Below are 57,435 nucleotides of genomic sequence, written 5' to 3'. Positions count from 1 at the left end.
CGCTCGGGCGGCGTGACGCCGACGAGCACCGTGAAGCCGAGTGGCGTGACGACGCCGATCCCCGCCCCGAGGAGCAGGGCTGCCGCGAGCAGGAGCGCCGCGGACGTCGCGCCGGTGAGACCTGAGGCGACGGCGAGCGCGACGACGCCGAGCGCGACGAGCGCGAGGCCCCCGGCGATGCCCGCGCGCGCCGCCAGTCGACCGTGGTCGTGACGGCGGCCGACGAGCGGCTGCACGACGCTCGACACCACGGCGAGAACGGTGACGGCGAGCATGCCGGGAAGCACGCCCAGCTGTGAGCGAACCGCGGTGAGCGGGAGGAATCCCACGGCGACGCCGAGCGAGCCCGTCGTGACGGCCAGCGCGGCCACGGGGAGGAGGAAGCGACGCGAGCCGAGCTGCCGCGCGAGGTCGAGCAGGGTCGCGCGGGGGCGCGGCAGCACCTCGATGACGGGGACGGCGATCGCGACCCACGCGGCGATCGCGGCCGCGGCGACGGCGAGCGCGAGGAGCAGCGCGGGGAAACCGCCCCACGCCAGCAGACCGGCCCCGGCGAGCGGCCCGAGCGCGTAGCCGAGCGACTTCCACGACCCATAGCGGCCGAAGAAGCGGCCGACCGTGCCGCTGGGCGAGAGGCGGGCGACCGCGGCGGAGGACGCGGGCGAGAACGCGGCGGCGGACGCTCCCTGGCCGAGGCGAACGAGGGCGAGCGCGAGCGGGCCGGAGAGGAGGGTTCCCAGCAGCGAGACGAGCGCGAAGCCGACCAGCCCGGCGACGATGACCCGGCGGATGCCCACCCGATCGCTCAGCGCACCGAACAGCGGCTTCAGCACCACCTCCGCCACGTCGTAGAGGGCGAGCAGAATGCCCACGGTGAGGATCCGCAGCCCGAGCGAACCCGACTCCGCGCCGACACCGGCCGCGACGCTGTGCGCTCCCGCGGCCGAGAGGAATCCCGCCGCGTAGAGCGGCCAGCGCTGGGTGTCGCGCATGGCGTCCCCCTGTCGTCGTGCGGTGCTGGTGTGCAGGCGCCCGGGTCCAGTCAACTACAGGGGCGTGCCGCGGGGGTGGCGGAACAGCTTGGGCGGGCCGCAGGGTTGAAGCGATTCAATCTGCGCTACCCTGTCCGGGTGAGCACCGACGCCGACGCCGTCTGGATCTATCCCGCGGGGATCCTCGAGCTCGCCATGCTCCAGCGGATCGTGCACGACGGCTTCGCGGCCGGCCGGCACGTCGACTACCCCGCGACCGCGCGCGAGGTGCCCGCGCGCGCGGAGTTCCGGATGACCGACCCCGGCCCCGACCCCCGTGCGACGCCCGCGACCCTCCTCCGCGAGCTCCAGCCCGCACCGGGCTGCGCCGCCGAGTTCGTCGACGGGGTGATGGTGGTGACCTCCGCCGACCGACTCGTTCCGCCGGCCCTCCTCGTGCCGGCCCTCCTCGTGCCGACCGGTCGCGCCGCCCCGCCCGCGCCCATCGAGGCGCGGGTCGGTGCCGGGCCCTGGGAGCCGGCGACCCTGCGGCGGGGCCCGCTCGGCCGGCCGCCCCACAGAGCGGAGCAGCCGACGACCGTCGTGCCCATGCGCGAGGTGGCGGGGATGTTCGAGCTCGAGCAGCCCGTGCTCGGACGGCCGGTCATCCACTGCAATGGCGTGCCGACACTCGTCACGGGCGAGTCCCGCGACGAGGCGCGGGCGGCCGCCGCCGATCAGGAGTCGCGGTTCGACCTGGTGCAGCGCGCGGACGGCAGTTGGACCTCGGTGCACCGCCTGGGCTTCCGCTTCGCGCGGGTCACCATCGAGCCGGGCACGACGACGGCGGCCGCGCCCGCCGCGATCACGGTCGAGGTTGAGGCGGCACAAACCGCGCATCCCCGCCGGGGCGCCTTCGCTTGCTCCGAGGCGCGGCTGACCGAGATCTGGTCGGTCGCGGCCGACACCCTCGAGCTGTGCATGCAGGGGCTCATGGTGGACGGCATCAAGCGCGACCGCATGCCCTGGATGGGCGACCAGGCTCTCACCGCGCTCAGCAACGCCTACGCCGTGGGCGACGCGCAGATCGCGCGCGACAGCCTCGTCGCCCTCGCCCAGCTCGACCACGGCTACGTCAACGGCATCTCCGACTACTCGCTCTGGCTGCTCGTCACCGCGGGCACGCTCGTGCGGTTCTTGGGCGAGCTCGACCTCGCCGCCGCCCATCTGGATGAGCACCTCGAACGCCTGCGCGCGCACGCCGACGAGCACGGCGTGCTGCGGCCGCCCGCGCTCCCCGACACCTTCGTGCGGGTGTTCATCGACTGGGGCGTGACCGTCGACCCCGGGCGCGACTCGACGGCGCTGCAGCTGCTCTGGTTCTGGGCGGTCTCCACCGTCGCCCGCCTCCAGGGCGAGGGGTCGCGCTGGGCGGGCTACGCCGAGACCATCCGCCGCACCGTGATCGACCGCGCCTGGGATGACCGTGCCGGCGTCTGGCGGGAGTACCTGGACGACATCGCGGGCACCTCCCCCTACCCCACGGTGCTCGCCATCCTGTCGGGAGCGGGTGGTCGCCTCACCCCCGGCGTGCTCGACGCACTGCGGGAGGCCGAACGAGTCGGCACCCCGTTCATGACCTCCTTCGCACTGCGCGCGCTCGCGATGGCCGGCGACCCCGGCCTCGCCGTCGACCGCATCGCCCGGCTCTGGGGCGCGATGCTCGATGAGGGCGCCCGCACCTTCTGGGAGGACTTCCCGGAGCCGGACGGCGGCAGCCCGCTCGCGATGTACGGCCGCCCGTTCGGGCGGAGCCTCTGCCACGCCTGGGCATCCGGTCCCGCGGCCCTTCTGCCCGAAATCGTGTGCGGAGTCGTGCCGCTCGCCGACGGCTGGCGCCGGGTGCGGGTGGAGCCCCTTCTCGGCGCGCTCGACTGGGCGACCGCCACGGTGCCGACGCCGTTCGGAGCGCTCCGAGTCGAGGCCCGCCGGGAGCAGGCGACGGAGACCGTCGCCTCGCGAGCGACCGCGGTCACCGTGTGGCTGCCGGCGGGAGTGACGCTGGAACGCGCGGACGGCAGCACCCAGGCGGGGCCCGGCGAGGTGCGCTGGGTGTCGCCCTAACCCGGTCGACGGGCCGCGCCTACAGCCGCCCGCGGATCCGCCGCGAGAGCTCGGCCGCGTGCAGGTGCACCTCGGCCGCGAGGTCGGGCCAGCGCTCCGGCGGGATCGTCTCCCGCGCGAAGGTCACCGCGATTCCGGCGGCGGGCCAGCCGGCGTGGTCGCGCACCGCGACCGCGACCGAGGCCTTGCCCGCGGTGACGTCGCCGTCCTCGGCCGCATAGCCGTCGGCGCGCACCCGGTCGAGCAGTCGGGTGAGCTCGCTGTACCGCGTGACGCCCGCGTCGGTGCGCTGCGCGAAGGCGGTGCGGTCGGGGAACAGCGCCCGCAGCTGGGAGCGCGGCAGGGTGGCGAGGAGTGCGCGCCCGCTCGCGGTGAGGTGGCTCGGCAGCCGCACCCCGACATCCGTGACCAGGGCCGGGCGCCGCGGTGCCCGTTCCTCCACGAGGTAGAGCACGTCGCGACCGTGCAGTACGGCGAGGTGGGCGGTCTCGCCGATGCGGTCGACGAGCGCGGCGAGGATCGGCCGGCCCAGTCGCGCGAGCGGCTCCTGCCTGCTGAAGCCCGAGCTCAGCTCGAAGGCCGAGACGCCGATGCCGTAGCGGCCGAGCTCCGGGTAGTGCAGCACGAATCCCTCCTCCTGCAGCACCGCGAGGAGGCGGTAGGCGGTGGAGCGCGGGAGGCCGACGGCGGTCGCTATCGACTGCGCGGGCACCGGGCCGCGCTGCGCGGCGAGGTGCATCAGGATGCGCAGGGTCGCGCGGGCCGACGGCACGTCGCGTCGGGCCTGTGGCTCGGTCATCCTCGCCTCCCGGGCGGTCGCGGGCGTCGCCGGTCGCGCGGTGCTGCGCCGCCGCGCGTCGCCGGTGTCTCCCATTGGAGACAGTAGTCGCCCCGGGCCTCTCGCGCGCGCGGCCGGACGGGAGTCTCATGGACACATGGAGAGCACCCTCGTCGTCACCGTCGGACTCGGCCCGGTCAGCGTCGCCGATGTCGCCGCCGTCGCCCGTCACGACGCGCGCATCGAACTCGACCCCCGCGCGCTCGAGGAGGTCGCCCGCACCCGCGCGACCATCGACGCGCTCGCCGCCGACACGGTTCCGCACTACGGCATCTCGACCGGCTTCGGCGCGCTGGCGACCACTTACATCGCCGCCGACCGCCGCACGCAGTTGCAGCAGAGTCTCGTGCGGTCGCACGCGGCGGGCTCGGGGGGCGAGGTGGAGCGGGAGGTCATCCGCGCGCTCATGCTGCTGCGGCTCTCGACGCTGCTCACCGGACGCACCGGGATCGCCCCGGCGACCGCGAAGGCTTACGCCGGCCTGCTCAACGCGGGCCTCACCCCGGTCGTGCGGGAATACGGCTCGCTCGGCTGCTCGGGCGACCTCGCGCCGCTCGCGCACTGCGCGCTCGCGCTCATGGGCGAGGGAGAGGTGCGCGACCGCAGCGGCGCCCTGCTGCCGGCGGCGCAGGCTCTCGCGGAGGCGGGGCTCGCGCCGGTCATCCTCGCCGAGAAGGAGGGGCTCGCCCTCATCAACGGCACCGACGGGATGCTCGGCCACCTCGCCCTCGCCATCGACGACCTTGCGCTGCTCCTGTCGACCGCCGACGTGTCGGCCGCCCTCTCGATCGAGGCGCTCATGGGCACGGACGCCGTGTTCGCGGCCGACCTCGCGGCGTTGCGTCCCCACCCCGGCCAGGGCGACTCGGCGGCCAACCTCCGCGCCCTGCTCGCCGACTCCCCCATCGTCGCCAGCCACCGCGGCCCCGAGGACACCCGCGTGCAGGACGCCTACTCGCTGCGCTGCGCCCCCCAGGTGCACGGCGCAGCGCGCGACACCCTCGCTCACGCGCGGCTGGTCGCCGGGCGCGAGCTCGCCTCCGCCGTCGACAACCCCGTCGTCACGCCGGACGGCCGCGTCGAGTCGAACGGCAACTTCCACGGCGCGCCCGTCGCCTACGTGCTCGACTTCCTCGCGATCGTGGTCGCCGATGTCGCGAGCATGGCGGAGCGCCGCGTCGACCGGATGCTCGACCCCCACCGCAACCACGGGCTCCCCGCCTTCCTCGCGCACGACGCCGGGGTCGACAGCGGGTTGATGATCGCCCAGTACACGGCCGCGGGGATCGTGTCGGAGTTGAAGCGCCTCGCCTCCCCCGCCTCGGTCGACTCCATCCCCTCCTCCGCGATGCAGGAGGACCACGTCTCGATGGGCTGGCACGCCGCCCGCAAGCTGCGGACCGCGCTCGACGGCCTCGGCCGGGTGCTCGCGATCGAGGCGATGACCGCGGCGCGCGCGATCGACCTGCGGGCGCCGCTGGTTCCGAGTCCCGCGCTCCGCGCCGTGATCGCCGAGCTCCGCCGCACGGTCGGCGGCCCCGGCCCCGACCGCTACCTCTCCCCCGAGATCGAGGCCGCGACGCTCGCGGTGCGCAGCGGCGCGCTCGCCCGCTCGACCGGCCTCCCCCTCCGCTGACCCCGCAACGCCGACACCACCGACAGGAGCACCCATGGAAGGCCACCGTCCCGTCCGCGCCGCCCGCGGCACCCGTCTCAGCGCACGCAGTTGGCAGACCGAGGCACCGCTGCGCATGCTCATGAACAACCTCGACCCCGAGGTGGCGGAGCGCCCCGACGACCTCGTGGTCTACGGCGGAACCGGCCGGGCCGCGCGCAGCTGGGACGCGTTCGACGCGATCGTGCGCACGCTGGAGACCCTGGACTCCGATGAGACCCTGCTCGTGCAGTCCGGCAAGCCGGTGGGCGTCTTCCGCACGCACGAGTGGGCGCCGCGGGTGCTCATCGCCAACTCGAACCTCGTCGGCGACTGGGCCACCTGGCCGGAGTTCCGCCGACTCGAGGCGCTCGGTCTCACGATGTACGGGCAGATGACCGCCGGCTCGTGGATCTACATCGGCACCCAGGGAATCCTGCAGGGCACCTACGAGACCTTCGCGGCGGTCGCCGAGCAGCACTTCGGCGGCACCCTCGCCGGCACCCTCACGCTCACCGGCGGGGCGGGCGGCATGGGCGGCGCACAGCCGCTCGCGGTGACGCTCAACGAGGGCGTGGTTCTCATCGTCGACGTCGACCCCGCGCGGCTGCGCCGGCGCATCGAGCACGGCTACCTCGACGAGCTCGCCGGCGACCTCGACGAGGCGGTTCGGCGGGTGACCGCGGCGAAGGCCGAGCGCATTCCGCTGTCGGTGGGGGTGGTCGGGAATGCGGCGACCGTGTTCAGCGAGTTGCTGGCGCGGGGCATCCCGATCGACATCGTGACCGACCAGACCTCGGCGCACGACCCGCTGAGCTACCTGCCGGAGGGCGTCGAGCTCGAGGACTGGGCGCGGTACGCGGCCGAGGCCCCCGAGGAGTTCACCGAGCGCGCCCGGGCCGCCATGGCCAAGCAGGTCACCGCGATGGTCGGGTTCCGGGATGCGGGCGCCCAGGTGTTCGACTACGGCAACTCGATCCGCGCCGAGGCGCTGCTGGGCGGCTGCGAGCGGGCGTTCGAGTTCCCGGGCTTCGTGCCCGCCTACATCCGGCCCCAGTTCGCCGAGGGCCGGGGGCCGTTCCGATGGGTGGCGCTCAGTGGCGATCCCGCCGACATCGCCGCGACCGACCGCGCCATCCTCGAGCTCTTCCCGCACGACGAGAAGCTGCGACGCTGGATCACGGCCGCGGGCGAGAAGGTGCACTTCGAGGGCCTGCCCGCACGCATCTGCTGGCTGGGCTACCAGGAGCGCCACCTCGCGGGCCTGCGCTTCAACGAGATGGTCGCCAGTGGCGAGCTCAGCGCGCCCATCGTGATCGGGCGCGACCACCTCGACTCGGGCTCCGTCGCCTCGCCCTACCGGGAGACCGAGGCGATGGCCGACGGCTCCGACGCGATCGCCGACTGGCCCCTGCTCAACGCCCTGCTCAACACCGCGTCGGGCGCCACCTGGGTGTCGATCCACCACGGCGGCGGCGTGGGGATCGGCCGCAGCATCCACGCGGGACAGGTCGTCGTCGCGGACGGCACTCCGCTCGCGGCGGAGAAGATCGCACGGGTGCTGGTGAACGATCCCGGCACCGGGGTCATGCGGCACGTGGACGCCGGGTACGGACGCGCGGCGGAGGTGGCGCGTGAGCGCGGCCTGCGCGTGCCGATGTGTGAGGGCGAGTGAGCGAGACCGCGCACGGCGTGCTCGCGGGTCTCGACGAGATCCGCGACCTCGGCGCGGATCCGGTGCGCGGCGGCTACTCGCGTCACCTGTGGTCGACCGCCGAGCTGGGGCTGCGCGAGTGGTTCGTGGAGCGCGCCACGCGGCTGGGGCTCGGCATCGACCGCGACCGCAACGGCAATCTCTGGGCGTGGTGGGGCGAGCCCGGTGCGGATGCGGTGGTCACCGGCAGCCACCTGGACTCGGTCCCCGGCGGGGGCGCCTACGACGGCCCGCTCGGCGTGGTGAGCGCACTCGACGCGGTCGCGCGGCTGAAGGCGCGGGGGTTCACGCCGCACCGACCCTTCGCGGTCATCGTCTTCGCCGAGGAGGAGGGCTCGCGCTTCGGGGTGGCCTGCCTGGGCTCACGCCTCATGGTGGGCAGCCTCGACCCCGCAGTGGCGGGAGCGCTCCGCGATCGCGACGGCGTCACACTCGCCGATGCCGCGCGTTACGCCGGCGAGGACCCCGAGCTGTTCGGTCCCGACCCGGCCGCGCTGGGCCGGATCGGGCTGTTCATCGAGCTGCACGTCGAGCAGGGGCGCGGGCTGGTGGACCTGGGGTCGGCGGTGGGCGTGGCGTCGGGCATCCTGGCGCACGGTCGCTGGCGGCTGAGCTTCGAGGGCGAGGGCAATCACGCCGGTGCGACGCCCATGATCGGTCGGCGCGACCCGATGGTGGCCGCGGCGGCCGCGATCCTCGCCGTTCGCGAGGCGGCGCTCGCGCGCCCCGGAACCCGCGCGACCGTGGGCCGGCTCGAGGCCGTTCCCGGCGGAACCAACGTGATCCCCTCCCGGGTGCAGCTGTGGCTGGATGCCCGTGCCGAGACCGACGCGGAGGCGCACGAGCTGGTTGCCACCATCGCCGCGCGGGCCTCCGCGAGCGCCTTCGTCGAGGAGTCCTGGTCATCGTCGGTCGAGTTCGACGCGAGCCTGCGCGACCGCTTCGCCGCGGGGTTGGGCGGGGTGCCGGTGCTGTCGACCGGTGCCGGTCACGACGCGGGCGTCCTCGCCGCGCACGTTCCCAGCGCGATGCTCTTCGTGCGCAACCCGAGCGGGGTCTCGCACGCGCCCGGCGAGTTCGCGGAGCTGGCCGACTGCGTGGCGGGCACCGATGCCCTCGAGTCTCTGCTGGTGAGCGTGCTGTGACCCTCTGGTGCGAGCGGGCCGCGCTGGCCGACGACCCGGGCGGGCCCGACCGGGCGGGCGGCGGCGCACGGCTCGCGCGCGGCGTCCGTCTCGACGTGGATGCCGCGGGCATCATCCGCTCGGTCAGCGAGAACACCCTGCCCGCCTCGGGCGACACCCTGCTCGGCCACGTCGTGCCCGGATTCGCGAACGGGCACTCGCACCTCTTCCACCGCGCGCTCCGCGGGCGCACGCACGACGCCGGCGGCGACTTCTGGAGCTGGCGCGACCGCATGTACGGGGTCGCCGCCGCCCTCGATCCCGAGCGGTATCACGCCCTCGCGGTGGCCGTCTTCGCCGAGATGCTCGCCGCCGGCTACACGGCGGTCGGGGAGTTCCACTACCTGCACCACCGGCCCGACGGCAGCGCGTACCCGCACGAGATGGAGCTCGCGGTCGACGCCGCCGCACGGGAGGTGGGCATCCGCCTCACCCTGCTTGACACGGCCTACCTCGCCGGCGGGATCGGGCTGCCGCTCGCCCCCGCGCAGCGTCGCTTCGGCGACGGCGGTGCCAAGGCCTACCTCGAGCGCTGGTACGCGCTGCGCGAGTTCCTGCCGCGGCTCGGCGCCGCCGTGCACTCGGTGCGGGCGGTGCCGCCCGAGGCGCTGGGGATGATCGCCGCCGGCCTGCCGCCCGAGGTGCCGCTGCACGTGCACCTCTCCGAGCAGCCGCGCGAGAACGACGACACCCGTCGCGCCTACGGGGTCTCCCCCACCCGGTTGCTGCACGAGCGCGGGCTGCTCACTCCGCGACTCAGCGTCGTGCACGCCACGCACCTGGACGACGACGATCTCGCCCTCCTCGGTGACGCGGGGGTCACCGTCGTGATGTGCCCCACGACCGAGGCCGATCTCGGCGACGGAATCGGGCCGGCACGAGCGCTCGCCGACGCCGGCTGCCCCCTCGCGATCGGCTCGGATCAGAACGCGACCGTCGATCCGCTGCTCGAACTGCGCGCGCTCGAGCTGCAGGAGCGGCTGCGCGCCCTCGCCCGCGGCCGGTTCACCCCGGCCGAACTGCTCACCGCGGGCACCTCGGCCGGCTACCGCGCCCTCGGGATACCCGGCGGCACGATCGCCGTCGGCTCGCCGTGCGACCTCGTCGAGCTCGATGCCGCGAGCGTCCGCACCGTGGGGGCCGACCCGGCGCAGCTCGTACTCGCGGCGACGAGCGCCGACGTGCGCCGGGTGATCGTGGGCGGCCGCGTCGTGGCGGGGGCGGGCATCCTCGCCGACGGTCGCGACCCCGCCCGACTGCTCGCCACCGCCCTGGAGGATCTCGGATGACCGCCACCGTGTACACCGGAATCGCCGAGCTCAGCACGCTCGACGACGAGCTCGGCCGCCTGCACGACGCCGCTCTCGTCGTCGAGGATGGCCGCGTCGCCTGGCTGGGTGCGCGCGGATCCGCCCCGGACGCGGACGCCCGCGTCGACCTCGGCGATCGCGCGGTGCTGCCGGGCTGGGTGGACACGCACAGCCACCTCGTGTTCGCGGGCGATCGCGCCGCCGAGTTCGAGGCGCGCATGGCCGGGCGCGCCTACGAGGCCGGCGGAATCGGCGTGACGGTCGCCGCGACGCGCGCCGCGAGCGAGCTGGAGCTGGAGCGCGGTGCCGCACGACTGCGAGCGGAGGCGGCGCGCCAGGGCACCACCTTCCTCGAGACGAAGACCGGCTACGGTCTCGACCTGGCGACCGAGGAGCGATCCGCCCGCATCGCAGCGGGGATCGCCGACACGGTGACCTTCCTCGGCGCGCACGTGGTGCCCGCCGGGATCGATCGGCGCGACTACCTCGATCTCGTCACCGGCCCCATGCTCGCGGCCGTGCGGCCGCACGTGCAGTGGATCGACGTCTTCTGCGAGCGCGGAGCCTTCGACGTGGAGGAGTCGCGCGAGGTGCTGCTCGCGGGCCGCGCCGCCGGGCTGGGACTCCGCGTGCACGCGGCGCAACTCGGGCCGGGCGGCGGCGTCGCGCTCGCGGTGGAATTGGGGGCGGCGAGCGCCGACCACTGCAACTTCCTGAGCGACACCGATATCGACGCCCTCGCCGGCGGTTCGACGGTCGCCACGCTCCTGCCCGCCTGCGACCTCTCCACGCGCATGCCGCTCGCCCCCGCCCGCGCGCTGCTCGACGCCGGCGCGACGATCGCGCTCGCGACCAACTGCAACCCCGGCAGCTCGTACACGACATCGATGGCGTTCTGCGTGGCGACCGCCGTGCTGCAGCAGGGGCTCAGCGTCGACGAGGCGGTGCTCGCGGCCACGCGCGGTGCGGCCCGCGCCGTGGGGCGCGAGACGGGGCCGGATGCCGTGGGCAGCATCCGGGTCGGTGGTCGTGCCGACTTCCAGCTGCTGGATGCGCCGTCGCTGGTTCACCTCGCCTATCGGCCGGGCGTTCCCCTCACGGTCGCGACCTGGCGGGCGGGAGCGCGGGAGCCGGGCGCCCCCGGCGTCGCGGCGGAGGGCCGTGCTTAGGCGGCGAGCAGCGCGGAGCGCTTGTAAAAACGGACGACTAACGGACGTAATAATGGACGACTAACGGACGTAATAGTGGACGACTAAGTCCGCCACCGGGCCCTCTTGAGCGAGTCCCCGTCACGACGGGCGAGACCGCCTACCGTCGCGCGGACGGGATCGCGGTCATCCCGCTCGCTCTGCTGGGGCCCTGAGCTCGGCGCCGATCGGACCCTCTAACTGGGGTACAAAACGGTGTCCCCAATAATGCGGACACGGCGTATCGTGTGAGTCAGGTTCCGCAGGGAACCCGCAGAGTTCTCTCCGAGGCGATCGCCGAGAACCGCGTCTGCCTAGAGGCGCGGCTCACACCCGGCGGCGGTCGCCTGCGCACGGCCGGGCAATCTCAGGTGCCCGGTCGTGCGCCTCTTCACCGGATGCCCGTGCGCCGTTATTGTCGGGATATGGCCGACGACGCGCAGCACGATCCCGCCGCAGACCCGATGCTCGCGATCTCGACGGACGGCCGCCACGAGACGCCGGCCCAGCGCTCGGATCGCAACTGGGCCGACATCGTGCAGGAGCTGCGGGTGACGCAGACCGGCACGCAGATCATCAGCGGCTTCCTGCTGACGCTCCCGTTCCAACAGCGGTTCTCGAGCTTGGGCGGCGCCGAGCTCGCCTTCTACGGAATCCTCGTCGCGCTCGCCGCCGTGAGCACCCTGCTCGGTCTGACCGTGGTGAGCTTCCACCGCGCCGAGTTCCACCACCAGCGGAAGCCGGCCCTCGTGCGCGACGGCCACCGACTGCTCGTCGTCACCGTGTGGATCGTGGCCCTGCTCACGGTGGGCGTGATCGCCTTCGTGTTCCTGGTGGTCTTCGGCCCGGTGACGGCGATCCTCGCGGCGGCGCTCGCCGCGATCCTCGTGATCGCGCTCATCGTGCTCCTGCCCGAGCGGCTCGTGCGGGCCCGGTCCGACCGCGAGGCTTGACGGCCCGCGGTCGTGCTGGCGCGCGGTGACGCACCGCGACGGCTGACGCGGCCCGACGCGAGGCGTCAGGGCACCTCGAAGTAGAGGTGGCTGTGGAGGCGGCACCCGGGGTTGAAGGGGGCAGCGCACGCCGGGCATCCATCGACCTCGAGGTAGCGCTCGATCGACAGTTCGCTGCGACACACCCCGCACAGGATGGCCGGCTCGGCCCGCCGCGCGAGCGGCCACACCCGGGCGGCATGCGTCTCGCTCTCGGCGTGGCAGAGGTGGCACGGGTAGTACCGGTCGCAGCAGAAGAACCGGATCGCCACCACATCGAGCGCCGTGGCGTAGTGCACGCAGCGGGTCTGCTCGTCGACGGTCGGGCCGTGGACGACGATCGGCCGGGCGGCGCTCACTCGACCCCCCGGGCCGCGAGGGCGTCGCCGAGGTCGTCGGCGTGCCGCAGCGACATCACGAGCAGCGGCACCACGAAGGTGGTGAGCCGCATGCGTGCCCCGCGCGCGGCCTGGGCCTCGCGGATGACCGTCGCGAAGCCCGCGATCACCGGGATCGTCGTGATCGTGAGCGCGAGCACGAGCCCGACGAGCGCCGGGTTGCCGCCGAAGCGACGGGTCCAGCCGAGCCCTCGCTCGGTCGCCTCGATCACCGCCGGCACCCGAGTCGTGAGCGTGACGGCCGCTGCGAGCAGGATGATCGCCACCACCCTCCCCGTGTTCGCCACCGCGACCACCGGCGGCAGCACGATGAGCTGGGGCACCAGCATGATCACGATCAGCCAGCGTGACGTCCACAGCTGCCGGCCCAGCTCGCGCGCTCCCAGGCCCGCGACCGCGTACACGGCGACGACGAGCGCGAGGGCTGCGCCGAGCATCCACAGGGTCGGGGCCAGCAGGGAGAGGGTGAGCGCGATGACCGCGAAGAGCAGCAGCTTGGGTCCGGCCGCGAGCCGGTGCAGCGGCCCGGTGCCCGTGCGGTAGAGGGCGATCACGCGTGCTCCCGCTCGTAGCGGGCGAGCAGTTCGGCGGGCGACCCCTGCGCGATGAGGCGGCCGTCGTCGAACCAGAGGGCGACATCGCAGCGCGCGGCGAGCCGCAGGTCGTGGGTGACGAGCACGAGCTGCTGGGGGAGCTCGTCGAGGAGGGCTGCGGCGATGCGGCGCGTGTTGCGGGCGTCGAGGAGCGCCGTCGGCTCGTCGGCGACGAGGAGCGCGGGCTCGGTGATGAGCACAGCGCTGAGGGCGAGGAGCTGCTTCTGCCCGCTGGAGAGGGCGTGGGCGGGGGCATCGGCGTGCGCGGCGAGCCCGAAGCGCTCCAGGATCGCGGTGACGCGGTCGCGTACCTCGTCACGGGCCAGACCTCGACCGCGCAGCGAGTAGGCGACGTCCTCGGCGACCGTCGGCATGATGATCTGCGCATCGGGATTGCTGAAGATGAACCCGACCCGTCGCCGCAGCTCGCGCGCCTGGTGGGCGGGGTCGAGTCCGTGCACGGTGAGCGAACCCGTTGTGGGCGCGACGAGTCCGTTGAGCAACCGCGCGAAGGTCGACTTGCCCGAGCCGTTCGATCCGATGACGGCGATGCGCCGCTCGGTCAGTTCGACGCTCACCCCGCGCAGGGCGACCCGGCCGTCGAACTCCACGCCCACCTCGCGCGCGCTGATGCCCGTCATCGCACGACCTCGAACAGGGCGGCGACGCCCATCCCGCCACCGACGGCCGCCGTCGCGAGGCCCAGCGAACCGGCCGGGGCACCCGCGCGCACCAGTCGCGAGAACAGGCGCACCACGACGACCGCGCCGCTGGCGCCCCAGGGATGACCGAGCGCGAGCGCCCCGCCCCCGGCGCAGACGCGCGGGTCGACGTCAGCTGGGTCCGGTCCGGTCGCCGCCTGGGCGTCGGGTCCGCCGGCAGGGGCGTTGCCGGCCCCACCCGCGAGCCCGAGGCGCCGCAGCACGGCGAGGGTCTGCGCGGAGAACGCCTCCACGATCTCGATGGCGGCGAGGTCGTCGAGCGTCACCCCGGCGCGCTCGAGCACCGCCCGCACCGCGCCCACGGGGCCGAGACCGGGCAGCGCGGGATCGCAGCCCACCGTCGCGCTCGCGATCAACGCGAGGCCGGGAGCCCCGGCCCGATCCTCGGCCGCGACCAGGGCGACGGCGGCCGCGCCGTCGCTGATGCGGGTCGAGTTGCCCGCGGTGACCGTGCCGCCGCCCGGGTAGAGCGCGGGAAAGCGGCCGAGCAGCTGGGCGATCCCCGCCCGCGGGCCGTCGTCGGCCGTCACGCCGCCCACGGCGACGATCTCCGCGTCGTACCCGCTCGCCGCCCGGGCGGCGAGCGCCGCTCGGTGGCTGCGGTCGGCGTAGGCGTCTTGCGCCTCGCGGGAGATGCCGTCCAGCGCGGCGAGGGCCTGCGCCGCCGGACCCATCTCCGGGTCGGGGAACCCCTCGGGCGCGAACGCGGCCCGCGCGTACCCGCTCGTCGCACCGCGTGCGATACGGGTGGGGGCGGTGCTCGCGCTCTCGACGCCGCCGGCCACGATCATCCGCGAGTCGCCCCCGGCGCGCAGGGACTCGGCCGCCGTGACGATCGCCGCCAGCCCGCTGCCGCACTGGCGATCGACGGTCATGCCGGGCACCTCGACGGGCAGGCCCGCGGCGAGCGCCGACAGTCGCGCGATATTGCCGCCGGGCCCCATGCAGTTGCCGAGGATCACGTCGCCGACGTCGAGCGCGCGGCCGGTGACCCGGTGCGCCTCGTCCGCGCACGCGGCAATGACGGGCGCGGCCAATGCCTCGGCCGGGATGGTCGCGAGGCGGCCCCCGCGGGTCGTGATCGGGGTGCGGTAGGCGGCGACGACGACCGGCGCCGCGCTAGCCAAGGCGGGCCATCCGTCCCGCGATCGCGTCGTCGCGAATGCGCGCCCGCGCCGGCTTGCCCGAGGCCGTCGTGGGGAGCTCCGCCACCGTGAACCACAGTCGGGGCAGGTGCGACGAGCTGAGCAGGGCGGCGGCCCGGGCGCGGAGCTCGGGGGGAGGAGCACCGTCGAATCGCACGACGGCGGCCACGATCGAGTCGTCACCGGGCGCGGGAAACGCGAACACGACGGCCTCCGCGATGCCGGGAATCGTGAGGAGGGCCGCCTCGACGTCGTCGGGGATCACCGTCGCCGCGGCCGTCAGGATGGCGCCGTCCGATCGACCGAGCAGCCGCACCCGACCGCTCGCGTCGACCTCGGCGCGGTCCCCGACGGTCGCCCAGCCCCCGGCGTCGCGGCGGAGCGCGCCGCGCGACTCCCCGAGGTAGCCGTCCGCGAGGAACGGCGACCGCACCCACAACTCGTCGTCGATCACCCGCAGCTCCACACCCGGGAAGGGCCGCAACCCCGAGCCGTCACGGTCGATCGCGACGAAGGACAGCTCGGCGGCGCCGTAGTAGCTCACCGCCCGCACCCCCAGCGCCTCCGCCCTCGATCGCAGCGCGGGATCCAGCCGGGCCCCGCCGACGAGCGCCGTGCGGAGGCCGTGCGGGGCTCCGCCCTCGATCGCCGTCACGATGGTCGCCAGCGCGGGAGGGGTGCAGTGCACGATGGTCGCTCCCTCCAGATCTCGCCCTGCCACCGTACGCCCCCGCGGCAGCAGGATGCCCGCCCCCGAGGCGCGCGCATGAGCCAGCGAGAACAGCGAGAGCGACGACGCGAGCGGAGCGGGAAGCAGGACCGCGTCGCCCGGGTGCAGTTCCATCGCCTCGGTCACGGCGGGGAACGAGCTCTCCCACGACTCCGCGGACCGCGCGATGATGCGCGGCGCCCCCGTGCTGCCCGAGCTGAACGTGGCCCACGCGATGTGCGGGGCCGGCCTGAGGGCGGCCGCGGTCGCCGCGGTCCGCTGCCAGAAGGCCCGGTCCCAGTGCGCGTCGCCGACGAGCGGGACACCGCCCGCCTCGCGCACGGCCAGGATGGTGCGGACCATCGCGACCGGGTCGGGATCGAGGATCGGGACGAGGCGGCCCGGGGTCACGGGGCCGGGGTGGGGGTCATCCATGCGACGGCCGTCAGGCCCTCCCCCGTCGGAACGCGGCCGGGTACGCGCGCCACAGCGCCTGCGTGATGAGGGTGGCGATGACCACCTTGAGCAGATCGCCGGGAACGAAGGCGAGGCTGGAGATCGCCGCCGTCGCGAGCGGCAGATGGGTGACCGCCGAGACGACCGGGATGCCGATCGCGTAGATGACGAGGATGCCGCCCACCACGCAGGCGATCGCGGTGCGCCACCACACGGGGCGCCGCGAGCCCGCGCGGGCGATCGCGCCGATGACGAAGGCGCCGACGATCCAGCCGATGAGGTAGCCCGCTGAGGGCCCGACGAACACGCCGGCGCCGCCGCGCGGGCCGGCCAGCAGCGGAAGCCCCAGCGCGACGAGCACCTCGACCACCAGAACCGCGGCCGCACCCCGCCAGGCGCCGAGCACGGTGCCCGCGAGCATGACCCCGAGCGTCTGCGAGGTGATCGGCACACTGCCGAAGACCGGGATACCCGGCGCGAGGCCGAGCACGGCGATGATCGCGGCGAAGACCACGATGCGGGCGAGGTCGCGGAGGTCGAGGGCGGCAGGGCGGCGTGTCGTCATTGGGCAATCCGTCTCATGAACAGCGTTCACCTGAACGGTGTTCAGGGCAGCTGATACACTAGCGAAACGATGAGCGAAACGGAAACCGGCGACCACCGACTCACCCGCCACAGTCGCGACGACGTGGTCACGGCCGCGCTGCGAATCCTCGACGACATCGGCCTCGCCGACCTCTCCATGCGCCGGCTCGCCGCCTCGCTCGGGGTGCAGGCGAGCGCCCTCTACTGGCACTTCCCCAACAAGCAGAGCCTGCTCGCGAGCGTCTCGGACCGCATCCTCGACCGGGCGCGGCCCATCGGCCCGGGCGACCTCGCCGGCGACGGGCAGGCGGGGGCGCGGCCGGCGGATCGGCCACCCGCAACTGGCCCCGGCGACAGCGACAGCGACGGCGACGGCGACGGCGACGGAGAGTGGCAGGCTGTCACCCGCGCCGAGGCGCGGGCGCTGCGGGATGCCCTGCTCGCCTATCGCGACAGCGCCGAGCTCGTCTCCAGCACCCTCGCCCTCGGCCTCGGGGCGGACCAGGCGGTGACCCGCCTTCAGGCCGCGATCGCCCGGGGCGGCTTCGCCCCCGCCACCGCGCACGCGGCGGCCGCGGCGCTGCTGCACTTCCTGCTCGGTTACGTCTCGCACGAGCAGCAACGGCTCCAGGCCGACAGTCTCGGGGTGGTCGCCCCCGCAGCGCGGGCGTCGGCGCACGAGAATGCGCCGGCTGCCCAGGATGCCCCCGCTGCACAGGGGTCGCCGGTGCCGCACGAGACACCGCCCGCGGAGGCCGGCTCGGCAGAAGCACGCGCGGCGCTCACCGGCACCGCCGGCTTCGACTTCGGTGTCGGGCTGCTGCTCGGGGGGCTCGAGCGGGAGCCGCGGCTCTCCGCACGCTGAGGTGCCGGCCCTCACGCTCACTCCCGCGGCGCGCCGACTCGCGCGGTCTGACGGGCTGAGTCTTCCGTTCACAATGCAGGGCCGCGCGCCCCTCGAGGCGCCCGCACGCAGCATGACACCCGAAATCTCCAGCAATTTGGCCGCCTCCTCCACAACCGAGCGACGACGGCCCTGCAAACGGAACCGGCGCGGGGAGCGAGGGGAGCGCGGGGAGCGACGGGGAGCGCGGGGAGCGACGGGGAGCGCGAGGAGCGACGAGGAGCGCAGCTGACGCGGGGCGGTGCCCTCAGCGATCCCCGCGCGGGGCCGCGGTGCTCTCGCGCACGACGAGGCTCGGCCGCTCCGAGGAGTATTTGCGCACCGTCTCCCGCGCGACCACCTTGGTGAGCAGGCCATACGCCCGGGTGCCGAGGCCGGCGAAATCCTGCCGGACGGTCGTGAGTGGAGGCGACCACATGGCGGCGAGCGGATGATCGTCGAAGCCTGCGACGCTCACGTCGGCGGGCACCGCGCGCCCGCCCTCGGTGAGTCCTCGGATGACGCCCATCGCGATCTCGTCATTGCCGCAGAACACCGCCGTGACCTCGGGCCGTGTGGCCAGTTCGCGCCCGATCGCGCGCCCCGACTCGGGGTCCCAGCCGGCATCCGAGATCTCGGGCACGGGCGCGTCCCGCGCGAGCAGCGCCGCGCGCCACCCGGTCGTTCGTCCGTCCTCGCGCCGCGACGGCGGCACGCGCACGTGGTGGACCGTGCGGTGCCCGAGGTCGAGCAGGTAGTCGGTCATCTCGCGCGCCGCGTCGGCCTCGGCGAGCACCGCCTGCGGCACCAGGTTCTCGCGCACGCCGGAGATCGAGACCGTCGGGATATCCGTCGGGATCTTGTGAAGCGCCGCGACCCCGGGCGGGTCGAACTTGAGAACGATGATGCCGGCGATCGGCTGGTCGAGCACGAGGGAGACCGCGGTATCGACATCGTCGTGCTCCGCCGACTCGACGACGGTGATGGTGACGAGGTAGCCGTCCGCCCGCGCGCTCTCCTCGATTCCGCGGATCGTTTCGGCGTATCCATAGCGCGAGGTGTTGCCCGCCAGCACGGCGATGATGCGCGGCTGCCGGGAGACGAGCGCGCGCGCGGCGGCACTCGGCCTGAAGTGCAGTTCGGCGATCGCGTCCTGCACCCGCTTCTGCTTCTCGGGGCTGACCTTTGCGGCGCCGGTGAGCACCCGCGAGACCGTCGGGACCGAGACACCGGCGAGTCTCGCGACATCGGCGATGACCGGCGGCTTGTTCTCTCGCGCAACGCTCATGACGCTCCCAGAGTACGCGGAACCCGCCTCACTTCACCGCGCCGCTGGTGATGCCGGAGATGATCCTGCGCTGCATCACCATGAAGGTGATGAGGAGGGGGAGGCTCATGAGAATGATGTACGCGAAGATCAGGTTCCAGTTCTGCAGATACAGGCCCGAGCTGGCCACCTGATAGAGGTTGAGGGGCAGCGTGTCGAGGCGTCCGCCCACGACGAAGAGCGCGTAGAACACGTCGTTCCAGATGTACAGGCAGATGAGGATCGTCGCGGTCGCGAGGGTCGGCCCGAGCAGCGGCAGGATGATCCTGAAGAACACCTTCACCGGCCCCGCACCGTCCACGCGCGCGGCCTCCTCCAGCTCCACCGGGATGGTGCGCACGAATCCGGTCACGAAGAAGATGACGGTCGACATGTACATGCCCATGTAGACGCCGATCATCCCGAGCGGTGTGCCCGCGAGTCCGATCTGGCGCAGCAGCAGCACGATCGTGACGACGGCGGGTGGCAGGACGATGCCGCTGATCGCGAGCGCGTACACCGCCGCCATCGCCCGAGAGCGGCGTCGAGCGAGGATCCACGACGCCATCGAACCGAGGAGCAGCACCCCGACCACCGAGGGCACCATCACCAGCAGGCTGCCCAGAAGCGCGGGCAGCATCCGCCCCTGGTCGAGCACGGTGACGATGTTCTGCCACAGCTGCCAGTGAGTGGGCAGGGTGAGGTCGGGGGTGAGGGACTGCCGCAGCGACTTGCCCGCCGTGACGACGACCATCCAGAACGGAACGCCAAGGAGCCCGACGACCAGCAGGATGGCGACGATCGGCTGCACGGTCCGCAGGGGTCGGCGGAGTCTCGCGGTGGGGCTCGAGCTGCTCACAGCACGTCCTCTCGTTTGCGCAGGAAGCGGATGACCGGGAACGCGAGTATCGCGACCATCAGGAACAGCGACAGGCTCATCGTGGTGGCCTGGGCGAAGAGGCCCTGCCCGAAGGTGCGGAAGATGAAGATGTTGAGGAGCTCGGTGGTGCCGCCCGGCCCGCCCTGGGTGGTGGCCTGCACGATGTCGAAGCCGTTCATCGAGCCCAGAAGGGCTGTCGCCACATTGAAGGTGATCGCCGGAGCGAGGAGCGGGAACCGGATGAGCCGGAATGACGACCACCACCCGGCGCCGTCGAGACGCGCCGCCTCGACGACGTCCTCGCTGATGGTCTTGAGCCCGGCGAGGTAGATGAGCATCGAGAGCCCCATCCACTTCCAGGCGTGGATGAGCGCCACGACGACGATCGTCCAGCTCGTGCTGCCCAGCCACGCGATCGACACCGGATGCCCGACCACCGCGCCGATGATGCCGTTGAGGGCCCCGGTCGGCTTGAGCAGCGCCTGGAAGATGTAGCCGACGGCGAGCGCCGACATGACGACAGGCACGAAGAACGCGACGCGGGCGATCCGGTTGATGCGGGTGTCGCGTTCGAGGACGAGGGCGAGGATGAGCCCGAACAGGTTCTGGAAGATCGCGACCAGCACCGCGTAGACGAGGGTGATCCGCAGATCGCCGAGCAGGCTCCCGTTGCCCAGGAGCGCCACGATGTTGTCGAATCCGACGAAGCCGATCGAGCTCTTGAAGCTCGACCAGTCGGTGAACGCGTAGATGAAGTTGAACGCGGTGGGCACGAAGAAGAAGACGACGAGCACCGCGAGCGCGGGGATGAGGAACCAGGCGGGGTGTTCGCGGCTGGAGCGGAGCATCCGGCGCCGATCGCCGAGCCCGGCCGGGCCGCGGCCGATCGTCGGGGTGCTGGACATCTGGGGAACCTTTCCTGGGGTGGTGCCGGGCGGCGGGGATGGTCCGCCGCCCGACACCGGATGCGAGTCGAGCCTAGAAGCCCGCGACGCCCTGGGCCTTGGCGAGCTGAGCGAACTGATCCTGCGTGACCTGCGCGACCTGCTCCGGCGTCTTCGTGCCCTGAATCATGTCGGCGAGGTTGATGTACAGATCGGGGTTCGCGACGGCGAGCGCCTGCATGGAGCCGACCGAGTCGCCGAGCGAGGCGGCCGCGTCCTTGAGCGCGGACGGCACGGTGGACGGGGTCGCGACCCCGGTCTCCAGCGAGACCGTGTTCTGCGCCTTCACGAAGTCGGCGTAGCCGTCGCCGAGCCAGTAGGCGAGGAACTGGCGCGCTGCCGCCTCCCGCTGCGCGTCGCCGGTCTTGAAGGCGACGAGCGCGTTGCTCTGATCCGGGATGAACGTCGAGACGTTGCCCGAGGGGGAGATCGGGAAGAACCCGATCGTCTTGTCGAGCGTTGCGGTGTCGGAGGAGGCCTGCAGTTCGCCGAAGAACGAGTTGACCTGGAGCGCCATCGCCGCCTTGCCGCCCAGCAGCGCGTTGCCCTGGTCGATGAAGGTCGCCGTCTTGATGTCGGAGTTGAAGTAGCCGTCCTTGATCAGACCCTGGTAGTTCTTGATCGCTCCCAGCATGGTCGGGTCGGTGAACTTCTCCTTGTTGGAGTTGACGCGGTCCCACAGGCCCGTCTTCGCCGCGTCGGCGAGCTGCACCTGCACCCACCACTGCGTCGCCCAGCGGTCGCCGCCCATCTCGAAGAACGGCACGTCGCCGGCCGCCTTGATCTTCTTGGCATCGGCGATGAACTCGTCCCAGTTCTTCGGGGTCGAGGTGATCCCGTCCTTCGCGAAGATCGTCTTGTTGTAGTAGACGCCCTCGACCGCGGGCGTGGTGACGAGCGCGGCGTAGCGCTTGCCGCCGAGCAGCCCCGTGATGTCCTTCAGGTTCCCGGCGTAGGAGCTCAGCCACGGGGCGCCGTCCAGGGTCTGGAGGTTGGTGCTGGCGTTCAGTGCCGTGAGCTCCGAACCGGTCGGCTGCCAGAAGGCGAGGTCGGGCTTGTCGCCCGTGGCGACCTTCGTCTGCACGCCCTGTTCGTACGGGTCGGGGATGGTGACGACCTTCACGGTCGCCCCGGTCAGCTTCTCGAAACCGGCGATGACCGACGCGGGCGTCTTGTTGGAGTTGGCGGCAGCCCAGATCGTGAGGGTGGTGCCCTTGAGTTTGGTGTTCTGGGCGGGCCAGGCGGCGGGCGCCGAGCTCGTGCCGGAGGTACCGGGGTCGCTGCATCCGGTGAGGACGAGCGCCGTCGCGACGGCGAGTACCGTGGCGGCTTTCCAAGCGTTCTTCATTGAATTGCTCCTTGAATGATGGTGTCAGGGTGGTGCAGGATCTCTGGACGCCTCACCGATCGCGCGTAATGAGCTCGATCGTGCGCGCAGACACCACACCCGTGGGGTTGCGCACCGTGAGGGCTCCCGTCGCCGCGTCCCAGGTGGTGCCCCACTCGGTCAGCTGCTCAGGGAAGACGGTGCGGATGACGACATCCGCGCCGGCCAGGTCGGGAAGGTGCAGGGTCACGTCCCGCATCTCGGGTGACCTGTTCCAGATCGTGACGAATCTGGAAGTCGAGGTGGCGAGCCCGAGCGCGACCCAGGGGGTGGTCCAGCTGGGCAGGCCGAGGGGCCAGAAGGGCGTGGCGGTTCGGATGATCGGCCGCAGCGCCTTGTGCCGGGCGACGGCCTCTGTCACGAGGGCGAGCTGGGGCTCGGTCATCCTGTCGACGTGGCCGGAGAGGTAGAACCGACCCAGCATCGCCGTGGCGAGGGTGAACGCCGACTCCTCGGGCGTCATCGCGGGCTGCGGGTAGGCCCAGTTGGCGGCCTGCTCGGGCAGCATGGAGAGCGGCGCGGTCGCGGCGATGGGCGGGTAGCGGAGGGGATCCTGCTGGTCGGTGGTCGATTGCAGCTGGAGTCGGCCGAGCATCGCGAAGTCGGTGCGCATCGCGCCCGAGCTGCAGTTCTCCAGCACGAGGTCGGGGTGGCGGTCGAGCACACCGTCGAGCCAGTCGAGGTGGGCGCGGTTGTGGCCGAGCAGCCCGGCCCCCACGCTCATCGGCCCCGCGTCGGTGCCCGCGCCCGGATTGATGTTGTAGTCGAGTTTGAAGTAGCCGATGCCGAACTCCGCGACCAGCCGGTCGACGACCGCGTCGAGGTGGGCCCGGGCGGCGGGGTGGCGCAGGTCGAGGTGCAGTCGGTCGTGTTCGACGATCCGCCTCCCGCCGCGCTGTAGGAAGGCGGCGGTCGGCAAGAGGTCGGCCATGGGGCTCCGCGTGCCGACCACCTCGGGTTCCAGCCACAGCCCCGGGGTCATGCCGCGGTCGCGAATGTGCTGGACGACGGAGGCGAGACCCTCGGGGAATCGGCTGGCCGAGGGCATCCACTCGCCCACGCTGTCCCACCAGTCCCCGCCGTCGTCGTACCACCCGGCGTCGATGCAGAAGATCTCCGCGCCCGTGCGGGCCGCCGCATCGATGAGGGGCAGCAGTTTCGCGCTCGTGGGGTCGCCGCCCAGCGTGTTCATGTAGTCGTTGAAGACGACCGGCATCGCCTCGTTGTCGGGATGACCGCGACGGGCTGCCCGACGATACGCGGTCAGCACCTCCACCGCCGCGTCGACGTCGCCGCCGAGCGCGATGGCGACCGGCACCGAGGTGAAGGACTCCCCCGGTGCGAGCATCTCGAACCACTGGTGGTCGAGGTCGGTCGGCCCGGAGAGCGAGACGAAGCCCTCGACGGTGTTCTCGCCGATCTCCCAGCGCCACGCGCCGTTGTGCTCGACCTGCCACAGCCAGCAGATCGACTCGCTGTCGGAGACGACGCCCGCCACGGGGTGGAAGGTGCCCGACGACCAGGTGCCGGTGGAGACGACGGAGTGCGATCCCCGCGGATTGTGCCCCGTGATCTCCTGGGCGAGGGTCGGGAAGAGGTGACCACGGAGCGGAGTGAGCGACCAGCGCCCCTCGCCGAGCCAGTCGCTGCGCCCGGAGAGAAGGGACCAGCCCTCGACGCCCGTGGTCGGCGCGGGGCCGGTATGCCCGAACGATGCCGACCAGGAGGCGACCGACAGCAGGCCGACCGACGTCGCGGCGGGGAGCGCGGTGACCGTCACGGTGGAGCGCAGCGCCGCGACGCCCTCGGGCATGCTCAGTCGCAGAACCGCGCGGATGCCGTGCTCCGGCGCCTCCATCGTGAGCTCGAGGTGAGCCCACCCGGCCGTCGTCCACGCGTCGTGGTGCACGTATCGCAGCGCGGCGCCGACGGCGGTGTGGATGAGCCGGTGATTGGCCGACACGTGCCCGCCGTCGACGGTGAGGATCTCGACGATCGGAACCTCACGCTCGAAGACGACGGCGTGGGATGCGGTGCGAGCCGCCCCGAGGGAGACGGGACGGTCATCCGCCCAGACCAGGTCGAGTTCGAGAGCGGTTGTGCCCCACGAGACTGTTGCGCTCACGACGTCCTCACCATTGCGGAATGCACGACCCGGCGGGACGCAGTTTTTATGATAGCGCTATCAAACCTCGCGTCAAGGATTTTCTGAAATCGGTATCACGCAGGGGCGTGAAGGAATGGGAGCCAGGGCGACGAGGCATCGGCGGGGCCGGCGACCCGCCCCCTCACCCCACGGTGTTGACGAGGGTCCCGAGTCCGTCGATCGTGATGGCCACCTCATCGCCGGGCTGCACCGCGACGGAGGTGGCGGGCGCTCCGGTCAGCACGAGGTCGCCGGGGCCGAGCTCCATCCACCTCGTCACGTAGACGAGCACGTCGGTGAGGTCTGACGGGAGGCGCGCGGTGGAGGACTCGAGCGTGTCGACACCGTTCACGTGCATGACGATGGCGCGGGCATCCGGAGTGGCGAGGCTCGTCTCGATCCAGGGGCCGACGGGGGTGTAGTTGATGCCGTTCTTCACCTGGGTGAACTTCTCGTCGACCTCGACCTGGCCCGCACTGGTGACGTCGTTGGCGATCGTGTACCCGAAGACGACGTCGAGCGCCGTCTCGCGAGCGAGGTCGCGACACCGCGTCCCGATGACGAGGGCGAGCTCGCCCTCCATGTTGACGGTGCCGATGCCCCGCCGGTAGGGCACCTCATCGCCCGGCCCCGCGAGCGTGCGGGTCGATTTGAGGAAGGCCTGGATCGGCAGAGGATGATCGTTCGCACCCAGATTGTGCGAGATCCCCACGATCACCGTGGGGAGGCAGGGGGCTAGCAGGCGGGCTCCCTCGACCGGGTAGCGTTCGCCGGTGAACACGGGCGCCGGCGCGAACGGGTCGTCGACCGCGCGCCACCAGACGCCATCGTGGATGACCGCGCGCGGCCCGTCCTCGGTCTGGATCCGGCCGACCCGCACTAGTCCTCGCCCTCGGCGCCCCACAGGCGCAGGACCACCTTGCTCGAGACGGCCGAGTCCGCGGCGACCGCGAAGGCCGCGACCGCGTCATCCGCCGCGAAGCTGTGCGTGACCACGAGGTCGAACAGGGGGTCGCGGGCGAGCATCTCGATGGCGGTGTCGATCTCGGTGTCGAAGCGGAACGCGCCGCGCAGGTCGATCTCGCGGCTGACCAACTCGGCGAGCGCGTAGGGCTCGGGGGTGCCGGGCACCATTCCCACCTGCACGACGACCCCACCGCTCCGCACGGCACGGATGGCGGTCGAGGTGGCGGCCGGAACCCCGGCGGCCTCGATGACCACGTCGAAGGCCCGGGTCGGGACCTGCTCGCTGCGGAGCGCGACGGTTCCCGCGGCGCCGAGCTGACGGGCAAGAGCGAGCGGACGTTCGAGAACGTCGGACGCCCACACCTCCGTCGCACCGGCGAGGACGGCGGCCCGCAGAGCGAGAAGACCGATCGGCCCCGAGCCGCTGATGAGGACGCGCCTGCCGTCGACCCCGCCCGCGCGGGCGATGGCGTGCAGCCCCACCCCGAGCGGCTCGGCGAGCACTCCCCGGCTGAGCGGCAGGCCCTCCGGGAGGACGCGCACCTGGTCGGTCCGGGCCGTGACGAACTCCGAGAAGCCGCCTTGCGTGTGCGGAGTGGTGGCGGCGCTGCCCAGGTACCGCGCACCGGGACTGATGGTGGGGCGGGCGGGGTCGAACTCGGGGTTCTGCCGGTCGTAGCTCGCGGGGTGCAGGGTGACGGGGGTTCCGACCGGCAGGGCGTTCGGATCATCACTCGCGCGGCCGTCCCGCTCGACGCGACCGGCGACCTCGTGCCCGAGCACGAGGGGTTCGGTGATCGCGAAGGCGCCGACGCGGCCCTCCTTGTAGTAGTGCAGGTCGGATCCGCAGATGCCGCCGTGGGTCATCCTGATCAGAACCTCGCCGGAGCCGGGTTCCCGCGCCTCGCGGTCCTCGATGCGGAGGTCGCCGGCGCCGTGCGCGACGAGTGCCTTCATGGGGTGCCTTTCACTGGATTCACACGACCGCGGTCATGCCGCCGTCGACGTAGATGATCTGCCCGTTGACGAAGTCGGAGGCGGGCGCGACGAGATACCGGAGGGTGCCGACGAGGTCTTCGACGGCGCCCCAGCGCCCGGCCGGGGTGCGGCCGCGCACCCAGGCGCTGAACTGTTCGTCATCGACGAGCGCCTTCGTCAGCTCGGTCGCGAAGTAGCCCGGGGCGAGCGCGTTGACCTGGATGCCCGACCCCGCGAGATCGGCGCACATGCCCCGCGTCAGCATGACGATTCCGCCCTTGCTCGCCGCGTAGGGCGCGATGCCGGGGCGGCCGAGGCTGCTCTGCACGGAGCCGATGTTCACGATCTTGCCACGACCGCGCCGGGCCATTCCGCGGGCCACGGCCTGCCCGACCAGGAACGCGCTCGTGAGGTTGGTGGCGATGATGTCGTTCCAATCGGCCACCGTGAAGTCGAGGAACGGCGCGCGCCGCTGGATGCCCGCGTTGTTGACGAGGATGTCGATCGCGCCGAAATCGCGCTCGATCCCGGCGACGCCCGCCCCTACCTCTTCGGCGTCCGTGACGTCGAAGTTCGCGACGTGCACCTCGGAGTCGTGACGGCCGGCGAGGTCGGCCGCGGTCTCCCGCGCGACGGCCGCGTCGCGCCCATGGATGACCACCCGTGCTCCCGCGGCGGCCAGCCCCTCCGCCAGCGCGCGCCCGATCCCGCGGCTCGATCCGGTGACGAGCGCGGTCTTCCCCGCGATGTCGAACAGTCGTGCACTGTCGGCGCTGGCGGACATGCGCGCTCCTTTACGCTCCGACGGCGAGGGCTGGGTGGCGCCTCGTCCTCCGTCGTCGCCAGAGTAGCATTCTGCTGAACACAGTTCAACAGAATGAACAGCCGGCTGAACTCGTCAGTCGGCGTCGGTCACGATCATCGGGTTCCCCAGGCGGGCGACGGCGGCGCGCAGCGCGACGATCACGCGCTCGCGGTGCTTCGGCGAGTCCGCCGAGCGGAACATCGAGGCCCCCATCGCCATCGGCACGTCGCCGCTCGAACGCGGCGGGATGAGCATCGCGACGCCGATGACGCTCGGGAACACCTCACCCTCGTCGAGGCTGTAGCCGCGCTCCCGCGTGGCCGCGAGCTTGGCCTCCAGCCCCTCGAAGGTCTGAACCGACTTCTCGGTCAGTCGGGGCCACTCGCTGACCCCGTGGTACCGCTCGGCGACCTCCGCGGGGTCGAGGTTGGCGAGCAGGGCGTTCCCGATCGCGGTGAGCGCGGCCGGGAAGCGGTCACCGATCGTCGCCGAGAGGCGAAGCGGCGCTCGGCCCTCGTGCCGGGCGAGATAGAGCACGTCGACGCCGTCGAGCACGGCGATCTGGAGCAGCTCGTGGCTGAGCACCGGCGACTCGGAGCAGATCTTGTAGAACTCGCGCACCTGATCGAAGGAGCGCAGAAATGCTCCTCCCAGTTCCACGGTGCGCCGCCCGAGGGTGTAGCCCTGATCACTCCGCTGCACCATTCCGCCCTCCTCGAGCGCGACGCAGAGGTTGGACGTGGAGGACTTGGCGATCCCGAGCGCACGGGCGATCTCGCTGAGGCTCATGGGGGCGCCGTGGGCGTCGGCGAGCAGGCCGAGGATGGCGACAGCACGCGTCACGGCGGGGGCGGTGCCCCGATCGGCGGTGTCTTCTGCGGCCACGTCGGCGTCTCCTCAGCTATTTGTCAGGAGCCTAGCGGAGTACTCCTCGCTCAGTAGAACTCCCGCTTGTTGATGATGTTGATCATCTCCCGCCCGTCCAGCAGCCGGGTCGCGTTCTCCGCGAAGAGCTCGGCGATGAGGCGATCCTCGGCGTCGGTGAGGGCCGCGGTGTGGGGGCTCAGCACGACATTGGGAAGCGTCCAGAGCTCGCTGTCCGGCGAGAGCGGCTCGACGGCGAAGACGTCGAGGGCCGCGAAGCCGAGGTGCCCGTCACGGAGCACCTCGATGAGGGCGTCCTCGTCGATCACGGTGCCCCGGCCCACGCTCACGAGGGTCGCGCCGCGCTTCGTCCGGCCCAGCACCCGGGCGCTGACCAGTCGCTCCGTCGCATCCGTGCCCGGCAGGGTCACGACGACCGCGTCCGCAGCCCCGATGACGTCGGCGAGGTCGTCGGGGTGGATGATCCGCTCCACCCCCTCCACGGCGCTCTCGCTCCGGCTCGTGCCCCACACTCGTGCGCCGAGTGCGTACAGCAGCCGGGCGGTCTCGCGGCCGATGCTGCCGAGCCCCACCACGAGCACGGTCTGCTCGCTCACCTGGCCCATGGTCCAGCGGCCGGTCCACTGGTTCGATTCCTTGAAGGCGCTGAGGCGCGGAAGACTCTTCGCTCCGGCGAGCACACCGAACACCGCGAACTCGGCGAGTGACCGCGCGTGGACCCCCGCGGAGGTCGTCACGACGAGCCGCTCGAGATCCGACCCGGCCAGTCCGGCGAGCTTCACCTGTGTGCCGCCACCGGCCGCCATCGTCTGCACCCAGCGGAGTCCAGGGTTGGCGGCGACGGTGCGCGCGAGCGCGAGGGGCGACTCGTCCGGAATCCCGTACAGCACCTCCGCCGAGTCGACGAGAGCGTCGAAGGCGGTCTGCTGTTCGGGGGTGCGGGTGAACGCGGGATCCCCGCCGTGGTCACCGGGCCAGCGCATGGGGGGAAGAAGCGTCTGGTCGCGAACGAGTCGCACCCGCGGTTCACGTTCCTCGATGAGCCGGCAGAGGTCTTCGCTCAGGGGGGTCGCGACGACCGCCCTCAGTGTGGAGGTGGGTGTTTCGGTCACAGTCTCGGCTTTCGGCGTTCGTCGTCTCGACGGGGTGGATGGGCGGTGTGTTCGAGGGGTCGAACAGCGCTCCGGGATCATCCATTGCGCTGAACGCCGTTCGTTATGCTGTGCTCATGGTGAGCGTAACGGGGCGCCAGAGCGCCTTCCCACGGGTCGGATTCATCGGTCTCGGCGTCATGGGCGCGCCCATGGCCCGCAACATCCTCCGCGCCGAGGGGGTGCAGGATGCGGGGCTCACGATCACGGCCCGACGCCGCGAGAGCGTGGCCGAGTTGCTCGATTCCGGGGCGCGGTGGGCGGCGAGCTCCCGCGAGGTGGCCGCCGCATCCGACGTCATCCTGCTCATGCTCCCCGATCTGCCGCAGCTGGAGTCGGTGCTCGCGGGGCCGGACGGTCTTCTCGCGGGGGTCGAGGGGCCGGTCATCCTGTGCATCGGGTCGACATCGTCGCCCGACGGCGTGCGCGAAGTCGGCGCTCGTCTCAGCGAGAAGACCGCGGGACTGGTCACCGTGCTCGACACCCCGGTCAGCGGCGGCGAGGACGGCGCGATCGCCGGAACGCTCTCGGTCATGGTCGGCGGCTCCCCGGCAGACTTCGAGGTCGCGCGGCCCGTGCTCGCGGCAGTCGGCAACCCCGTGCTGCTGGGCCCGCTGGGCGCGGGCGAGGTCGCCAAGGCGTGCAACCAGATGATCGTCGCCGCGACCGTGCTCGCCTGGGGCGAGGCCTGCGTCATCGCGGAGCGAAGCGGGCTCGATGTCGGGGCACTGCTCGAGCTGCTCTCGGGCGGGTACGCGGGAAGCCGGGTGCTGGAGACGCGGCGATCGCGTTTCGTGAACAAGGATTACCGCCCTTCCGGGGCTGCACGGTACATGGTCAAGGATCTGGGCTTCGCCATGGACGAGGCCCGCAAGTCGGGAACGGTGGCGCACCAGCTCGAGACCCTGAAGGCCTCGTTCGAGTCGCTCACCGCGGCGGGCTTCGGCGACCAGGACATCGCGGTCACGCGTGCCTGGGTCGAGTCGCTGTCGGGTGAAGGTGAGGGCTAGGACGTCAGGCGGGGAAGGCCACGGTGGCCTTCCCCGCCCCTCGGCCTACTTGCCCCAGACCTTCTTGTAGACGTCGCGGTACCCGCTGGCGGGATCGAAGACGTCACCACTGGGCACGTTCTGCTTGGTGATCAGACCGGGAGCGGGAACGAAGCCCGACCACTGCTGACCCGCGAGAGCGCGGTTCACCTCATCGACGATCTCCCAGCCCTCCATGGTCAGCGGCTCGGCGACGGTGGCCGCCTGATAGTCGACCGATCGGATCCGCTGGAATTCGGCGGAGTCGCCATCACCCGCGGCGACCGACTTCGGCGGACCGGCGGGGTCCTTGCCAGCCGCACGGAGCGCCTGCTGTGCACCACCGAAGTAGTTGCCGTTGATCGCGAGCAGGTAGGTGAGGCTGCTGCCGTTCTTCTGGAGCAGGTTCGAGATGATGCCGGGCATGCGCTGGTCGGCTTCGGCGATCGGCGAGTCCTGATAGCTCAGCACCTTGCAGCCGGAGCAGGCCTGGATGTAGGCCTCCATCGCCTTGGCCTTCTCGACGGCGATCTGGTACTGCCCGTCGGTGAAGATGGCGACTCCCGCCTTCCCGTTCGAGTCCGCGACCGCGTAGGCGGCGGCGAGCTGCGACACGGCGAGCGGGTCGGTCGAGACGTTGGCGAACAGCCCGTTCCCAGGGCCCGCGGCGACGCCCGCGTGCCATCCCACGACGGGGATCTTGGCGTCGTTGGCCGTCTTGATGGTCGCGGCCTGCTCGGTCGGGTCGAAGCCGCCGAGCACGATCGCGGCCGGCTTGGATGCGATGGCCTGGTTCAGGGCATCCGTTCGTCCCTGCGCGGTGGCCTTGCCGTCGTAGACGTTGACCTTCCACCCGATGACGGCGGCGGCCTCCTTGACCCCCTCGGCGACGGTGTTCACGCCGCCGTTGGTGAGGTCGCTGCCGACATAGGCGATCGTCGCACCCGGCTTCTGGGCGGTGGGCCCGGTCGACTTGGGCGTGAATCCGGCGCTCGCGGAGAGGCTGTCGGAGACGAGCTTCTTCGAGGCGGCCACGATGTCGCCGCTGGGGATGATGGACGCGTACGCGTTCGACGACGCGGACGGGCTCGCGGTCGTACCGCCACCGACCGAACCGCTCGCGCAGCCGGTGAGGATGACGGCGACCGCGGCCGGGAGGGCTGCGATGGCCAGCGCTCTCGTGCGGGTCTTCCTGCTGATCATGTGAATTCCTTCTCTTGGTGGGGGCGACGGCGTCGGTGCCGGCGCCGTGGGGCACATGCGGGTGGTACTCGTGGTGTTACTGAGTCGGGGTCTCCCCCGATGCCGACGCGGCCGGTCGCGCGTCGGCAGTGGTAGACACCGGGGCTGCAGTCCCCGTGCCCTCTGGGGCGTGAGCCGCCCCAGAATCCTGTGGTGGTGCCGTCGTGGGGGCATCCGCACGCCCCAGCCGACGGCGGCTTGCGAGCGAGGCGATCGTGATCGCCGCGACGAGGGTCAAGCCGTTGAACAGCGGCTCGAGGAAGAACTGCCCGGGGAGCAACTGCTCGAGGCCCGAGATACCGATCGTCGCGATGAGCACGCCCAGCACGGTTCCGAGCGCGTTGACGCGACCGGGCTTGATCGTGGTCGAGCCGAGGAACGCCGCAGCGAGCGCGGGGAGAAGGTACTCGGGCCCGATGTTGGCCTGCGCCACGCCGGCCTGCCGCGAGGAGAGGAGGATGCCCGCCACGGCGGTCAGCACCCCGGACGCCACCATCGCGCCGACGATGTAGCGTCGGCGATGCACTCCGGTGAGCTCCGCCGCCTTGGGGTTGGCCCCCACCGCGTAGAGGTACCGTCCCATCGGCAGGAACTCCAGGATCACCCAGATCACGGCGGCGACGACGAGAGCGATGATGAAGACGCCGGGAATGGGCCCGAGGGTCCAGGTCGCGAGCGCGTCGAACGCCGAGGCGCGCATCCCGGTGTTGTCGGTGACCTGACGACCGCCCGTCGTCCAATACGTGATCGCGTAGATCACCTGCGCGGTCGCGAGGGTCGCGATGAAGGCGTCGACCTGCGCGAGTTCGATCAGCAGCGCGTTCACGAGGCCGACCACCGCGCCTCCGGCGAGGCACATGAGGATGACCAGCCGATAGTCGAGCCCCTGCAGCTGCCACAGCAGCGCCATGACCTGCCAGAGCCCCACCCCGTATCCGATCGAGAGGTCGATCTTGCCGGCGACCATCGGCAGCGTGACGGCGAGCGCGAGGATCAGCAGGACCGACTTGCTCGAGGCGAGCAGCTGGAAGTTGAGCAGGGTGGCGAAGGTGCCGGGGGCCGCGATCGCGAAGATGACGAACAGCAGTGCAGTCAGCACGACCATGCCGTACACCGTGAACAGCTTGCGGTACCAGGGCGCGCCCTTCGGCGGCTCCAGCGCCGTCGATTTGAGGGACGTGTTCATGCTCATGCGACGCTCTTTTCTGTGTCGGTGGTGCGCTGGAGATCGGAGGCGGCGGCGACGAGATTCGCGATGGTGAGGTCTGCGCCGCTCAGCTCGGCGACGACGACGCCGCGGCCGAACACAATGGCCCGGTGGGCGATCTTCGACACCTCCTCCATGTCGGTGGAGACGACGAGCGCCGCGGTGCCCAGTCGGGCGGCATCGCGCAGGAGTCCGTAGATGTCGGCCTTCGCTCCCACGTCGACGCCCATGGTCGGCTCCTCGAGAACGACGACCTTCCGACCGACCCCGAACCAACGGGCCAGGATGACCTTCTGCTGGTTCCCTCCCGAGAAGGTGTCGAGCGGCAGTTCGGGATCCGCGGGTCGAACCCCGAAGGCACGGACGTACTCGGCGGCCGCGGCGCGTTCGGCCTTGCCCGTGCGGAACTGAAACGCCCGCCTGCCCCAGACGGCGGGATTGAGGAACAGGTTCTCGCGCACCGACATTCCGGGCGCGACCGCCTCGGCCTCCCGGTTCGACGTCGCGAAGCCGATCCCGCGCCCCACCGCGACGGAGGGATTGCGCGGAACGAAGTCGTCTCCGTCGAGTCGCAGCGATCCCGAACGGATCGGAACAGCGCCAGCGACCGCCCGGCCGATAGGCTCCTGCCCCGCACCGCGCAGGCCGCAGAGCGCGACCACCTCGCCGCGATGGAGCGTCAGGGTCACCGGGCCCGCGCCGTCGACGGCCACATCCCGCAGTTCGAGGCGCACGCCCTCCTCGGGCGAGTCGAAGACGGTGGCCTGAGTGTGCCGCCCCACGATGAGCTCGACGAGTTCCGCGTGGCTGAGGCCCGCGACGGGGCGCTCCGCGACCACGTGCCCGTTGCGCATCACGACGGTGCGACTGGAGATCTCGTAGATCTCGTCGAGTCGATGCGAGACGTAGATCATGCCGACGCCCGAATCGCGCAGCCTCCGCAGCACGGCGAACAGCCGCTCGACGTCTGCGGCGGGCAGCGACGCGGTCGGCTCATCCAGCACGAGCAGCTTGGGGTTGGTGACGAGTCCGCGGGCGATCGCGAGCAGGCTGCGCTCGGTGCGCGGAAGGTCGAAGACGCGGGCCTGCGGGTCGATTCCGCCGCCGACGAGCTCGAGCACCTCGGCCGCGCGACGGTTCATGGCGCGCTGGTCGATGAAGCCGAGTCGGCGTGGGTAGCCGAGCACCTGGGCGATGTTCTCGGCCACGGTCATCCACTCGATGAGGCCCAGATTCTGGTGGATGATCGAGATCTGCTTGCGCACCCCCGAGGCATCGAGGTCGGCGCCCGACAGCTTCATCTCGCCGCTATCGGGCCGATAGACGCCCGCGAGCATTTTGATGACCGTCGACTTGCCGGCGCCGTTCTCGCCGAGCAGCGAGACGATCTCGCCCTGGTTCACCGAGAAGGTGACGTCCTCCGCCGCGCGCGTCGCGAAGAAGGACTTCGAGAGGGCGCTGACCTGGAGGAGCGGAATGGGCTGGGGGGTGGTGTCCATGGGGCTATCCGTTCGCAAAGGTCGCGAGTTGACGGGCGAGGGAGGTGAGGTCGGCGATGAGGCGCCCTCGCAGTTCGGGGCGCACCCGCTGTGTGAGGAGTGTGGTGGAGACCGCGATGGGCTGCCCGGTCGCGACGACGGGCACGGCGAAGCAGGTGACGCCGATCGTGTTCTGCTCGTCGTCGATCGCGTAGCCGCGTTCCCTGACCTGCGCGAGGTCTCGACGCAGTTCGACGGTGGTGCGGTGCGCGCGCTTGGTCGGGCGGGGAAGAACCGTGACGTCGGCCAGGCGACGGTCGAGATCCTCGGGCGTCAGGCTCGCCAGCATCGCCTTGCCCAGCGCCGTCACCGACGCGGGCATCCGGCGGCCGATGTCGCTCGCGAGACGGATCGGCTGTCGGCCATCGTGGCGGGCGAGATAGATGACCTCCATGCCGTCGAGAGCCGCGAGCAGGGCCGTGTCGTTCTGCAGGGTCGGCAGCGCGTTCGTGATGCGCCGGAACTCGGCGACGAGTGTCGTGGACGCGAGCATCGACTGGCCGAGCTCGAGCACCTTGTAGCCCAGCACCCAGCCGTGGCCCGCTCGCCGGACCATGCGGGCGACCTCGAGCGTGCTCACCAGATTCGATGCGGAGGATTTCGCGATGCCGAGTGCGAGCGCGACTTCCGTGAGCGTTGCCGGTTCGGTGCGCGAGCCGAGGTATTCCAGCACCTGCACCGCGCGGAACGCGGCCGGGGCGGGCGTGTCGCGGGCGCCGGGGATGGACGGCAGCACGGCGGTCACGACAGCGACCCGACGCCGCGCGCGTCGCGCACGAGCGTTTCGATCCGGTAGATGCTCGTCGTCGCCGCGATGAAGAGGGTATGGCCGCCCACGCCACCGAAACACAGATTGGCGACGCGCTCCGGCACCGGGATGCGCCCGAGAAGCACCCCGTCGGCGCGGTACACCTGCACGGAGTCCTCACTGGAGGTCCACACATTGCCGCGCTCGTCCACCCGGAAGCCGTCGGAGACACCGGGCTCGATCACCGCGAAGACCCGGCCGCCCACGCAGGATCCCTCGACGACGTCGTAGGCCACGATGTGGTGGTTGCCACTCCCGTCGGTGCGAAGCGCGACGGAGGTGTCCGACACGTAGAGGATCGACTCGTCAGGAGAGAAGGCGAGACCGTTGGGCTCTTCGACGTCGACCACCACCGGGGTGACGACGGCGGTGGCCGGATCGAAGCGGAACACGTAGTTCGCCCCGTACTCCCGCTCGCCCGGGTGTCCCTCGTGCGGCTGAATGATCCCGTAGGGCGGATCGGTGAACCAGATCGACCCGTCGCGCGCGACGACCACGTCGTTGGGGGAATTGAATCGGGCGCCGTTCCAGTGGTCGACCAGGACGGTGACCTCGCCGTCGACGTCGCGCTCGATGGCGCGGCGGCCGTGCGAGCACTGGATGACCGAGCCGTCGTCCGCCAGGGTGCGGCCGTTCGTGAACTCGACGTTGCTCCGGTAGACGGAGAGACGCCCGGTCACGCCGTCCGCCTCGAGAATCCGATTGCCGGGGATATCGCTCCACTGCACGACGCCGCGGCGGGGAATCCAGACGGGACCCTCAGACCAGGTGGCTCCGGAGGCGAGGAGATCGAGACGGGCGTCAGAGGGAACGAGCCCCTCGAGGCCGCTCAGCGGCGCCGTCTGCGCATCCATCGTCAACCTCCCTTGGCTGTTCACCTGACTTAACCACGTTCCGCATGATGAACGCAACGATCCGTTCGAAATTTGGAACCGCGTTCGCAGACCCGGTCTGCCCCATGGTTTCGGGGCGCGTTTCCAGGGCGACGACGAGGCCCGCCTCGTCGTCCTGCAGTGGCTCCAGCGTCTCGAATTGGGAGGAGAGCAGGGAGGCCGGCATGAAGGCGTGGTCGCGGGCCTCGAGGCGCGACGCGATGAGCTCGTGCCCGCCATCGAGGTGCACGAAATAGGCATCAGGCGCGAGCGCGCGAATGCGATCGCGATACGCGCGACGGAGCGCGGAGCACGCGATCACGCCTGCGCGGCCGGCCGCGAGCTGCGCGCCGACCGCCTCCAGCCAGGGCCACCGGTCGTCATCGCTCAGCGGGTGACCCGCCGCCATCCGGGCCACATTACGCGGAGGATGCAGGTCGTCCCCGTCGAGGAACACGAGGCCCGCACGGCGCGCGAGCTCCGCGCCGACCGTCGACTTCCCCGCACCGGAGACCCCCATCACGACCAGGGGCGGAAGCTGCTGCGTCATCGGTGCCTCTCTCTCGAGAGGGACAGTATCAACGCGTCGACCCGGCGTGGGGCGGGTCGGAGCGCTGCGGTTCAGCGGGCTGGATGAATCGCTCGCACCGGCGGACGGGCATCCCTATTCTTGGGCCGCCGGGGGCGAACACGAAGTAGCCGTCGACACGGGCGTGCTTTCGTCGGCACTGACGCCCATCGGGGTGCGGATGCCACTGCGCACCCGCACCCCGAGAATATTCCCGCCGAGGGGCGTACTGTCCCGCCCTCCTTACGCTCAGGCGGCATCTCCTACGGTGGAGTCATGACTACCGTGACTGCCTACGCCGCACCCTCCGCCACCGATCCCCTCGTCAAGACCACCATCGAGCGTCGCGAGGTCGGCCCGAAAGACGTGCTCATCGAGATCGCCTACGCGGGCATCTGCCACTCCGACATCCACACCGTCCGCGGCGAGTGGGGGCCGATCAGCTACCCGCAGGTCGTCGGCCACGAGATCGCCGGCACCGTCACCGCCGTCGGCTCCGAGGTCACCCTCCACAGGGTGGGCGACCGGGTCGGCGTCGGCTGCATGGTGAACTCCTGTCGCGAGTGCGAGAACTGCCTCGCGGGCGAAGAGCAATACTGCCTGAACGGCAACACCGGCACCTACGCGAGCGTCGACCGTGACGGCACGATCACTCAGGGCGGCTACTCCACCCACATCGTCGTCGTCGAGGACTTCGTGCTGCGGATCCCCGAGGCGATCCCGTTCGAGGCCGCCGCGCCGCTGCTCTGCGCCGGCATCACCACCTATTCGCCGCTCGCGCACTGGAACGCCGGGCCCGGCAAGCGGGTCGCGGTCGTCGGCATGGGCGGCCTCGGCCACATGGCCGTCAAGATCGCCCACGCGATGGGCGCCGAGGTCACCGTGCTCTCGCAGACGCTCTCCAAGAAGGATGACGGACTCCGGCTCGGCGCCGACCACTACTACGCGACCAGCGATGCGGCGACCTTCACCGAGCTGGCGAACACCTTCGACCTGATCATCAACACGGTCAGCGCGGTCATCGACATCAACGCGTACCTCTCCCTGCTCCGCCTCAACGGCACGCTGGTGAGCGTCGGCGCCCCCGCCGAGCCGCTGCCGGTGCAGGTGTTCAGCCTGTTCGGTGCACGCCGCTCCTTCGCGGGGTCGGGCATCGGCAGCATCCGAGAGACGCAGGAGATGCTCGATTTCTGCGCCGAGCACGGCATCGCCTCCGAGGTCGAGGTCATCGCGGGCGAGCAGATCAACGAGGCCTACGAGCGCGTGCTGCGCTCTGACGTGCGCTACCGCTTCGTGATCGACATCGCGACGCTCGCCTGATCGACCCCGCGCGCCTGTCTTCGCCTCAGAGCGAGGGCAGGCGCGCGGTGCTCTCGCGCACGATCAGCCGGAACTCGATGGGCGTGTCGAAGGCGCTCGGCTCGTCGCCGGTGCGGAGCAGCTCCTCGATGAGGATCTCGACCGCCTGCGCGCCCTGCTCGGCGGGGTGCTGCGCCACCGTGCTTAAGCCGAAGAACGCGGCGAGCGGATGATCGTCGACCCCGATCACGGCCAGTTCGTCGGGCAGCCGCAGGCCGAGATCCCGCGCGGCCAGAATGGCGCCGATCGCCATCTCGTCGGAGGCCGCGAAGATGGCGGACGGACGCACCGGCGTGGAGAGCAGGCGCCGCGCGGCGGCGTAACCGCCCTGGATGGTGAAGTCGGCATTCAGATCGAGGGCGGGGTCGATGGGCACGCCCGCCGCCTCGAGTGCCAGCTGGTACCCGGTGCGCCGGTAGCTCGGCACGTGGAAGTCGGTCTCCGATTCGGGGTCGCCGCCGATGTGTCCGATCGCGCGGTGCCCCAGGGACAACAGGTGCTCGGTGGCCAGCCGCCCGACCTCGATGTCGTCGATGCTGAGGGTGCGGACACCGGGCAGGGGACCGCCCACGCCCACGATCGGCTTGTTCATGTCGAGGAGCCGCTGGATCTCGCCGGTGCTGAGTTCGAGGGCGATGGCGACCACCGCATCCACCCGCTTGCGATGCAGGAAGTGGTCGAACACGCCCGCGCGCCCGCCCCCGCGCAGGTTGTACAGGGTGAGGTCGAAACCGTGCCGCTGCAGCGCGGCCTGCGCGCCCTCGACCACGGAAGTGAAGTACCAGCGATCGAGGAACGGCACCACCACCCCGACGTTGCGGGTGCGGCCGGTGGCGAGGCTCGACGCGTTGGAGGAGACGACGTAGCCCAGCTCGGCGACCGCGAGCTGCACCCGCTCACGCGTGGCCGGCGCCACCGTGCCGCGACCGCTGAGCACGCGCGAGACGGTCGCCGTAGACACACCGGCCCGCGTCGCCACCTCGTGAATCCCTGTCACTCCTGCTCCTCACAGTCACGCTGATGGTAGCGGTCAGCCTCTCCCCCGCGCGCCACGGTCCTCGCCCACCTCAGTGGTCACCGAGCAGCACCCACGCGGTCGCGTCCGGCGGCAGGGTGCGTCCGGTCAGCTCGGCCGTCGACAGGATCACCGTCCCCCGCGGCAACGGCAGCGGAGAGCGCCCCAGATTCGCCATGACCGCGACCGGCCCGTTGGTGAACTCGAGCGCATCGTCCACGTACTGCGCGAACCACAGCAGGTCGCCGGAGCCCAGCCCGTATTCGCGGCGCAGCGCGAGCGCCGAGCGATAGAGCTCGAGGGTCGAGCCCGCGACCCCGCGCTGGGCGGATCGGGCGAACCGCGCCCACTCCTCCGGTTGCGGCAACCAGCTCGCGCCGGTCTCGTTGAAGCCGTAGGCGGGCGCGTCCGCCTCCCAGGGGATGGGCACCCGGCAGCCGTCGCGGCCATAGCGCTCCCCGCCGGTCGTGAGGAACACCGGGTCCTGCCGAGCCTCGTCCGGCAGGTGGATCACCTCGGGCAGGCCGAGCTCCTCACCCTGAAAGAGGTAGCTGCTGCCGGGAAGGGCGAGCATCAGCGCGGTCGCCGCGCGCGCACGCCGAAGCCCCAGTGCGGCGTCGGGCTGGCTCGGGGTGAGGGGTCCCACGCTCTGCCCCTCGGGGTGCTCCCGCCCGAGGCCGAATCGGGTCGCGTGCCGCACGACGTCGTGATTCGACAGCACCCAGGTGCTCGGAGCTCCCACGCTGTCGAAGCCGGCGAGCGATTCGTCGATGACCTCGCGCAGCTCGGGCGCCGACCACGGGGCGCTGAGGTACTGGAAGTTGAACGCCTGCTGCATCTCATCCGGCCGCACCCACAGCGCGAGTTTCGCGGCGGGGAGGATCCACGCCTCTGCGCACAGTGCGCGATCACCGTCGTACTCCGCGAGCAGTGCATGCCACTCCCGGTATATGTCGTGCACCTCGGGCTGACCCCAGAACGGCCCCACGTCACCCTGCGCGTCGGCGGGCTTCGGCGGGGCGTCGGGCAGGCCCTCGGCCTTAATGAGCCCGTGCGCGACATCCACCCGGAACCCGTCGACTCCGCGGTCGAGCCAGAACCGCAGCACCCCCTCGAAGAACGCGCGCACCTCGGGATTGCGCCAGTCGAAGTCGGGCTGGGTGCTGTCGAAGATGTGCAGATACCACTGACCGGGATTCCCGTCCGCCTCGATCACGCGCGTCCAGGCCGGGCCTCCGAAGCCGGACCTCCAGTTGTTCGGGGGCAGGTCACCCCCGGGCCCCGTCCCGTCGCGGAAGAGGTAGCGGGCGCGCGCCGCAGAGCCGGGCGGCGAGGCGAGGGCCTCCTGAAACCAGGGATGCTGGGCCGAAGAGTGGTTCGGAACCAGGTCGATGATCACGCGCAGGCCGAGCCCGTGCGCCACGGCCAGCACCCGGTCGAAATCGGCGAGCGTGCCGAACAGCGGGTCGACGTCGCAGTAGTCGGTGACGTCGTAGCCGCCGTCGGTCTGCGGCGAGACGTAGAAGGGCGAGAGCCAGATGGCGTCGACCCCCAGCTCCGCCACCGCGGGCAGGCGGGCGGCGATTCCGCCGAGGTCGCCGATGCCGTCGCCGTCGCCGTCCGCGAACGAGCGAGGGTAGATCTGGTAGATCACCGCGGTGCGCCACCACTCGGCGGTGGTGGCGACGGGACCGGAGGCGGTGGAGTCAGGGAGCACAGGCACACCATACGGCGTCGCGGGCCCACCGCGAAAGCGCTTGCATGCCTCTTCGGCCATGACGAAATCTCGGCTGGGTCGTCGCCGATCGTCTCAATATCAAGAGAATCCGTTATCGCAAAGTGACGCCCGTCCCCCTTGCGTTTCGAAGCTCGATCGACGCACAATGCAAACGCTTGCACACTCAGCAGGCACAACCGAGAGAACGGCCTCTCGGTACGCGGGGCGGGAACGCAGGCGTGCCGGAATGCCGGTACACACGAAAGGTTCTCCTCCACATGAGTCCTCGCCGAAGAATCGGTGTCACAGCAGCGGTCGCCACAGTGGCCGCCCTCGCCCTCGCGGGATGCTCGGGCACCAGCTCCTCCCCCAGCTCGCCGGCCGCGGCCGGGTCGACGATCACCGTCTGGGCCGATGACACGCACATCGCCGCCCTCAAGACCGTCGTCGCCACCTTTGAGAAGGCGAACAACGTCACGGTCAAGCTGATCCAGAAGGACGGCGCCAAGATCGTCAGCGACTTCATCCAGCAGGCGCCCACGGGCAACGGACCGGATGTCTTCGTCACCGCCAACGACGGCACCGGCAACCTGGTGCAGAACGGCGTCATCGCGCCGATCACCATCCCCAACGAGTCCGACTACGCCAAAGTCGGCATCGACGCCGTCACCTACAACGGCAAGACCTACGGCATGCCGGTCTCGCTTGAGAGCGTCGCGCTCATCCAGAACACCGCGCTCGACCCCACGACGCACGACACCTTCGACCAGCTCCTCGCCGCGGGCAACAAGCTCAAGGCGGCGGGCAAGGTGAAGTACCCGTTCGTCGTGCAGTCCGGCACCAACGGCGCCTCCGACCCGTATCACCTGTACCCGCTGGAGACCTCCTTCGGCGTGCCCGTGTTCGGTACGAGCTCGGCCGGTGGCTACGACTCGACCGACCTGCAGCTCGGCAACGCGCAGGGCACCAAGTGGGCGGCGCAGCTCGCTGCGTGGGGCAAGTCGGGCGTGCTGAACCCCAACTACACCTACGACATCGCGCTCAACGCCTTCACCAGCGGACAGACGCCGTACATCATCACCGGCCCCTGGAGCCTTCCCAAGATCCAGGCCGCGAAGATCGCGTACAGCGTCGTCAAGATTCCGTCGGCCGGTGGCCAGCCCTCGCAGCCCTTCGTGGGCGTGCAGGCGTTCTTCGTCAACAAGTACTCGAAGAACAGCCTCCTCGCGAACAAGTTCGCAGTCGAGTACATGGGGTCCGAAGCCGCGCAGGTGGCGTTCTACAAGACCGGTCAGCGGGCGCCCGCGCTCCTGTCGGCGTTCCAGTCGGTCTCCTCCGACAAGGACGTGACGGCGTTCGGCGCGGTGAGCGCCAACGGTGCACCGCTGCCGAACATCCCGGCCATGAACTCCGTGTGGGCTGACTGGGGCAACACCGAGGGCGCGATCATCGCGGGAAAGGCGGCCAACCCGGCTACCGCGTGGACCACGATGGTCGGCTCGATCAAGGCTGCCATCGCCAAGGGCTGACAGCCGGTGCGGGGGCGGGAGGCCGAACGAGCCTCCCGCCCCCGCTCATCCCTCATCCCCGCCCACGCACAGAGGAGTGTCGTGACCATCGCACCAGAAGCCCCGCCCGAGCCGCCCACCGAACGACCGCGACGCACCGTGCTGCGCCCGACCCCCTCGCTCTCGGTCATCCTGATCAAGATCGCCTCGCTCGGTGTCCTCGACGCCGTCGTCCTCTACGCCCTCTTCGTGCTGCTCATGGGCGGCAGCTATCTGGTCTTCGCGCTCGCGCTCATCGGGCTCATCGCGATCAACGTCATCTACTTCTCCAAGAGGATGCTCCCCGGCAAGTACCTCGCCCCGGGACTCGTCTTCCTCCTCATCTTCCAGGTCTTCGTCGTCGGGTACTCCGCGTACATCGCCTTCACCAACTTCGGCGACGGCCACAACGGCACGAAGGCCGACGCGATCACCGGCATCGTCGCCAACTCGCTCAGCCGGGTGCCCGACTCGCCCACCTACGCGGTCACCGTCGTGCAGGGCCCGAACGGGCTGGGCCTGCTCACCACGACGCCGAGCGGCACGGTGCAGGTCGGCGACCCGAAGAACCCGCTCCACACCATCACCGACGCGCAGCTGTCCGGCGGGAAGGCGGTCAGCGCTCCCGGCTACACCACCCTCAGCTTCCAGGACCTGCTCACCAAGCAGACCCAGGTCGCCGCGCTCGTCGTGCCGATCAGTGCCAACCCGAACGACGGCGCGATCCGCACCGCCGACGGCTCCACCGGGTTCCTCTACAAGTCGAACCTCTCCTACGACGCGAAGGCCGACACCTTCACCGACTCCTCCTCCGGCGCGGTCTACCGCGATGACGGCAACGGCGAGTACGCCTCGAGCGACGGCAAGAAGCTGAGCCCGGGCTGGACGGTCGTCGTGGGGTTCAAGAACTTCGCGCAGGCCTTCGGCGACCAGTCGATCCGCGGACCGCTGCTGAGCACCATCGTCTGGACCTTCGCCTTCGCGTTCCTCTCGGTGTTCCTCACCTTCGCGGTGGGGCTCTTCCTCGCCGTCGTCTTCAACGACCCGAGGATGCGCGGCAAGAAGATCTACCGGGTCATCATGATCCTCCCCTACGCGTTCCCCGGCTTCCTGTCGGCACTCGTCTGGGCCGGTCTCATGAACCCGCAGTTCGGCTTCATCAATCAGGTGCTGCTCGGCGGCGCCACCGTGCCGTGGCTCACCGACCCCACCCTCGCCAAGGTGTCGATCCTCATCGTCAACACCTGGCTCGGGTTCCCGTACATGTTCCTGGTGTGCACGGGGGCGCTGCAGTCCATCCCCGAGGAGGTGGTGGAGGCCGCCAAGATGGACGGCGCACGCGCCTGGGCGACCTTCCGGCAGATCAAGCTGCCGCTGCTCATGGTGTCGCTCGCGCCGCTGCTCATCTCCACCTTCGCGTTCAACTTCAACAACTTCAACGTGATCTACCTGCTGACGGGAGGCGGACCGACCGACGTGAACGCATCGATCAACGTGGGCTCGACGGACATCCTGATCACCCTCGTCTACAAGGTGGCCTTCGCGACGGCCAGCGGACGCAACTACGGGCTCGCGAGCGCCTTCGCGATCCTCATCTTCATCGTGGTCGCGACCGTCTCAGTCATCGGCTTCCGGCGCACGCGAGCACTCGAGGAGATCAACTGATGTCACAGCTTCCCGCCCGCCGCCCGCGCTTCCGGCTCCGCAAGTGGTTCGCGGCGACCGGATGGCGTCACGTCATCGGAATCGTCTTCGCGGTGTTCTGCGCGTTCCCTCTCGTCTACGTGCTGTCGTCGTCGCTCAACCCCAACGGCACGCTGCTCGGCTCGAACACCCTCTTCTCGAAGGTGGACTTCAGCAACTACGTGAACCTGCTGTTCAACCTGCCGCAGCAGCCGTTCGTCGCCTGGTTCCTCAACACCCTCGTGATCGGGCTCGTGACGGGCGCGAGCACCGTGTTCCTCGGAGCGCTCGCGGCCTACGCCTTCTCGCGGATGCGCTTCGCCGGACGGCGGGTCGGGCTGCTCACGCTGCTGCTCGTGCAGATGTTCCCGCAGCTGCTCGCCGTCGTCGCCATCTTCCTGCTGCTGAACGCGATCTCCAACATCTTCCCGGCGATCGGACTCAACACGCAGATCGGGCTCATCCTCGTCTACCTCGGCGGGGCGCTCGGGGTGAACACCTACCTCATGTACGGCTTCTTCAACACGGTTCCGGCCTCGCTCGATGAGGCCGCGAAGATCGACGGGGCCGGGCACGCGCGCACCTTCTTCACGATCATCCTGCCGCTCGTCGGCCCGATCCTCGCGGTCGTCGGTCTGCTCTCGTTCATCTCCTCGACGAGCGAGTACGTGGTGGCGAGCGTGGTGCTCACCGACCCGACGCGGCAGACGCTCGCCGTGGGCCTGTACTCGTTCATCAGCCAGGCGACGAGCGCGAACTGGACGCTGTTCTCGGCGGGAGCCGTCATGGCCGCGATCCCGCCGATGGCGCTGTTCCTGTACCTGCAGAAGTACGTCATCAGCGGTCTGACGGCCGGCGCCGTCAAGTAACCCGGGTCGGGCTCGGCGGCTACTGCACCGCCGAGCTCAGCCGGGCCACGTTGTCGACGAAGCGGTGCCCGCGGCCGCGGCGGTTCCAGTCGTCGAGGGTGAGTTCGGTCGACTCGGCGCGGTACTCGTCCTCCACCCGCCGCAGCGAGTCGGTGAACTCGCGGTCGCTGACGAGCACCATGAGCTCCAGGTCCAGCTGGAAGGAGCGGATATCCATGTTCGACGACCCGACCGCCGAGACGTGGTCGTCGACCGAGATGTGCTTCGCGTGCAGGATGATCGGCTCCCGGTACTCGTAGATGCGCACGCCCGCCTCCAGCAGGTCCTGGTAGTAGGAGTGCTGGGCGTGGAAGACGAAGAACTGGTCGCCGATCTCGCCCACGAACAACTCGATGTCGACGCCGCGACGGGCGGCGGTCACGATCGCCGCGAGCAGAGACTCCTCCGGCACGAAGTACGGGCTCGTGATGGAGACCCGGCGCTCGGCCGCGTAAAGCAGCGAGGTGAACAGGGCGAGGTTGTTCTCGAACTCGAATCCGGGGCCGCTCGGCACGATCTGTGCGAGCATCGTCGCCGGGTTGCCGTCGTCGGTGGTGGCGTCGAGCTGCCGGAACGGGGGGATCTCGTCGGTCTCGCTGTACCAGTCGGTGCTGAAGACGGCGCGCACCTCGTTGACGATCGGACCGCGCAGCTCGACGAGCAGGTCGCGCCACCGCAGTCCGCGACGGATGTTGCCGCGCTTCTCGTAGCTGGGATCGATGAGGTTGAGGGAGCCGACGAACGCGAGCCGGCCATCCACCACCAGGATCTTGCGGTGGTTGCGCAAGTCGGGCCGCTGGTACTTGCCGCGCAGGGGCAGCACCGGCAGCATGAGCTCCCACTTCACCCCGATGCGCGTGAACTCGGCGAGAGCCGGGCGGAACCCCGGGTAGGCGCGCGAACCGATGTGGTCGAGCAGCACGCGCACGTCGACGTCGCGCTGCACCGCGCGCTCGAGCGCCGCGAAGAAGGGCCGCGTCGTCTCGTCGAGCGCGAAGATGTAGAACTCCACCTGCACGGTGACGACGGCCGAATCGACGGCGCGGATGATCGCCTCCAGCTGCTCGTCGAAGTGCGGCAGCAGGCGCGCGCGGTTGCCGTCGATCATGGGCAGGCCGCCGGACTGGCGGTTGAGCTTGGCGATCGCCGGGAGCCAGTCCGGCGCCTCGGGACCGCCCTCGAAGTCGGGCACCTCGCGGGTGTGCTCCTCGATGCGGTCGTCGACCGAGCGCTGCTTCTCGCGCCGGGCGGCGGGGAGCTTCGGCGAGCCGATGAGGGCGAACAGCGCGAAGCCCACGAGGGGCAGCACGAGCATCACGAGGATCCACGCGAGGGCCGACGATGGCCGGCGCCCGGCGGGCGTGATCGCGACCGCCACCACGAAGATCACGACATAGAAGAGGATGGCGATCGCGGTCGGGGTGCCCGGCGGCAGCGTGAAGCTCATGTGTACTGTCTAGCAGGGCCGCGGCGAGCGACGGCACCTCGCCGGGCCGCGCCGCCCGGCCGGCGTCTCGCCGGCCGCCCGCCGAGGCCCGGCCGGGGCCGTCAGCTCGTGTGCTGCAGGAGGCTGAACATCGCCCCCGTGCTGTCGCTCACCGAGGCGAGCCGCCCGTAGGGCGTGTCCTCCGGTCCGCGCAGCACCGCGCCACCCAGGCGCTGAATCGTCTCGACCGCGGCGTCGGCGTCGGCGACGTTGAAGTAGACGATCCAGTTGCTCGGCACGCCCTCCGGCAGGAAGCTGTCGGAGTCCATGACCCCGGCTCGCTGCACCTCGTCGACGGCGAGCACGGAGTACCGGAACTCGTCGGTGTCGCCCATCACCTGGGTGGTCCAGCCGAAGGCCTTCTGATAGAACGGCAGCGCTGCCGCGTAGTTGCGGGTGTGCAGCTCGAACCACGCGGGCGCACCCGGCACATCGAGCGCCTCGAAGCCGACGTGCTTACCGAACTGCCACTCACCGACGAAGCCACCGGACGGGTCGATCACGAAGCCCATCGCGCCGAGGTCGCCGACCGTCATCGGCGGGAGCGCGATCGTGCCGCCGTTCGCGGTCACCGCCTCGTTCGTCGCCTCGATATCGGAGACCCCGAGGTAGACCGACCAGACATTGGCGGGAGCGCCCTCCTGCGACTGCATGAGGCCCGCCACCTGCTTGCCCTCCAGGAACGCGGTGATGTAGCCGCCGAACTCCTCGGATCCGGTCTCGAAGGTCCAGCCGAGCAGCTCGCCGTAGAACGCCTTCGATGCCTCCGGATCGCTGGACGAGAGGTCGACCCAGCAGGGCGATCCGGCGGGAATGGGGGCGGTGTCAGTCATGAGGTCTCCTTGTGGTCGGGCTGCCGACGAACCGGCAGGGCTGCTGACACGCCCGAGGGTAGTCCCGTCCGCCGACATCCGCATCCACCGAATCAGACCGTCGACCAGCCGCCATCCGACATGAGCACCGCACCGTTCACGTTCGGCGAATCCTCGCTGAGCAGCCAGGAGATGGAGGCGGCCAGCTCCTCGGCCTGCGCGGGCGCCGGGATCGTCGTCTGCATGATCGGCCCGAGCCGCTCCCCCGCCCACGCGGAGTGGAAGGGCGCCTCGATGTTCGTGATCACGGCACCGGGAGCGACGGCGTTGCAGCGGATCCCCTTCGGCCCGTAGAACAGGGCAGTGCTCTTGGTGAGCCCGATGACGGCGTGCTTGGAGGCCGTGTAGGTGGACCCGGACGCGCCGGCGCGGATGCCCGCCTCGCTGGCCAGGTTGACGATGCGCCCGAAGCCGCGGGTGATCATCCCGGGCAGCACCGCCCGCATCGTGCGCATCTGAGAGGTGAGGTTCACGCCGAGCACCCGCTCCCACACCTCGTCGGTGATCTCGGCGGTGGGCAGAAAGGCGTCCATGATGCCCGCGTTGTTGACGAGGCCGTCGACCACGGGGCCGGCGGCGGCCACGAGCGCGTCGACGTCGGCCTGGGCGCTCACATCTCCCGCGACGGTGACGAGCGAGTCGGTGCCGAGCTCGGCCGAGAGCTCATCGAGCCGCGGCTGCGAGATGTCGGCGGCGATAACCCGCGCGCCCTCGGCGAGGAGGCGGACCGCGGTGGCCCGCCCGATGCCGCTGCCGGCTCCGGTGACGATGATGGTGCGGCCGGCGAATCGACCGGCGACGGGGGCAATGCTCATGGGTGTGCTCCTCGGGGTGCGATCCCGATGCGGGATGCTCGCCTCCAGTGCAGCATCGCCCGGGGTCCGGCGGTTAGGGCCGAACGTCCCCCCACCAGTCGAGCGCCCGCAGAGCGACGAAGGTGAGCCACGGCGAGGGTTCGCCCGCATCGACGTCGACCTCGAACCAGACGCGGCCGGGGTTGCGCCGGGCTTGCCGCCACCGGCCGTCGGGCTGTCGCTGCGAGACGATCGCGGCCACCGCATCCGCGAGCCTGGCGTCGGGCGGGGAGCCGTCGGCGAGCGCCGCGTCGCGAAAATAGTCGACGGCCTTGAGCGCGTTGTAGAACGCGCGCCAGGGGTAGGCGAACCGGGTCACCCACGGCGCCACCACCTCGCCGGTGCTCGCCCGGTAGAGGAGGCGGCGTTCGAGCAGATACTCCTCGCCCCGGTGCCGCGCCTCGGTGAGCGCGGCCGGGGTGGTGATGCCCTCGGCGGCGAGCGTCGTCTCGTAGGCGAGGATGCCCTTCAGCGAGTTGAGCGTCGAGAGGAAGCTCGACCGCGTCGAGCCCTCGACCCACTCGCAGTTCCAGCCGCCGTCATCGAGCTGGTGGTCGACGAACCACTGCGCGATCCCGGCCACGTCGGCGCCGAGCCATGCCCCGTTCGCGAGGGTGTAGCCGTTGATGCAGCAGTCCACCTCGCCCTCCCAATAGGGCGCGCCGTTGTACTCCCAGCGACTGTTTGCCGCGAGCAGCTCGGCCGTGCCGCTGAGGAGCGCGCCCGGATCGGCGCCCCACTCGCGCAGGCTGTTGAGGCTCCACGTGGTCGCCGTCCAGGGCTGACCCGCGCCCTCCGCGGCCTCTGGGCCGTGGAAGTCGAAGTCGCGCGGAAAGAAGGCGCCGCCCGCCCACTGACCGTCGGAGTCCTGCAGGGCCAGCAGTCGCGCGCCGTACCCCTCGGTCGCGACCCGCGCCCGCCTCGCCCGCCACACCGCCTCGGGCTCCGCCACGAGATCGCGCTGCACCTGCCAGCGGAGGGCGGGGTCGGTGTCGAGCATCCACTCGACGAGCGCGGGGTCGTGGGTCATCACTTCGACAGTAACCCGATGGTGCGGCGAGGGGAAAGGGTGGGGGGCGCGCGGGCGCCGTTACCCCGAGGGTCGTCAGCCCGCGTGGAGGCGAGACAGGTACTCGCGCGTCTCGGGCGCCGTCGGGGCGCCGAAGAAGGCGTCGGGCGCTCCCTGCTCGAGGATGACGCCCTGATGCAGGAACACGACGTGGTCGGCGGCCGAACGGGCGAAGCTCATCTCGTGCGTCGTCATGAGGATGGTCGCGCCGGCCGTCTTCAGATCACGCACGAGATCGAGCACCTCGCCCACGAGCAGCGGATCGAGGGCGCTCGTGATCTCGTCGAGAAGCAGCAACTCCGGCTTGGAGAGGATCGCGCGCACGATGGCGACCCGCTGCTGCTGGCCGCCGGAGAGGCGATCGGGGTAGTCCTTCAGCTTGGCGCGAAGCCCGATGCGGTCGAGCCAGCGCTCGGCCTCCGCCTCCGCCTCGTCGCGGGCGACGCCGTGCACCTTGCGGCTCGCCAGCGTGACGTTGTCGATCACGGAGAGGTGGGGAAACAGGTTGAACTGCTGGAACACCACACCGATGCGCGAGCGAACGCTGTCGACGTTCACGCGGGGATCGGTGATGTCGTCGCCCTTGAGGAAGATCTGGCCGTCATCCACCCGCTCCAGCAGGTTGATGGTCTTGAGCAGGGTGGACTTGCCCGACCCGCTCGCGCCGATCGCCACCACGACCTGGTGGCTCGCGATGTCGAGGTCGATGCCCGACAGCACCGCCGTGCCGTCGAAGCTCTTGTGCACGCCGCGCACCCGGAGAACCGGGGGCGTGGTCGTCGTCTCGTCGCCGCTCACACCGTGCCGCCGATCTGTTCACGCCGCTGAGCGCGCGCGGTGAGCCAATCGGTGAACCGGATGGCCGGCCAGCTGATGATCACGAAGAGCAATCCGGCGACGATGTACGGGGTGAAGTTGTAGGTGTCGGCCTCGCCGATCTGCGCGGCCCGCACGGCGTCGATCGCCCCGAGCACCGAGACCAGACCGACATCCTTCTGCATCGAGACGAAGTCGTTCATGAGCGCGGGCGTCACCTTGCGCACGGCCTGAGGCAGCACGATCAAACGAAGCGTCTGCGCGTGGGTGAGCCCGAGCGAACGGGCCGCCAGCCGCTGTGACGGATGCACCGCCTCCATTCCCGCGCGCAGCACCTCGGCGACGTAGGCCGAATAGGTGAGGATGAGCGCGACCGTGCCCCAGACCTCCGGTGGCAGCCGCGGGAAGAGGCCGAGCGCCGGAATACCGAAGCCCACGAGATACAGCACGATGATCAGCGGAGTTCCGCGGAACAGGTCGGTGTAGGCGGTCGCCAGAAACCGCACGGGGAAGAAGACCGCGCCGCGCAGAGTGCGGATGATCGCCAGCAGCGTCGCGAAGACCGCCACCCCGATCGCCGCGAAGAACAGGATGCGGATGTTCAACCACAACCCGAGGAGCACCGAGGGCAGGAACTTCCACGCGACCGCCGGGTCGAAGAACGCCTGCTGAACCGCCGCCCAGCCCGGGGTGTTGATGACCGTCAGCCACACCAGCACCCCGAGCACCACGGTGCTCACCAGGCTGATCACCACGGATCGCCCCGACTGTCGGCGTCGAAAACGCCGTCGGTCGAGTTCGATGGAGCTGACGGTCGTCACAATCAGTTGAAGTCGGGGACGTTAACCGTCGTCGACAGCCACTTCTTGGTGATCGCGGCGAGTTCGCCGTCCTTGGTGATGGCGTCCACCGCGGCGGAGACCTTCGCGGTGTTCGGGGAGCCCTTCGGCAGCACGAAACCGAACTGGTCACCACCCGAGCTGTCGGAGAACTGGCCGCTCACCACGCCGTTCTTGACCTCCGCATCCGCAAGGTAGAAGGCGGTCGGCAGGTCGGTCGCGATGGCGTCGACCTGACCGCTCTTGAGCGCCAGCACGGCGTCGTCGTTGGAGTTGAACACCTGGATGTTGCTGCCGCCGACAACCTTCTGCAGCAGCGTGTAGGTGGTCGTTCCCGTCGCGACGCCGATCTTCACCGACCGCAGGCCCGCGAGCGTCGTGATCGAGGCGGCGGGCGACGACTTCGTCGTCACGATCGCCTGGGCGGTCGTGTAGTACGGCGACGAGAAGTCGACGGCCTGCTTGCGCTTGTCGGTGATCGTGAACTGCTGAATGTTGAGGTCGAAGTCCTTCGGCCCCGGCGCGATGGCGCTGTCGAAGGTCGTCCTGGTCCAGACGACGTCCTTCTTGGCGAAGCCGAGCTTCGTGGCGACCGCGTACGCGACCGCCGCCTCGAAACCCTCACCCGACTGCGGCTTGTCGTCGATGACCCACGGCGAGTACGCCGGCTGGCCGGTGGCGATGGTCAGCTTGCCGGCGGTCACGGTCGTCAGCCCGTGGCTGGCGTCCGAGCTGCTGCTGGCGGTGGGGCTCGCCGCCGCGGTGCACGCGGTGAGAACGACGGCCGCCGTCAGGAGCGTGGCCGCGGAGAGGACGCGCATGACGCGCGAGTGCAGAGAAGTCAAGGTGGGTCCCTTCGAGTGGGGTGCTGTGTACCCGTCACAGCATCGTAAAGAAATCGGCTGAGGGCCGCCGTGAGGTTACGGATTGTGTTCACCCGTCCGCGAGACGGAAGTCGTCGAAGCTGAAACCGGGCGAGACGAGGCAGCTCACGAGCACCTCCTCGGTGCCGGGGAGCGTGCGCTGCCAGACACCCGCGGGCACGAGTCGTTGCGCGGCCGACGACTCCAACGCCAGTACCTCGCCCTCGACCGGCGCGTCGCCCTCGCCGCCCAGTTGCAGCCGCAGCACCCCCGGGCCGTGCCAGAGCCACATCTCATCCGAGGTCACGACATGCCAGGCGGAGGTCTCGCCCGGTGCGAGCAAGAAGTGGATGAGCGTTGCAGCGGGCCGCTCACCGCGAGGCGTCTCCGCCGTCGCCGGCGACGTCCAGGTGCGCCGATACCATCCGCCCTCGGGATGCGGCTCGAGCCCGAGTTCGGCGGCCCGCTCGGGCCGCGGCGTCACGGTCGTCTCCCCGGCACGCGCGGCTGCGACCACGCCTCGCCGGACCACCGCAGCTGGCCGTCGATCACCGTCGCGACGGAGCGCCCCGCCCCCGCCTCGACGAGCTCGGCCAGCATGTCCTCGATCCGGCTGCTGTCGACGGCGAAGAAGGAGAGGTCGGCGACGGCGCCGACCGCGAGCTGACCGCTGCGCTGCGGGCCGACATCCAGTCCCATCGCGCGCGCGCCGCCCAGGGTGGCCGCGGCGAGCAGGCGCGAGTGCACATCGGCGCGGGTGTACCCCTGGGCTCGCGCGATCGCGTAGAGCGCGCCGACATCCGCCATCAGGTCGAGCGACGGGCTCGACGACAGCGAGTCGGTGCCCACCGCGATCGCGCTCCCCTCGCGCAGATAGGCGGCGACGGGTGGAGGGTCGAGGCCGATGACCGCGTTCGAGCGCGGGCAGAGGGCGACCGCGGTTCCGCGAGCGCGCAGCAGGGCACGATCCCCCGCCGTCATGTACACGCCGTGCGCCACGTGGCAGTCGGGCCCGAGGACCCCCAGCCGGTCGACGAACTCGGTCGCGCTGGTGCCGAAGCCGAGCGACCGAAGGGTGCGGAAACTCTGCACCCCCAGAAAGTGCCAGGCACGGTAAGTGGGCTCCGCGCCATCGTCGACCCGCTCGGCTTCGAGCGCCGACTCGCCGAGGTGGATGTGCAGCCGCTGGCCGCGCTGCCTGACGATGTCGGGCATGTCGAGGAGGGGAACCGTGTCGAGCGAGTACGGCGCGTGCGGCGAAAGGCCCGCGCCCGGAGTGGAGGGGATGCGGTCGAGCTCGGCGATGACTCGGTCACGGCCGCCCGCGTTCCACGCGTCGGTCTCCCAGTTCATCACCTCCCAGTACGCGATCCCGTGGAGGCCGGATGCCTCGAGTGCGTCGGCCGCCGCGATGTCGGTCACCACGTCGGCGACGGAGGAGACGCCGAACCGGATCGACTGCGCGGCGCCGGCCAGGGCATCCTGACGCCAGTCGTGCGGGCGCTCATACGACTCGGTGAAGGCATCCGCCCAGTCGTCGAAGCCCGAGTACTGGGCCGACCCGACCTCGGCCATGCCGGTGTACTGCAGGTGCGAGTGCGCGTTGATGAGTCCGGGAAGGAGCGCGCCCGACCAGTGCTGCTCGAGGAAGGGGACATCCTGCTGCTCGAGCGCGTCGAGCACCCAGCGCCGCTCGCCGACGTGCAGGATGCGGCCGTCTTCGACCGCCACCGCGCCGCGCGGAATCGGCGGAGCTGTCATCGGAACCACGAGATCGGCCGAGTAGACGGTGACGTCGCCCTTCATCCATCTGCCTCCGGCTCGCGCGTGAATCTGGTGGTGCGCCACTCCGCGCTCTCCGAGTCGGACGCGGCACCGTTGGCGACGGGCCACCCCAGCGCCACCGCGGCCACGGCGGAATCCTCCCGAGCGGAGATGGTGTGGATACCGACCGGCAGTCGGGCCGGAGCCTCGAGGAGCTGCGCAATCGCGGCCACCTGAGCCGCGAACGACAGGTCCATGATATCGATCGGGTTGCCCTCGCCCGCGGTGATGTTGACGGCCCCCGCGCCCCCGAGAATCGTCACCGAGTGCCCGTCGTCGAAGCTGAGCCTCTCGACACCATCCGACACCCGAACCAGTCGCGCGCCCTCGCGGATGGCCCGCTCGACGCCGACCTCGTCGGGCACTCCGCCCGCCACCGCGACCACGGCTCCATCGGCGCAGTGCGCGAGAAGCTCCGCCGGCACGGTGCCCTCCACACCCGTCGCCGAGATCACGAGGCCAGCGGTGCGCACGGCGTCGGCGGTCTCGGCCACGCGGAAGCCATCGAAGCGGGCGGCGAGCGCGCGAACCGGATCGAGCTCGCTCACGACCACCTCGATATCGGCGGCGCGCAGGTAGTGCGCGACCCCCTCTCCCACCGGCCCGTAGCCGATGACGAGCGTGGTGGATGCCGGCAGCGGCACCCCCACCAGGTTCAGGATCGCGAACACGCAGGAGAACCCGGTGCCGTAGCGGTTGTCGAACGAGGTCTTGCTGCGCGCGTCGTTCACCGCGATCACGGGGGTGCGAAGGATGCCCTGCGCCGCCATCACGCGAAGGGCGCGAACTCCGCTCGTCGTCTCCTCCGCCGCGCCGAGCAGCTCCTCGACGAGTGCGGGGCGCTCCTCGTGCGCGAGGCGGATGAGGTGCGCACCGTCATCGACGAGGATCTCGGGGCGGTCATCCAGAAACGCCAGCGCGAGCGCGCGGTGTTCCGCCGGCGTGGCGCGACGGGAGGCGAAGACGGGCACGCCGAGCTCTCGCAGGGCGGCGGCGACCGCATCGTCGGTCTCGTCCGGATGCGCGAAGACGGTGACGGCAGCGCCCGCCCGGTGCAGCGCGAGGGCGAGCACCGCGGTCTTGGGCTCGAGCACCATGCTGATGCCGATCCGTCGACCGCGCGGCAGCCCGGAGTCGGCGAGTCGGTCGACCGCGGAGGTGGTGACCGGCATGAAGTCGAACGCCCAGGCGATGCGGTCGGACGCACCGCGACGGCGGCCCGACAGCTCGATCGGCGAACCCCCGACAACGGCGGATGCCGCGCCCGCGTCGTCGACAGCGAACCGGAAGCGCGGGGAGTCGGCCGCGGGCAGCGCGCCGAACCGTCGGAACGCCCGCCTCAGGGCCTCGGCCCGCGACCCGTGCCCGACGACCTCGAAGGAGCTCCCCGGAATCATCAGATTGGTCGCGGCGAACAGCCGCCTCAGCTGATCGAGCGCCCACGCACGGTCTGCTGTCGAATGCTCAGGCATCGCCACAGCTTAGAGCCGATCGGCGGGCGAGGCCGCGGGGGAAGCACCTCCGACGTTACGACCCGTCGTCACCCGGGCCGGCGGTGATCGCCGCGTTCCAGAGCTGCTCGGCGGCGAGCCGTGCCGCCAGGGGCGTGCCACCGCACAGCGCCGCGCTCGCGGAGGCGCCGTCGAAGAGAAGCGTCAGTTGCACGGCGAGCACGTGCGGGGATGCGGCACCGGCGGTCTCTGCCTGCCTCTCGAAATACGCGGTCAGCTCGCTCTTGAAGTGCTGGGCCACCTGCGCAGCCGGGTGTTCGCGGTCGCGCAGCTCGGTGGCGACGTTGACGAACGGGCATCCATAGAAGTCGCTGGCCTCGGCGGCGCGATGAAGGGCATCGTAAACGTGGAGCACGCGCTCGCGCGGCGAATGCTCTTCCTTGTCATCGCTGAAGTAGCCCGCGACCACGCGAGGGCCGTACACCCGCAGCATGTCCGCGACGATGGCGTCCTTGCTCTCGAAGTGCTGGTAGATCGAGCGCTTGGAGACCTGCGCCTCCTGAGCGAGGCGGTCGACGCCGACAGCGTGCACGCCCTCGCGGATGAACAGCCGCGCTGCGGCGTCGAGCACCCGGTCGCGCGGCCGCGGTCGTGCATCTGTCGTCACCGTCATACCCCGAGTGTAGGGCGGCGCTTGCACAATGTAAACCGATCTGTGTACATTGTTGGAAACAGATCAGTTTACTTTTGGAGGAATCATGACAGATCTCATCGGGCGCGTCGCACTCGTCACCGGCGCCAACCGCGGCCTGGGCGCCGCATTCGTCACCGAGCTGCTCGAGCGCGGGGCCTCGAAGGTGTACGCGGCCGCCCGCCGGCCGGACGCCGTCACGGCCACCGACCCCCGCGTCGTCCCGCTCGAACTCGATGTGACGGACGCCGACAGCATCCGTCGAGCGGCGGAGGCCGCACCCGACGTGACGGTGCTGGTCAACAACGCGGGCATCAGCGCGAACCAGTCGCTCGTGACCGGTGACCTCGATGAGATCCATCGCGAATTCGACACCAACTTCTGGGGACCTGTGCTCGTGACCCGCGCATTCGCACCCGTGATCGCCGGCAACGGCGGGGGCGCGATCATCAACATGCATTCCGCGCTCAGCTGGTATGCGATCGGCTCCTACAGCGCGACCAAGGCTGCGCTCTGGTCGGCCAGCAACTCGGCGCGCGTCGACCTCGCACCGCAGCGAATCCAGGTGGTCGGCGTGCACGTCGGATACGTCGACACGGACATGGCGGCGGGCGCGGACGGCTACAAGGTTCCGCCCACGCAGGTGGTGAACGAGGCGCTGGACGCCGTCGCCGCGGGCGACGCGGAGGCGATCGTCGGCGAGACCGCACAGCACGTCAAGTCTGTGCTGCACGAGGACGTGCGCGCCCTCTACCCCCAGCTCGCCGGGTAGACGTCGCCCGTTCGAGGCCGGTGAGGCGGGGCGCGTCGACGTTCGAGGCGCCCCGCTTTCGGATCGCGCGGAACGGATCGCTCGGGCTCCGACGTGACACCGCCAAAGCGGCTCGACGCGTCACCGATCACGTGAGGCAGACGTGTCACCGACATCCTGAGACAGGACACGTCCCGGCAACGTGAAAAGCGGATGGTCCGAACCGCTTGGTATGTGCGCGCGGGCGAATGTGAACCCCCGGCCCATTGATCCGTAGTCAAGACAATCGCAGACCGAAGGGACGCAGTCTCAGGCACGGGCGCGCACTGAAGTGTCGGGGCCGAAGCGCGACTGCACCGACGCGCGATATCGGCACCGCCAGCCACTCCTTGAGGACGACGATCGTGACGAGTACGAGGCCTACCTGAACGGAGAACCTCTTCCGGGTAGGGCAGCCGGCTAAATTCATTCGCTCAGGGCCCGGCCTTCGCTCAGTCGGAACCAACGTGAGCTACCTCACGTTCGCTCATGCGGCGCCCGTCCGGGTCGCATTTCAACTAGCGACGATGAGGATATGCGCCGGGATTGCTCGTAGCAGGCGCGCTATTCGCTGAGTCGGGTCGCTATGTCATCCGCCATCGCCACGATGAACGCTCCCGGCTCCGAATTGGTCCAGCGCTTAGCAACCGCATTAGCCGGATACACCAAGAACGTGGTTTCGGGATCGAACACGGCAAGTTCCGTCCCGGCGGAGTCGGTCGCTACAACCCAACGCATGGAGGTGCGTCTAACGATGTGCTCACCGAACACGATGCCGACGAGATTGATCGACGTGTTGGGGTCGCTCCTCTCCCCAGCCGGAGATTCATCCCAGGCCCGAAAGAGCATGTCGTAGAACGCCGCGACCTGCTCTGCGCTGTCGACGTCCACGTCGTACTTGGCGGCAACCTCGAGGCGACTGGCCATCCAATCCTGTTCCGCTCGATTCGGCTCCTGGAATGTAGGTCCTGCGGCCTTCGCAGCCGATCGATTTTTGTTGCCCCTTGAGAAGATGCCCACTCGCCTATCGTGCCAGGAGTTCGAGTTCTTGGGTATTGCTTGTGTTCGCGGCGGGTCGGCGAACTGCAGTCGCCTGTGCGACGCAGTTGACGCTATAAAACTGACGGACCTTGTTGACGGTTGGTCTTCCTGGCGGAAGGAAGACTGCATGACATCAACACTCTCCGCCGCAGCTCAGCGAGCGATCGAGCGACGGGCGAGTCACGCGAGAGGGTGCACCGGTCTGGACTGCGCCGGTCGGGGCCCTGAAGGTTCGCAGCGACGACAGCCGCATCAACGCGAAGGACCCCGCCACGAATGGCGGGGTCCTTCTTCGATTGGTGCGCCCGGAGGTGTCTGGGTTCAGGACATAGGAAACCGGTGTGTCAGGACATAGGAAACCCTGCACCGGTCACGATGACGGATGACGATCGCCCGACTGGTTATCACCGCCGTTATCCTCGAGGGCCGCACCC

General features: G+C 70.7%; 52 protein-coding genes (1 of these 52 only partly in view). 14 read left to right on the top strand and 38 right to left on the bottom strand.

The genetic code is table 11. The features are described from left to right. Positions 1–992 carry the 5' portion of an MFS transporter gene (locus G3T37_RS06310; RefSeq protein WP_163472663.1) on the bottom strand. 187 nt of this gene lie to the left of the window's left edge, so the window shows 992 of its 1,179 coding nt (coding positions 1–992); its start codon is at positions 990–992; the stop codon falls past the left edge of the window. Between the two features lie 138 nt (positions 993–1,130). Between G3T37_RS06310 and G3T37_RS06305 the strand changes: the two genes are divergently transcribed. Beyond that, entirely contained in the window at positions 1,131–3,095 is a 1,965-nt protein-coding gene (locus tag G3T37_RS06305) for an alpha-L-rhamnosidase-related protein (RefSeq protein WP_163472662.1), read from the top strand. Between the two features lie 19 nt (positions 3,096–3,114). Here the strand turns inward: G3T37_RS06305 and G3T37_RS06300 are convergent, their stop codons facing one another. Continuing rightward, positions 3,115–3,894, bottom strand: coding sequence for an IclR family transcriptional regulator (locus G3T37_RS06300; protein WP_163472661.1), 780 nt, complete (start codon positions 3,892–3,894; stop codon positions 3,115–3,117). 136 nt (positions 3,895–4,030) lie between these two features. On the opposite strand from G3T37_RS06300, the gene hutH reads away from it, so the two are divergent. The 6 genes from hutH to G3T37_RS06270 all read left to right on the top strand — a co-directional run bounded on the left by hutH (position 4,031) and on the right by G3T37_RS06270 (position 11,935). Next, positions 4,031–5,569, top strand: a complete 1,539-nt coding sequence (gene hutH / locus G3T37_RS06295; protein WP_163472660.1) for a histidine ammonia-lyase — start codon at positions 4,031–4,033, stop codon at positions 5,567–5,569. Between the two features lie 34 nt (positions 5,570–5,603). Continuing rightward, positions 5,604–7,262, top strand: coding sequence for a urocanate hydratase (gene hutU, locus G3T37_RS06290; RefSeq protein WP_163472659.1), 1,659 nt, complete (start codon positions 5,604–5,606; stop codon positions 7,260–7,262). Further along, positions 7,259–8,446, top strand: a complete 1,188-nt coding sequence (locus tag G3T37_RS06285; protein ID WP_174247749.1) for an allantoate amidohydrolase — start codon at positions 7,259–7,261, stop codon at positions 8,444–8,446. Before hutU ends, G3T37_RS06285 begins: the two co-directional genes overlap by 4 nt. Continuing rightward, positions 8,443–9,774, top strand: a complete 1,332-nt coding sequence (locus tag G3T37_RS06280) for a formimidoylglutamate deiminase (RefSeq protein WP_338401203.1) — start codon at positions 8,443–8,445, stop codon at positions 9,772–9,774. The genes G3T37_RS06285 and G3T37_RS06280 overlap by 4 nt, the downstream gene beginning before the upstream one ends. Next, positions 9,771–10,964 carry an imidazolonepropionase gene (gene hutI / locus G3T37_RS06275; protein ID WP_163472658.1) on the top strand — a complete coding sequence of 398 codons (1,194 nt, stop codon included), beginning with the start codon at positions 9,771–9,773 and terminating at the stop codon, positions 10,962–10,964. Before G3T37_RS06280 ends, hutI begins: the two co-directional genes overlap by 4 nt. A 443-nt stretch (positions 10,965–11,407) precedes the next feature. Next, positions 11,408–11,935 (top strand): DUF6328 family protein, encoded by a 528-nt coding sequence (locus G3T37_RS06270; protein WP_241732267.1) that lies wholly within the window; start codon positions 11,408–11,410, stop codon positions 11,933–11,935. 65 nt (positions 11,936–12,000) lie between these two features. On the opposite strand, the gene G3T37_RS06265 is transcribed toward G3T37_RS06270, so the two are convergent. Genes G3T37_RS06265 through G3T37_RS06240 form a run of 6 tightly spaced genes read right to left on the bottom strand, consistent with a single transcriptional unit; the run spans position 12,001 to position 16,562 of the window. Continuing rightward, complete coding sequence (locus G3T37_RS06265) at positions 12,001–12,333, bottom strand: CHY zinc finger protein (protein WP_163472657.1); 333 nt, start codon at positions 12,331–12,333, stop codon at positions 12,001–12,003. Next, positions 12,330–12,926 carry an energy-coupling factor transporter transmembrane component T family protein gene (locus G3T37_RS06260; RefSeq protein WP_163472656.1) on the bottom strand — a complete coding sequence of 199 codons (597 nt, stop codon included), beginning with the start codon at positions 12,924–12,926 and terminating at the stop codon, positions 12,330–12,332. Before G3T37_RS06260 ends, G3T37_RS06265 begins: the two co-directional genes overlap by 4 nt. Beyond that, positions 12,923–13,606: an energy-coupling factor ABC transporter ATP-binding protein gene (locus tag G3T37_RS06255; protein ID WP_163472655.1), complete on the bottom strand. Its 684-nt coding sequence runs from the start codon at positions 13,604–13,606 to the stop codon at positions 12,923–12,925. The genes G3T37_RS06260 and G3T37_RS06255 overlap by 4 nt, the downstream gene beginning before the upstream one ends. Then, positions 13,603–14,814, bottom strand: coding sequence for a thiolase family protein (locus tag G3T37_RS06250; protein WP_163472654.1), 1,212 nt, complete (start codon positions 14,812–14,814; stop codon positions 13,603–13,605). Before G3T37_RS06250 ends, G3T37_RS06255 begins: the two co-directional genes overlap by 4 nt. Then, complete coding sequence (locus G3T37_RS06245) at positions 14,807–15,976, bottom strand: ANL family adenylate-forming protein (protein ID WP_163472653.1); 1,170 nt, start codon at positions 15,974–15,976, stop codon at positions 14,807–14,809. The genes G3T37_RS06250 and G3T37_RS06245 overlap by 8 nt, the downstream gene beginning before the upstream one ends. A 10-nt stretch (positions 15,977–15,986) precedes the next feature. Beyond that, entirely contained in the window at positions 15,987–16,562 is a 576-nt protein-coding gene (locus G3T37_RS06240) for a biotin transporter BioY (RefSeq protein WP_163472652.1), read from the bottom strand. 69 nt (positions 16,563–16,631) lie between these two features. Between G3T37_RS06240 and G3T37_RS06235 the strand changes: the two genes are divergently transcribed. Further along, positions 16,632–17,447 carry a TetR family transcriptional regulator gene (locus tag G3T37_RS06235; protein WP_163472651.1) on the top strand — a complete coding sequence of 272 codons (816 nt, stop codon included), beginning with the start codon at positions 16,632–16,634 and terminating at the stop codon, positions 17,445–17,447. Between the two features lie 286 nt (positions 17,448–17,733). On the opposite strand, the gene G3T37_RS06230 is transcribed toward G3T37_RS06235, so the two are convergent. The 10 genes from G3T37_RS06230 to G3T37_RS06185 form a co-directional block, all read right to left on the bottom strand. Further along, the gene (locus G3T37_RS06230; protein WP_163472650.1) at positions 17,734–18,753 is read right to left on the bottom strand and encodes a LacI family DNA-binding transcriptional regulator; all 1,020 of its coding nucleotides are present in this window, start codon (positions 18,751–18,753) and stop codon (positions 17,734–17,736) included. 28 nt (positions 18,754–18,781) lie between these two features. Next, positions 18,782–19,630 (bottom strand): ABC transporter permease subunit, encoded by an 849-nt coding sequence (locus G3T37_RS06225; RefSeq protein ID WP_163472649.1) that lies wholly within the window; start codon positions 19,628–19,630, stop codon positions 18,782–18,784. Further along, positions 19,627–20,556: a carbohydrate ABC transporter permease gene (locus G3T37_RS06220; RefSeq protein WP_241732266.1), complete on the bottom strand. Its 930-nt coding sequence runs from the start codon at positions 20,554–20,556 to the stop codon at positions 19,627–19,629. Before G3T37_RS06220 ends, G3T37_RS06225 begins: the two co-directional genes overlap by 4 nt. 73 nt (positions 20,557–20,629) lie before the next feature. After that, positions 20,630–21,943, bottom strand: coding sequence for an extracellular solute-binding protein (locus G3T37_RS06215; protein WP_163472648.1), 1,314 nt, complete (start codon positions 21,941–21,943; stop codon positions 20,630–20,632). 52 nt (positions 21,944–21,995) lie between these two features. Beyond that, on the bottom strand, positions 21,996–24,107 hold the full coding sequence (locus G3T37_RS06210) for an alpha-galactosidase (RefSeq protein ID WP_163472647.1): 2,112 nt from the start codon (positions 24,105–24,107) through the stop codon (positions 21,996–21,998). Positions 24,108–24,270: 163 nt separating this feature from the next. Continuing rightward, positions 24,271–25,008 (bottom strand): fumarylacetoacetate hydrolase family protein, encoded by a 738-nt coding sequence (locus G3T37_RS06205; protein WP_163472646.1) that lies wholly within the window; start codon positions 25,006–25,008, stop codon positions 24,271–24,273. Continuing rightward, the gene (locus tag G3T37_RS06200; protein WP_163472645.1) at positions 25,008–26,051 is read right to left on the bottom strand and encodes a zinc-binding dehydrogenase; all 1,044 of its coding nucleotides are present in this window, start codon (positions 26,049–26,051) and stop codon (positions 25,008–25,010) included. The genes G3T37_RS06205 and G3T37_RS06200 overlap by 1 nt, the downstream gene beginning before the upstream one ends. Before the next feature lie 19 nt (positions 26,052–26,070). Further along, positions 26,071–26,856, bottom strand: coding sequence for an SDR family oxidoreductase (locus G3T37_RS06195; RefSeq protein WP_163472644.1), 786 nt, complete (start codon positions 26,854–26,856; stop codon positions 26,071–26,073). Between the two features lie 114 nt (positions 26,857–26,970). Further along, positions 26,971–27,762, bottom strand: coding sequence for an IclR family transcriptional regulator (locus G3T37_RS06190; RefSeq protein WP_338401202.1), 792 nt, complete (start codon positions 27,760–27,762; stop codon positions 26,971–26,973). Positions 27,763–27,812: 50 nt separating this feature from the next. Next, the gene (locus tag G3T37_RS06185; RefSeq protein WP_338401201.1) at positions 27,813–28,874 is read right to left on the bottom strand and encodes a D-2-hydroxyacid dehydrogenase; all 1,062 of its coding nucleotides are present in this window, start codon (positions 28,872–28,874) and stop codon (positions 27,813–27,815) included. 116 nt (positions 28,875–28,990) lie between these two features. Between G3T37_RS06185 and G3T37_RS06180 the strand changes: the two genes are divergently transcribed. Then, entirely contained in the window at positions 28,991–29,923 is a 933-nt protein-coding gene (locus G3T37_RS06180; protein ID WP_163472642.1) for an NAD(P)-dependent oxidoreductase, read from the top strand. Positions 29,924–29,968: 45 nt separating this feature from the next. On the opposite strand, the gene G3T37_RS06175 is transcribed toward G3T37_RS06180, so the two are convergent. The 6 genes from G3T37_RS06175 to G3T37_RS06150 all read right to left on the bottom strand — a co-directional run bounded on the left by G3T37_RS06175 (position 29,969) and on the right by G3T37_RS06150 (position 36,158). Then, positions 29,969–31,144, bottom strand: coding sequence for an ABC transporter substrate-binding protein (locus G3T37_RS06175; protein ID WP_163472641.1), 1,176 nt, complete (start codon positions 31,142–31,144; stop codon positions 29,969–29,971). Positions 31,145–31,220: 76 nt separating this feature from the next. Further along, the gene (locus tag G3T37_RS06170; protein WP_206673800.1) at positions 31,221–32,375 is read right to left on the bottom strand and encodes an ABC transporter permease; all 1,155 of its coding nucleotides are present in this window, start codon (positions 32,373–32,375) and stop codon (positions 31,221–31,223) included. Beyond that, positions 32,372–33,889, bottom strand: coding sequence for a sugar ABC transporter ATP-binding protein (locus tag G3T37_RS06165; RefSeq protein WP_163472640.1), 1,518 nt, complete (start codon positions 33,887–33,889; stop codon positions 32,372–32,374). Before G3T37_RS06165 ends, G3T37_RS06170 begins: the two co-directional genes overlap by 4 nt. Before the next feature lie 4 nt (positions 33,890–33,893). Continuing rightward, a complete protein-coding gene (locus G3T37_RS06160) occupies positions 33,894–34,673 on the bottom strand; it encodes an IclR family transcriptional regulator domain-containing protein (protein ID WP_163472639.1) in 780 nt (259 codons plus the stop codon). Next, positions 34,670–35,590 carry an SMP-30/gluconolactonase/LRE family protein gene (locus G3T37_RS06155; RefSeq protein ID WP_163472638.1) on the bottom strand — a complete coding sequence of 307 codons (921 nt, stop codon included), beginning with the start codon at positions 35,588–35,590 and terminating at the stop codon, positions 34,670–34,672. The genes G3T37_RS06160 and G3T37_RS06155 overlap by 4 nt, the downstream gene beginning before the upstream one ends. Further along, positions 35,538–36,158 (bottom strand): gluconokinase, encoded by a 621-nt coding sequence (locus tag G3T37_RS06150; protein WP_163472637.1) that lies wholly within the window; start codon positions 36,156–36,158, stop codon positions 35,538–35,540. The genes G3T37_RS06155 and G3T37_RS06150 overlap by 53 nt, the downstream gene beginning before the upstream one ends. Before the next feature lie 294 nt (positions 36,159–36,452). On the opposite strand from G3T37_RS06150, the gene G3T37_RS06145 reads away from it, so the two are divergent. Further along, positions 36,453–37,496 (top strand): NAD(P)-dependent alcohol dehydrogenase, encoded by a 1,044-nt coding sequence (locus G3T37_RS06145; protein WP_163472636.1) that lies wholly within the window; start codon positions 36,453–36,455, stop codon positions 37,494–37,496. 25 nt (positions 37,497–37,521) lie between these two features. Here the strand turns inward: G3T37_RS06145 and G3T37_RS06140 are convergent, their stop codons facing one another. Continuing rightward, a complete protein-coding gene (locus tag G3T37_RS06140) occupies positions 37,522–38,532 on the bottom strand; it encodes a substrate-binding domain-containing protein (RefSeq protein ID WP_163472635.1) in 1,011 nt (336 codons plus the stop codon). Between the two features lie 70 nt (positions 38,533–38,602). Next, a complete protein-coding gene (locus G3T37_RS06135) occupies positions 38,603–40,327 on the bottom strand; it encodes a glycoside hydrolase family 13 protein (protein WP_163472634.1) in 1,725 nt (574 codons plus the stop codon). 218 nt (positions 40,328–40,545) lie between these two features. Here G3T37_RS06135 and G3T37_RS06130 point away from each other — a divergent pair, with 218 nt between their 5' ends. From G3T37_RS06130 to G3T37_RS06120, 3 genes are all read left to right on the top strand, one after another. Next, the gene (locus G3T37_RS06130) at positions 40,546–41,796 is read left to right on the top strand and encodes a sugar ABC transporter substrate-binding protein (protein ID WP_163472633.1); all 1,251 of its coding nucleotides are present in this window, start codon (positions 40,546–40,548) and stop codon (positions 41,794–41,796) included. Between the two features lie 81 nt (positions 41,797–41,877). Beyond that, complete coding sequence (locus G3T37_RS06125) at positions 41,878–43,479, top strand: ABC transporter permease subunit (RefSeq protein ID WP_338401199.1); 1,602 nt, start codon at positions 41,878–41,880, stop codon at positions 43,477–43,479. Further along, the gene (locus G3T37_RS06120) at positions 43,479–44,366 is read left to right on the top strand and encodes a sugar ABC transporter permease (RefSeq protein ID WP_163472632.1); all 888 of its coding nucleotides are present in this window, start codon (positions 43,479–43,481) and stop codon (positions 44,364–44,366) included. Before G3T37_RS06125 ends, G3T37_RS06120 begins: the two co-directional genes overlap by 1 nt. A gap of 19 nt (positions 44,367–44,385) precedes the next feature. Here the strand turns inward: G3T37_RS06120 and cls are convergent, their stop codons facing one another. From cls to G3T37_RS06065, 11 genes are all read right to left on the bottom strand, one after another. Next, entirely contained in the window at positions 44,386–45,852 is a 1,467-nt protein-coding gene (gene cls / locus G3T37_RS06115) for a cardiolipin synthase (protein ID WP_163472631.1), read from the bottom strand. Between the two features lie 101 nt (positions 45,853–45,953). Beyond that, positions 45,954–46,724: a VOC family protein gene (locus G3T37_RS06110; protein ID WP_163472630.1), complete on the bottom strand. Its 771-nt coding sequence runs from the start codon at positions 46,722–46,724 to the stop codon at positions 45,954–45,956. A gap of 92 nt (positions 46,725–46,816) precedes the next feature. Beyond that, a complete protein-coding gene (locus G3T37_RS06105; RefSeq protein WP_163472629.1) occupies positions 46,817–47,578 on the bottom strand; it encodes an SDR family NAD(P)-dependent oxidoreductase in 762 nt (253 codons plus the stop codon). Positions 47,579–47,651: 73 nt separating this feature from the next. Beyond that, a complete protein-coding gene (locus G3T37_RS06100; RefSeq protein ID WP_163472628.1) occupies positions 47,652–48,647 on the bottom strand; it encodes a prenyltransferase/squalene oxidase repeat-containing protein in 996 nt (331 codons plus the stop codon). 75 nt (positions 48,648–48,722) lie between these two features. After that, positions 48,723–49,484: an ATP-binding cassette domain-containing protein gene (locus G3T37_RS06095; RefSeq protein WP_163472627.1), complete on the bottom strand. Its 762-nt coding sequence runs from the start codon at positions 49,482–49,484 to the stop codon at positions 48,723–48,725. Then, a complete protein-coding gene (locus G3T37_RS06090; protein WP_194241522.1) occupies positions 49,481–50,329 on the bottom strand; it encodes an amino acid ABC transporter permease in 849 nt (282 codons plus the stop codon). The genes G3T37_RS06095 and G3T37_RS06090 overlap by 4 nt, the downstream gene beginning before the upstream one ends. After that, positions 50,326–51,186: an ABC transporter substrate-binding protein gene (locus G3T37_RS06085; protein ID WP_241732265.1), complete on the bottom strand. Its 861-nt coding sequence runs from the start codon at positions 51,184–51,186 to the stop codon at positions 50,326–50,328. Before G3T37_RS06085 ends, G3T37_RS06090 begins: the two co-directional genes overlap by 4 nt. An 88-nt stretch (positions 51,187–51,274) precedes the next feature. Further along, on the bottom strand, positions 51,275–51,688 hold the full coding sequence (locus tag G3T37_RS06080; protein WP_163472626.1) for a cupin domain-containing protein: 414 nt from the start codon (positions 51,686–51,688) through the stop codon (positions 51,275–51,277). Then, on the bottom strand, positions 51,685–53,010 hold the full coding sequence (locus G3T37_RS06075; protein WP_163472625.1) for an amidohydrolase family protein: 1,326 nt from the start codon (positions 53,008–53,010) through the stop codon (positions 51,685–51,687). The genes G3T37_RS06080 and G3T37_RS06075 overlap by 4 nt, the downstream gene beginning before the upstream one ends. Beyond that, positions 53,007–54,500 carry an adenosylhomocysteinase gene (locus G3T37_RS06070; RefSeq protein WP_163472624.1) on the bottom strand — a complete coding sequence of 498 codons (1,494 nt, stop codon included), beginning with the start codon at positions 54,498–54,500 and terminating at the stop codon, positions 53,007–53,009. Before G3T37_RS06070 ends, G3T37_RS06075 begins: the two co-directional genes overlap by 4 nt. A 55-nt stretch (positions 54,501–54,555) precedes the next feature. Continuing rightward, complete coding sequence (locus tag G3T37_RS06065) at positions 54,556–55,152, bottom strand: TetR/AcrR family transcriptional regulator (RefSeq protein WP_163472623.1); 597 nt, start codon at positions 55,150–55,152, stop codon at positions 54,556–54,558. 85 nt (positions 55,153–55,237) lie between these two features. On the opposite strand from G3T37_RS06065, the gene G3T37_RS06060 reads away from it, so the two are divergent. Then, positions 55,238–55,942 carry an SDR family oxidoreductase gene (locus G3T37_RS06060; protein WP_163472622.1) on the top strand — a complete coding sequence of 235 codons (705 nt, stop codon included), beginning with the start codon at positions 55,238–55,240 and terminating at the stop codon, positions 55,940–55,942. A 582-nt stretch (positions 55,943–56,524) separates the two neighbouring features. Here the strand turns inward: G3T37_RS06060 and G3T37_RS06055 are convergent. Beyond that, positions 56,525–56,887 carry a DUF3806 domain-containing protein gene (locus tag G3T37_RS06055; protein ID WP_163472621.1) on the bottom strand — a complete coding sequence of 121 codons (363 nt, stop codon included), beginning with the start codon at positions 56,885–56,887 and terminating at the stop codon, positions 56,525–56,527. Positions 56,888–57,435 lie beyond the last annotated feature (548 nt).

This window comes from Galbitalea soli (assembly GCF_010686725.1).
In the GTDB taxonomy this organism is placed as follows: Bacteria; Actinomycetota; Actinomycetes; order Actinomycetales; family Microbacteriaceae; genus Galbitalea; species Galbitalea soli.
Note: the sequence above shows the minus strand (reverse complement) of the source record. Positions and strands in the feature narration are given on the sequence as shown.

Coding starts and splice junctions, on each gene's coding strand:
- G3T37_RS06145 (WP_163472636.1), top strand. CDS start 36,453: ATGACTACCGTGACTGCCTACGCCGCACCCTCCGCCACCGATCCCCTC.
- G3T37_RS06170 (WP_206673800.1), bottom strand. CDS start 32,375: ATGAGCATGAACACGTCCCTCAAATCGACGGCGCTGGAGCCGCCGAAG.
- hutH (WP_163472660.1), top strand. CDS start 4,031: ATGGAGAGCACCCTCGTCGTCACCGTCGGACTCGGCCCGGTCAGCGTC.
- G3T37_RS06135 (WP_163472634.1), bottom strand. CDS start 40,327: ATGGCCGAAGAGGCATGCAAGCGCTTTCGCGGTGGGCCCGCGACGCCG.
- G3T37_RS06270 (WP_241732267.1), top strand. CDS start 11,408: ATGGCCGACGACGCGCAGCACGATCCCGCCGCAGACCCGATGCTCGCG.
- G3T37_RS06215 (WP_163472648.1), bottom strand. CDS start 21,943: ATGAAGAACGCTTGGAAAGCCGCCACGGTACTCGCCGTCGCGACGGCG.
- G3T37_RS06120 (WP_163472632.1), top strand. CDS start 43,479: ATGTCACAGCTTCCCGCCCGCCGCCCGCGCTTCCGGCTCCGCAAGTGG.
- G3T37_RS06065 (WP_163472623.1), bottom strand. CDS start 55,152: ATGACGGTGACGACAGATGCACGACCGCGGCCGCGCGACCGGGTGCTC.
- G3T37_RS06110 (WP_163472630.1), bottom strand. CDS start 46,724: ATGACTGACACCGCCCCCATTCCCGCCGGATCGCCCTGCTGGGTCGAC.
- G3T37_RS06220 (WP_241732266.1), bottom strand. CDS start 20,556: ATGTCCAGCACCCCGACGATCGGCCGCGGCCCGGCCGGGCTCGGCGAT.
- G3T37_RS06230 (WP_163472650.1), bottom strand. CDS start 18,753: ATGAGCGTTGCGCGAGAGAACAAGCCGCCGGTCATCGCCGATGTCGCG.
- G3T37_RS06180 (WP_163472642.1), top strand. CDS start 28,991: ATGGTGAGCGTAACGGGGCGCCAGAGCGCCTTCCCACGGGTCGGATTC.
- G3T37_RS06100 (WP_163472628.1), bottom strand. CDS start 48,647: ATGACCCACGACCCCGCGCTCGTCGAGTGGATGCTCGACACCGACCCC.
- G3T37_RS06130 (WP_163472633.1), top strand. CDS start 40,546: ATGAGTCCTCGCCGAAGAATCGGTGTCACAGCAGCGGTCGCCACAGTG.
- G3T37_RS06200 (WP_163472645.1), bottom strand. CDS start 26,051: ATGAAGGCACTCGTCGCGCACGGCGCCGGCGACCTCCGCATCGAGGAC.
- G3T37_RS06255 (WP_163472655.1), bottom strand. CDS start 13,606: ATGACGGGCATCAGCGCGCGCGAGGTGGGCGTGGAGTTCGACGGCCGG.
- G3T37_RS06075 (WP_163472625.1), bottom strand. CDS start 53,010: ATGAAGGGCGACGTCACCGTCTACTCGGCCGATCTCGTGGTTCCGATG.
- G3T37_RS06245 (WP_163472653.1), bottom strand. CDS start 15,976: ATGGATGACCCCCACCCCGGCCCCGTGACCCCGGGCCGCCTCGTCCCG.
- hutI (WP_163472658.1), top strand. CDS start 9,771: ATGACCGCCACCGTGTACACCGGAATCGCCGAGCTCAGCACGCTCGAC.
- G3T37_RS06055 (WP_163472621.1), bottom strand. CDS start 56,887: ATGGCCAGTCGCCTCGAGGTTGCCGCCAAGTACGACGTGGACGTCGAC.
- G3T37_RS06060 (WP_163472622.1), top strand. CDS start 55,238: ATGACAGATCTCATCGGGCGCGTCGCACTCGTCACCGGCGCCAACCGC.
- G3T37_RS06175 (WP_163472641.1), bottom strand. CDS start 31,144: ATGATCAGCAGGAAGACCCGCACGAGAGCGCTGGCCATCGCAGCCCTC.
- G3T37_RS06165 (WP_163472640.1), bottom strand. CDS start 33,889: ATGGACACCACCCCCCAGCCCATTCCGCTCCTCCAGGTCAGCGCCCTC.
- G3T37_RS06070 (WP_163472624.1), bottom strand. CDS start 54,500: ATGCCTGAGCATTCGACAGCAGACCGTGCGTGGGCGCTCGATCAGCTG.
- G3T37_RS06105 (WP_163472629.1), bottom strand. CDS start 47,578: ATGAGCATTGCCCCCGTCGCCGGTCGATTCGCCGGCCGCACCATCATC.
- G3T37_RS06235 (WP_163472651.1), top strand. CDS start 16,632: ATGAGCGAAACGGAAACCGGCGACCACCGACTCACCCGCCACAGTCGC.
- hutU (WP_163472659.1), top strand. CDS start 5,604: ATGGAAGGCCACCGTCCCGTCCGCGCCGCCCGCGGCACCCGTCTCAGC.
- G3T37_RS06155 (WP_163472638.1), bottom strand. CDS start 35,590: ATGGATGCGCAGACGGCGCCGCTGAGCGGCCTCGAGGGGCTCGTTCCC.
- G3T37_RS06150 (WP_163472637.1), bottom strand. CDS start 36,158: ATGACGCAGCAGCTTCCGCCCCTGGTCGTGATGGGGGTCTCCGGTGCG.
- cls (WP_163472631.1), bottom strand. CDS start 45,852: ATGAGCTTCACGCTGCCGCCGGGCACCCCGACCGCGATCGCCATCCTC.
- G3T37_RS06240 (WP_163472652.1), bottom strand. CDS start 16,562: ATGACGACACGCCGCCCTGCCGCCCTCGACCTCCGCGACCTCGCCCGC.
- G3T37_RS06195 (WP_163472644.1), bottom strand. CDS start 26,856: ATGTCCGCCAGCGCCGACAGTGCACGACTGTTCGACATCGCGGGGAAG.
- G3T37_RS06300 (WP_163472661.1), bottom strand. CDS start 3,894: ATGACCGAGCCACAGGCCCGACGCGACGTGCCGTCGGCCCGCGCGACC.